We start from the raw sequence: 56,332 nt of genomic DNA on the forward strand, positions 1-56,332 counted from the left end.
CGCTCCTGGCGAGCTACCCGACCGCGGCGTGGGCCATGGGCGTCTTCGGCGGCACGCTCCTCGGCATCCCCTGGGAGCGGGCGCCGTACACGAACACGATGTTCGCCCGCCAGGACATCCTCGACGAGCTGGGCCTGGAGCAGCCGACCGACCTCGAGGAGCTCCTGGCGATCGCCGAGGAGGTGAACGACCCGTCGAAGAACCGCTGGGCGTTCGCCAGCATCGACCAGACCGTCCAGGAGGCGATGGGCGTGCCCACGCTGTGGCAGGTCGACGGCGGGAAGCTCGTCCACAAATTCGAGACCGAGGCGTTCGCCGCCGCGATCGAGTTCACCCGGCAGGTCTTCGACAAGGGCCTGGTCCACCCCGACTACGTCGCGGACCGCTTCACCAACGCCAAGGAGATCATCGGCTCCGGCCAGGCGGTGTTCTACGAGGACGGCCTGGGCGCCTGGCACGAGATGCTCGGGACCTACCGCGACGTGCCCGGCTTCGACCTCCAGGCCGTGAACCCGATGTCCCGCGAGCCCGGCGGCACGCCCACCATCTGGCGCGACGACCCGGCCGGCATGTTCACCTTCATCCGGAAGGACCTCCCCGAGGAGCGGATCAAGGAGTGCCTGCGGGTCGCCAACTGGTGCTCGGCCCCCTTCGGCACCAAGGAATGGGACCTGGTGTGGGACGGCGTCGAAGGCGTCCACTTCACCGTCGACGCCGAGGGCGTGCCCCAGCGCACCGACCTCGGCCAGGCCGAGGTCGCCAACACCTACCTGTTCCTCTCCGGCCGGCCGAACGCGAACTTCAAGTTCCAGTACCCGGGCCTGGTCGAGGCCCAGCACGCCTGGGAGACGAACGCCGCGCCGTTCCTCGACGACCACCCGTTCCAGGGCCTGCGCGTCGAGATGCCCTCCGACCTGGCCGCCGAGAACGAGGCGATGGCCGACGCCCACCACGAGATCTACCGCGGCCAGCGCGACGTGGCGGCGTGGACCCAGCTCGTCGACGACTGGCGCGCCAAGGTCGGCGACGACGCCCGCGAGTACTACACCGGCGTCGCCGAGGACAACGACCGGCTGTGAGCACTCCGACGATGACGTCCCCGGTCGCCGAGACCGGGGGCGGTCCTGCAGCGTCCCGGAAGGCGAAGCGGAAGCCCAAGGCGCACTGGCGGGCCCGGCTGCGGCGGGACTGGCCGCTGCTGCTCATGGCCGCGCCGATGATGCTCCTGGTGTGGGGGTTCTGGTGGATCCCCTCGCTGGGCAACGTGATCGCGTTCCAGGACTACAAGCCGTACACGGGCGGGATCTTCGGTTCGCGGCTGGTCGGGTTCACGCATTTCCAGGTCCTGTTCGCGGACCCGGAGTTCATGCGGGCGCTGATCAACACGCTGTCGATCACCGCGTTCCAGCTGGTGTTCTACTTCCCGGTGCCGATCGCGCTCGCGCTGCTGCTGCATTCGCTGGCGTCGGAGCGGCTGCGGTCGATGCTCCAGAGCGTGGTGTACCTGCCGTACTTCTTCTCCTGGGTGCTCGTGATCGCGATCTTCCAGCAGATGCTCGGCGGCGCGGGGCTCCTCAGCCAGGTGTTGCGCAGCAACGGGTTCGAAGGCGTGGACTGGATGACCGATCCGGACACGTTCATCCTCCTGGTGACCTCGCAGGCGATCTGGAAGGAGGCCGGGTTCGGGGCGATCATCTTCCTCGCGGCGCTGGCCGCGATCGACCCGAACCAGTACGAGGCGGCCGCGGTGGACGGGGCCGGGCGGTGGCGGCGGCTGTGGCACATCACGCTGCCGGGGATCCGGCCGGTGATCGTGCTGCTGCTGATCCTGCGCCTGGGCGACGCGCTCAACGTCGGGTTCGAGCAGTTCTTCCTGCAGCGCAGCGCGGTCGGCTCGCAGGCGTCGGAGGTCTTCGACACGTTCGTGTACTACAGCGGCATCCGCACCGGCGACTTCGACTACGGGGCCGCGGCGGGGCTGTTCAAGGGCGTGGTCGGCCTCGTGCTCATCCTGGCCGCCAACAAGGCCGCCCACATGCTGGGCGAGCGGGGGGTGTACTCCAAGTCATGAAACCTGTGCAACGTGCCGCGTGGGAGGAAAGGCCGACGATCGCGGGGAGGGCCGCCAAGGGCGTGAGCATCGCGGTGATCGCGCTGCTGATCCTGTTCCCGCTCTATACGATCGCGTTGACGAGCCTGTCGAGCGCCGAGACGGTGAACCGCGTCGGCGGGCTCGTGGTCTGGCCGGGCGACGGGATCACGTTCGAGGCGTACGAGCAGATGTTCCGCAACAAGGTGGTGCTCAGGTCGCTGGCGGTGTCGCTGGGGATCACGGCGGTCGGGACGTTCATCAGCGTGGTCGTCTCGATCCTGGGCGCGTACTCGCTGTCGCGGCCGGGTTCGTTCGGGCACAAGACGGTGCTGTTCTCGGTGCTGCTGATGTTCGTGATCTTCCCCGGCCTGATCCCGGTGTACCTGTGGGTGAGCGCGATCGGCCTGCGGGACAACTATCTGTCGATCATCCTGCCGATGGCCGTGTCGGCGTTCAACGTGGTGGTGCTGCGGGCGTTCTTCATGAGCATCCCGCAGGAGCTGTTCGACTCGGCCCGGATCGACGGGGCCGGGGAGTTCCGGGTGCTGTGGCAGATCGTCGCGCCGCTGTCGAAGGCGGTGATCGCCGTGGTCACGCTGTTCTACGCGGTCGCGTACTGGAACAACTGGTTCAACGCGTTCCTGTACCTCGACGACACGGCGAAGTGGCCGCTGGCGCTGGTGCTGCGGACGTACGTGGTGGAGTCGGCGCCGCTGCCGCAGGCGGCGGGGCTGCACAACGCCCCGCCGACGCTGGCGGTGAAGATGGCGATCGTGATGATCGCGATCGTCCCGGCGCTCATCATCTACCCGTTCGTGCAGAAGCACTTCAAGAAGGGCGTCATCATCGGCGCGGTCAAGGGCTGAGCCGCGCCCCGGACCGCACGCCCCGCGAAGGAGCGTGCGGTCCGGCGTGTCAGGCCCGGTCGGGGAAGAGCTCGGCGATGAGGCCTTCGACGCGGGTCTTGATCTCGTCGCGGATGGGCCGGACGGCCTCGACGCCCTGCCCGGCGGGGTCGTCGAGCTTCCAGTCGAGGTAGCGCTTCCCGGGGAAGACCGGGCAGGCGTCGCCGCAGCCCATGGTGATGCACACGTCGGAGGCCTCGACGGCGTCGTAGGTGAGGATCTTCGGCTGCTGGTCGGCGATGTCGACGCCGACTTCCTTCATGGCCTCGACCGCGGCGGGGTTGACGCTCTCGGCCGGGGCCGATCCGGCGGAGCGGACCTCGACGCGGTCGCCGGCGAGGTGGGTCAGCCACCCCGCGGCCATCTGGGAGCGTCCGGCGTTGTGGACGCAGACGAAGAGGACGGACGGCTTGTCGGACATGACGGGTTCCTTTGCGTTCAGGCGGCGAGCGGGGACGGGCGGAAGAACCGGCGCGCCCAGAGGCTGACGTAGACGAGGCCGACGAGGACCGGGACCTCGATGAGCGGGCCCACCACGCCGGCGAGGGCCTGGCCGGAGGCCGCGCCGAAGGTCGCGATGGCGACGGCGATGGCGAGTTCGAAGTTGTTGCCCGCGGCGGTGAACGCGAGCGTGGTCGTGCGTTCGTAGCCCAGGCCGACGGCCTTGCCGAAGGCGAAGGACCCGGCCCACATGAGGGCGAAGTACACCAGCAGCGGGAGCGCGATGCGGACGACGTCCATGGGCCGGCCGAGGATCGCCTCGCCTTGGAGGGCGAAGAGCACCACGATCGTGAAGAGCAGGCCGTAGAGCGCGAACGGGCCGATCTTCGGCAGGAACCGCGACTCGTACCAGTCGCGGCCCTTGCGGCGCTCGCCGATGCGGCGGGTCAGATAGCCCGCGGCGAGCGGCACGCCGAGGAACACGGCGACGTTGAGGGCGATCTCCCAGCCGGAGACGTCCAGGCCCGTCGCGTCGAGTCCGAGCCAGCGCGGGAGGGCGTCGAGGTAGAGCCAGCCGAGGGCGCCGAAGGCGATGACCTGGAAGACGGAGTTCAACGCGACGAGCACGGCGGCGGCTTCGCGGTCGCCGCAGGCGAGGTCGTTCCAGATGATGACCATGGCGATGCAGCGGGCGAGGCCGACGATGATCAGGCCGGTGCGGAAGGCCGGGAGGTCGGGCAGGAAGATCCACGCGAGGGCGAACATGAGCGCGGGCCCGATGAGCCAGTTCAACACGATCGAGGAGACCAGGAGCCGCTTGTCGGCCGTCACCGAGTCGAGCTTGTCGTAGCGGACCTTCGCCAGGACCGGGTACATCATGATCAGGAGTCCGGCCGCGATGGGCAGCGAGACGCCGCCGATCTGGATCGCGTTGAGCGCCTCGCCGACACTGGGGATCCACCGGCCGAGGGCGATCCCGGCGAGCATGGCGGCGCCGATCCACACCGGCAGGTACTTGTCGAGGGTGGAGAGGCGCCCGCCCGCGGCGGTCGCTTCGGCGGTGGCGCTCACGCGGGGGCCTCCTGCGGGACGGCGAGCACGGTGGAGAGCAGCGCGAGCGCTTCGGGGCGGATCCGGTAGTAGACCCAGGTGCCGCGGCGCTCGGCGGTGACGAGGCCGGTCTCCTTGAGGACCTTGAGGTGGTGGGAGATGGTCGGGGCGGTGAGGTCGAACGCGTCGGTCAGGTCGCAGACGCAGACCTCGCCGCCCGCGTGGGAGGCGATGAGCGAGAGCAGCCGCAGCCGCACGGGGTCGCCGAGGGCTTTGAACGAGGGGGCGAGCCGGTCGGCCTGGGAGGCGCTGAGCGGCTCGGTCACGAGCGGGACGCGGCAGTCGTCCAAGTCGCCGAGGCTCGCGATGCGAACGGGTTGCTTCGACATGCGTCTAGTTTGACTGATGTCTATTCAGTGGGCAAGGCGGGCCCCTGTCGCGAGGGACACAGGCCGCTGCGGGCCCGCATCGGCGCGGGGGAGGGCTCGTGGCCCTCCCCCGCGGCCATGGGAGGTCAGCCGCAGCAGCCGGACTGCACCTGGGGCGGCTCGACGCGTTCGCCCGCGCGGCCGTGGAGGACGCCGGTCGCCAGGCCGCGGGCCGGGGCTTCGACGGCCGCCGACGAGCCGCAGCAGTCGGCGGCCTCCTCGGCGTCGGCGATCGAGGTGGCGTCGAGGGCCGGGCTCGAGGAGCAGACGCCGGTCTCGGGCAGTGCCAGTCGGACCTGGTCGGCGGCCTCGCGGTCCCCTGCCAGCGCGGCGGCGATCGAGCGGACCTGCTCGTACCCGGTGGCGAGCAGGAACGTGGGGGCGCGGCCGTAGCTCTTGACGCCGACGATGTAGAAGCCCTCGTCGGGGTGGGCGAGGTCGGCTTCCCCGTGGGGCGGGACGGTGCCGCAGGAGTGGAAGTTCGGGTCGATGAGCGGGGCGAGCCTCGCCGGCGCCTCCACGGCGGCGTCGAGGTCGAGGCGGACTTCCCGCAGGAGCTCCAGGTCGGGCCGGAACCCGGTGGCGGCGGCGACGTTGTCGACGTCGAAGCGGGCGGCCAGGGCGCCGCTCGTGCCGGCGACGGTCACCGATCCGTCGGCGGCCGTTTCGAAGGCGTGGATCGCGAAGTCGGTGACGAGTTTGATCGCCCCCGATTCCACGAGGACCCGCAGCCGGGTGCCGATCGAGCCGCGGGCCGGGAGCGCGTCGGCCGACCCGCCGCCGTAGACCTTCGCCGCCGAGCGGCCGCGGATCGCCCAGGCGACCTCGGTGCCGGGGGCGGTCTCGGCGAGTTCGGCCAGCGCGATGAGGGTGTTGGCGGCGGAGTGGCCCGCGCCGACGACGAGCGTGCGCCGCCCGGCGAAGCGGGCGCGGTCGGCGCCCAGGACGTCCGGGAGGGGGCCGACCTGCCACGGGGCGTCCGCGGTCTCCCCGGGGGCGGGCAGGCCGTGGGCCCCGAGGGGGTTGGGTCGGTCCCAGACGCCGGAGGCGTCGATCACGGCGTCGGCGACCACATCGGACGAGGTGCCGTCCGCGTTCACGGTGCGCACCAGGTAGGGGCGGCCTTCGCGGTCGATGGTGCGGGTCTTGTCCGCGTCCAGGCGGGTCACGCCGGTGACGCGGGCGCCGTAGCGGATATGCGGAGCGAGGGCCGCGGCCAGGGGTTCGAGGTAGTGGGCGAGGAGTTCGCCGCCCGTGGGCAGGTCGTCGGGGTCGGGTTCGCTCCAGCCGGCGCCCTCGAGGAGGCGGCGGGCGGCGGGGTCGATGTCGAACCGCCACGGGGAGAACAGGCGGACGTGCCCCCACCGGCCGATCGCGGCCCCGGCCGCGGGTCCGGCTTCGAGGACGACCGGAGTGATGCCGCGTTCGAGCAGGTGCGCGGCGGCGGCCAGGCCGACCGGCCCGGCGCCGATGACGGCGCAGGTCTGGACGAGGCGGGTGGGATTGGACATGGTGACCTCCTTGCGGGGATCGCGCGGCTCGCGATCACAACAGTTGCGAATATTGATACCAGCGAACACTGATGATAGCAAGGCCCGTGGTTTACTTGTTCCATGAGCCGCTTGATCGAGATCGAACTGACGGACGTCTCCGCGGAGCCGGACGAGCACCTCGTCCAACGCGCCCGCGACCTGGCGCCCCAGTTCAAGGCCCTCGCCGACGAGAACCGCTTGGCCATCGTCATGCTGCTGTCCGAGCGCGCCCGCACCGTGCGCGAACTCACCGAGGCCACCGGCCTCGCCCAGACGCTCGTCTCCCACCACCTCGCGCCCTTGCGCGAACTCGGCCTGGTGACCGTGACACCGAAGGGCCGCAGCAACGTCTACGCCCTGTGCTGCGACGCGTTCAGTGCCCCCATGCGCGCGCTCGCAGGACTGTCGACGCCGCCTTCGTCCGAGCGCGACCGCTGAAGCGCGCATGACGGGGCCCCCGCGTCACGATGACGCGGGGGCCGGTTTCGCGGTCGTCAGGCGGCCAGTTCGGGGAGGGCGATGGTGTGCCCGGTGCGGCGGACCTTCGCGCTGAGGTAGCGGGCGTTGTCGTCGGTGGCGAACACGCCGGTGGGGACGGTGCCCGCCACGTCAGCGCCGAGAGCGCGCAGCTGCGCGGCCTTGTCGGGGTTGTTCGTCAGCAGCTCGAAGGGGCCGACGCCGAGTGCTTGGAGCATCTGGGCGGCGGCGGTGTAGTCGCGGCCGTCCTCGGGCAGGCCGAGGGCGGCGTTGGCCTCGTAGGTGTCGAGGCCGTCGTCTTGGAGGGCGTAGGCGTCGAGCTTGTTGTACAGGCCGATGCCGCGGCCTTCCTGCCGGAGGTAGAGGAGGACGCCGCCGCGCTCGCCGATGCGTTCGACGGCCTCGCGCAGCTGGGGACCGCAGTCGCAGCGGGCCGATCCGAAGACGTCGCCGGTGAGGCATTCGGAGTGCAGCCGCACCAGCGGCATCGCGCCCGGGGCGGGCTCGCCCAGCACGAGCGCGAGGTGCTCGGCGCCGTCGGCGAGGCCCTTGAAGGTCACCGCTTCCGCGGCGGTCTCGCGGCCGTGCTCGCCGGGGAAGCGCAGGGGGATGGTGACGCGGGTCCGGATCGCGGCGGTCGCTGGAGCGGTGTCCATGTCGTCTCCGATGCTCTGATGCACACACCACGGTTCAAATTTGAACCGCTGTGATCAAGGTACAGTTGAGTTCAAATTTGAACAAGGGAGTACGCTGGAGGCATGGGTCACACACGGTGGTTGAGCGAGGACGAGATGCGGGCGTGGCTGGCGTTCATGCCGGCGGCGACGCTGGTGGGGCGCGAACTCGACCGGCAGCTCAAGGAGGACACGGGCCTCTCCCACCTGCAGTACGAGATCCTCATCCACCTCGACGAGGCCCGGCAGGGCGCGATGCGGATGACCGAGCTGGCCGAGCGGCTCGTCAACTCCAAGAGCGGCCTGACCTACCAGATCGGGCAGATGGAGAAGGCCGGGCTCGTCACGCGCCGCCAGTGCGAGTGGAGCAAGAGCGGCGTCCTCGCCGAGATCACCCCCGAGGGTCGCGCCATGCTCGAACGGGCCGCGCCCGGACACGTCGACAAGGTCCGCGAGATCCTCATCGACGTGCTCACCCCCGAGGAGCGCCGCGCGATCGCCGAAGGCCTCGGCCGGGTCCGCGACCGCATCATCGAGCGCAACGACGGCGAGGCCTGCTGGTAGCGGAAGTCCCCACTGAGGCGACCGCGCCCCAAGGGACGCAACGGGACGAAATCCACGAACTTCGGGACCCCTAGGGAACCAATACTTTTCGTACAATCTCAGGTGGAAGCGAACATCCGGACCGCGTATCGACGGTCCGGTCCCCGTCGACTGGAAGGAACTCCAGTTTGCAGACCTCCACCCGCCGTCTCGCCGCCGTCGCCGCGGCGCTCCTCGCCACCACCCTCCTCGCCGCGACCCCCGCGGCCGCCGCCGGCCCGCCCCACCGGGGCATCGACTGGCAGCCCTGTCCCGACGCCGAAGCGGGCGATCCGGTCGAGTGCGCCACCATCACCGTTCCGCTCGACTACGACCGTCCGCGGGGCGAGAAGATCGAGATCGGCCTCGCCCGCAGGCAGGCCGCGAACCCCCACGAGAAGATCGGCACGATCCTCATGGACCCCGGCGGCCCCGGCGGCTCCGGGGTCGCGAGCATCGTCTTCGGCGGCAACCCGCTGAGCGGCGAGGCCGCCGAACGGTTCGACATCGTCGGCTTCGACCCGCGCGGCGTCAACACCAGCACGCAGGTCCTCTGCAGCGAGGACGCGCTCGTGCCGGTCGCGCTCGCGGGCATCCCCCACGACGAGGCGTCCTTCGAGGCCCTCGAAGCCGCCAACGCCGGCCTCACCGAGGACTGCCGCGAGCGCACCGGGAAGCTGTTCGACCACGTCAGCAACCTGGAGACCGTCGAGGACATGGAGCGCATCCGGCGCGCCCTCGGCGAGGGGAGGCTCAACTTCCTGGGCTACTCCTACGGCACCCTCATGGGCCAGCAGTACGCCGAGCAGTACCCGCGGAAGATCCGCACCATGGTGCTGGACGGCAACATGGACCACAGCCTGGAGTCCACATGGGACTTCATGAGCTCGGAGACGGCGCCCGTGGAGGAGAACTTCCTCGCGTTCGCCGACTGGTGCGCGTCCGCATCCGAGTGCGCGCTCCACGGCGAAGACGTCGCGACCGTCCACGCCGAGCTCAAGGCCATGGCCCGGTCCGGCGGCCTGATCGACCCGTACAGCGGCGACCCGCTGGACTTCTACGGCCTGACCGAGGGCTACACCTTCGGCGCGAACTACCCGCAGTACTGGCCGACCCTCGCCGAGGAATACGCCGCCATGCTCGCGGGCGAGACGCTCCCGGGCGTGTCCGCGCTCCAGGAGGCCGCGCTCTTGGAGTACCTGTACTACCCGGCCTGGTGCCAGGACTGGGGCTGGGAGATCGAGGACTACGACGAGTTCGCCGCGCTCACCGGCAAACTCGCCGAGGAGTACCCGAACGTGGAGTGGACGCCGTACAACACGCACGCGCTCGCCTGCGTCGGCTCCGGGATCGAGCACACCAACGGGCGCGAGGAACTGGACATCGACCACGCGCCGCCGATCGTCTTCATCGGCAACGAGCACGACCCGGCCACGGTCTACGAGTGGACCCTGACCGCCGCCGAGCAGGCCGATGGCCACCTCATCACGTACGAGGGCTACAGCCACACCGTCTACGGCGGCTGGTCGGCGTGCGTCGACGACGCGGTGAACGCCTACTTCGTCGACCGCACCGTGCCGGAGGAGGGCCTGCGATGCCCGAACCTGGACTTCCCGGGAGGGTTCGGCGCGCTCGGCGACCAGCGGGCGCCGGGAACGGTCGGTCCTTACTAGACGCCTGCAGCGATGTGGCGGCCGGGCGCGAGCCCGGCCGCCTCCGCGTCCACAGCGGACATCCTAGCAGTCACGCGTCCTGGAGGTCGATGACGACCTTGACGTCGCCCCGCTGCCCCTGGAAGGCCTCCTTGAAGCGGCGCAACGGCACACGCCGGGTGATGATGCGCCGCAGCCAGTCGCGGTCGGCCGCCGCGAGGTACCGCGCCGCCTGCGCGTAGTGGTCCAGGTTGGCGTTGACCGTCCCGAAGACCACGTCGTTCTCCAGCACGAGGTCCCGGTTCACCTCCCCGGCGTCGACGCCCACCTTCCTGCCGGAGGAGGACACCCCGGTCAGGCACGTGATCCCGAACGACGAGGTCGCCCCGATCGCGTCGAACACGAGCGAAGGAGCGCCCGTGGCCTCGATGACGATGTCCGGCTCGGCCTTCGCGACCGCGGCCTCCATGCTCTCGTGGTGGTAGGCCACGCCGAGGTCGGCCGCGAGCTTCGGCTTCGGCCCGTCCTCGTTGTGGTCGTAGACGTGGACGTCGAGGCCGCGCTGCGCCCCGACGAGGGCCGCGAGCAGGCCGATCGGGCCCGCACCGGTGACCAGGACCGACCGCGGCTCGAACCAGGCGCGCCCGCCGATCCGGTCGATCTGCTCCCAGGCCTTGGCGAGGACGCTCATCGGCTCCAGGAGCACGCCCACTTCGGACAGCGCGGGGTCGATCTTGACGGCGTACCCGGCCTCCACGGTCCACACCTCGCTGCCGTAGCCGTCGAGCTGCTTGATGCCGCGCTCGACGTAACCGCCGTTGCGGCACGAGTCGAACTCGCCGTGCGCGCACGCGCCGCACGGCACCGGATCGGGGCGGCGCACCACGCCGACCACGAGGTCGCCGGGCGCGAAGCCGCTGCCCTCGGGCGCGGTCCGCACGCGGCCGAGCGACTCGTGGCCGAGCACCAGCCGGTCGGAACCGGGCGGCGCCCACCCGTACTCCCCCGCGATCAGGTCCTTGTCGGTGCCGCACACGCCGAGCGCGAGCCCGTCGACGAGCAGCTCGCCCGCTGCCGGCGTCGGCTCCTCGGTCTCGACGAGTTCCAGGGACCGCTTCCGGCCCGGTGCGATGGTCAACGCGCGCATGGCTGCTCATTCCTCCTCTTGGGACGGTTCTTCCGGTTCGACGGCGTGCGGCTCCGCGGCCCGGTGCGCGCCGCTGAGATGCCGCGCGGCGTTCACCAGACCCACATGGCTGTACGCCTGCGGGGTGTTGCCCAGATGGCGGCCCGTGGCCATGTCCAGCTCCTCGCTGAGCAGGCCGAGGTCGTTGCGCACCCCCAGCAGCCGCTCGAACAGCTCCCGGGCCTCGCGCTCGCGCCCGATCCCGTGCAGGGCCTCCACCAGCCAGAACGTGCAGGCGAGGAAGACGCCCTCCTCACCGGGGAGTCCGTCGACGCCGCCGTCGGACTCCATGTCGTACCGCAAGAGGAACCCGTCGCGGGACAGCTCGCGCTGCACCGCCTCGACGGTGCCGACCACCCGCTGGTCGCCCCACGGCAGGAAGCCGACCTGAGGGATCAGCAGCAGCGCGGCGTCCAGGCCCTTGGAGCCGTAGAACTGGGTGAAGGTGCCGCGGTCGGGGTCGAAGCCGCGCTCGCACACCTGCGCGTGGATCCGGTCGCGCAGCTCGCGCCACCGCGCCACGGGCCCGTCGAGCCCGTAGCGCTCGACGGCCTGGACGGCCCGGTCGAACCCGGCCCAGGCCATGACCTTCGAGTGCACGAAGTGGCGGCGCTCGCCCCGGACCTCCCAGAGGCTGTCGTCGGGCTCGTTCCAATGCTCTTCGAGGAAGCGCAGCAGGGCCTTCTGCAGCTCCCAGGCGTTCTGGTTCGCCTCCAGGTCGGCGTCGCGGGCGAGATGCAGCGCGTCGAGGGTCTCGCCCCACACGTCGAGCTGGAACTGCCCGGTCGCGGCGTTGCCGATGCGCACCGGGGTCGAGCCCTCGTATCCGGGGAGCCAGTCGAGTTCGAGCTCGGGAAGCCAGTGGCGGCCGTCGAGGCCGTACATGATCTGGAGCTCCGCCGGGTCGCCCGCGGCGGCGCGCAGCAGCCACTGCCGCCACACGTCGGCCTCCTCGATGAAGCCGGTGCCGAGCAGCGCCTGGAGGACGAACCCGGCGTCGCGCAGCCAGCAGAACCGGTAGTCCCAGTTGCGGACCCCGCCGATGTCCTCCGGCAGCGAGGTCGTCGCGGCGGCCGCGATCCCCCCGGTCGGGTCGTACGTGAGGGCCTTCAGGGTCAGCAGGGAGCGCCGCACGGCCTCGTCCCACTCCCCTTCGTAGCGCAGGCGGCCCATCCACTCGGTCCAGAACGCCTCGGTGTGCTCGAGCGCCCACATCGGGTCGGGCGGCTCCGGACGATCCTCATGGGACAGCTGATGGATGAGCACGAACGACACCCGCTCCCCCGCGCCCACCGTGAACTCCGCGCGGGCGGTCGCGCGCTCGACCTCGAGCGGCACGTCGGCGTTGAGCCAGGCCGCGTCGGGTCCCGCGATCGCGGAGAGGTGCCCGTCGTGGCAGCGGATCCACGGCTCGACCCGGCCGTAGCCGAACCGCAGGCGCATCATCGTGCGCATCGGGACCCGTCCGCTGAGGCCCTCCACCACCCGCACCAGGTCGGCGGCCCCGTCCCGCGGCGGCATCGCGTCGGTGACCCGCACGCTGCCTTCGGGCGTGTCCCACTCGGTCTCCAGGACGAGCGTGTCGCCGCGGTAGCGGCGGCGCGTGCAGCGCCCGCCGGAGGCCGGCCCCAACTGCCAGCAGCCGTGCTCCTCGTCGCCGAGCAGGGCCGCGAAGCAGGCGGGCGAGTCGAACCGCGGCAGGCACAGCCAGTCGATCGATCCGTCCGCGCCGACCAGCGCAGCCGTGTGCAGGTCCCCGAGCAATCCGTAATCCTCGATCCGCGAGGCCACGCGCCCACCTCCCTCATGTTCCTTCTTCGGTCCCGCTCGACTACCCGACGACGCTCGGCATATGCGTGCGGCGACGGGACATCACCGATGGATCGCGCGCTCCAGGCGTACTACCATGTGGGATCCGCCGATCCAGGGAGCGCGCCATGAGTGCCGTCGAGACCCACACTGTCACCAACCAGGCGCCGCCGCTGGTGGACCGGAATCTGTACACGACGAACGCGCCGCTGCGCGAGGCCGCCGAGCGGTCGGGCGCGGGCTGGATCGCCGAGCGGGCGCGGGCCCTCGGCGGCGTCCTCGCGGGCGCGGACGCGGCGCGGTGGGCCGAGGAGGCGCACCGGAACCCGCCGGTGCTGCGCACCCACGACCGGTACGGGAACCGGATCGACGAGGTCGACTTCCACCCGTCGTGGCACCGGTTCATGGGTCTGGCCGTCGAGCACGGCGCGCACGCGATGCCGTGGGCCGAGCCGCGACCCGGCGCGCACGCCGCGCGGGCGGTGCTCGTCTCGATGCTCGCCCAGATCGAACCGGGCCACGCCTGCCCGATCTCGATGACCTACGCGGCCGTCCCGGCGCTGCGCGCGAGTCCTCGCCTGGCCGCGGTGTGGGAGCCGCGCATCGTGTCCCGGGAGTACGATCCGGGGCCGCGCCCCCTGAGCGAGAAGGCGGGCGTGCTCGTCGGGATGGCGATGACCGAGAAGCAGGGCGGCTCCGACGTCCGCGCGAACACGACCGCCGCGACGCCGCTCGGGGACGGCGCCTATGCGCTGCGCGGGCACAAGTGGTTCTGCTCGGCGCCGATGAACGACGCGTTCCTGGTGCTCGCGCAGGCGCCCGGCGGGCTGTCGTGCTTCCTCCTCCCCAGGGTCCTGCCCGACGGCAACCGGAACGCGATCCGGCTGCAGCGCTTGAAGGACAAGCTCGGGAACCGGTCGAACGCCTCGGCCGAGATCGAACTGCACGACGCCGTCGCCCACCTCGTCGGGGAGGAGGGCCGCGGCGTCGCCACCATCATCGAGATGGTCAACCACACCCGGCTCGACTGCGTCATCGCCACCGCGGCCGGGATGCGCCAGAGCACCGCCGAGGCGGCCTGGCACGCCGCGCACCGCAGCGCCTTCGGGCGGCGGCTGATCGACCAGCCGCTCATGACGCAGGTCCTCGCCGACCTGTGCGTCGAGTCCGAGGCCGCCACGGCCGCGATGATGCGTCTGGCCGCGGCCTACGACGACCCCGCCGACGCGCCGTTCCGGCGGCTGGCGACGGCCGTCGCGAAGTACTGGGTGTGCAAACGCGGCCCCGGCCACGCCGCCGAGGCCCTGGAATGCCTGGGCGGCAACGGCTACATCGAGGAGGCCCCGCTGGCGCGGCGGTACCGCGAGCAGCCGCTGATGTCCATTTGGGAAGGATCGGGGAACGTCATCTGCCTCGACGTCCTGCGGGCGCTCGCGACCGCCCCGGAGAGCGCCGAGGCCTTCTTGGCGGAGGTCGAACCGGCCGCCGCCGCGGACGCGCGGCTGCGGGAGCACGTCGACCGCGTGAAGCGGCGCCTCGGCGACGGCGTCGAGCCGGCGGGGGCGCGGCGGCTCACCGAGGACCTGGGCCTGGCGCTGCAGGCCGCACTCCTCGTCCGACACGCCACGACCGAGGTGGCCGACGCCTTCTGCGCCGCACGCCTCGGCCCCCGCCGGGGCCTGAACTACGGTGCGGTGCCGACGAAAGCGGCGGAGGCGATCGTCGCGAGGCACCTGCCCGAGGATTGAGCCGCAGGCGGCCTCGGGAGGCGCGGCCCTATCCGTGGAGGCCCTTGGCGAGGAAGTCGATCGAGGCCGCCACCTCGGGGATCTTCGGGGAGTGGTTCAGGTGGCCGTGGGTCATGCCGCGGGCCAGGTACGTCTCGACCGGGACGCCGACCTCCTGCAGTTGGCGCTCCAGCAGCTCGGAGGAGGCGCGCAGGTCGTCGTACTCGGAGATGCAGATCCTGGTGCGGGGCAGGCCGTCGAGTCTGGCCGCGCCCGGCAGGGCGTCCGGCGGCACGTCGCTGATGCGGCCCACGTAGTTGCGGACCATCTCCTCGACGCCCTGGGGCTCGAAGCGGAACGGCAGCGCCGCCATCTCGCCGCTCAACGCGGGGCTCAGGGCCGGGTTCGGGTAGTGGGCGAACGGATAGGCGAGGAGGAGCGCGTCCGGCGGCCGTGCGCCGGAGTCCCTGGCGCGCAGAGCGGCGGCGAGGACCAGCGCGGCTCCGGCGCTGGCGCCGCCCGAGGCGATCGGCGCGTCGGGGGGCAGGTCTTGTTCGATGAGCCAATACCACGATGCCGATATATCATCGATCGGCACGGGGTAGGTGAGGACGCCGTCGGCGAGGCGGTAGTCCACCGAGGCCACGAAGGCTCCGGCGCGGCGGGCCAGTTCGATGCTCACGACGTGGCCTTCGAACATGTCGAGGTCGCCGTGGCGGAAGCCGCCGCCGTGGGCCCACAGGACGGCGCCGGTGATCGGGCCGTCGGGCCGGTAGCAGCGCAACGGGATCGGGCCGTGGGGGCCGTCGATCGCGAGGTCCTCCACGGCGACGCCCGTGGTGTCCCAGGCGAGCGCGTCCCCCACGTACTCGCGCACGAACGCCTGGGTCAGCGCCTGGCGCTCCTCATCGGTCGCGCCTGCGGCGGCGGCCGTCTCCATGCCGCGGAACATCTCGGTGAAGTACTCGTCGACCGGCACGGCCGCCTCCTTCGATAGGGCAATCGCTTACACGTGCACCTGAATCATGGCGTGCGTGCCGCTGATCCGCCAGTCCGGCCGACCGGAATCGAGTTCGGCGAGGCGAGCGGGGGCGATGCCGACGGCGAGGTCGGACTTCGCGGTCCGCAGTGCGGCCACGGCGCCGGGGAAATAGTCCGCGACCTCGCCGAAGGCCGTGGCGGCGTCCCATTCGCGGTCGCCGACGAGCCTGCGGTAGTTCAAGTCGCCCTTGAGGATCACGAGTTTCGCGTCCGCGAAGTCCCGCGCCAGGTCGGGCGGGAGGTGGTGGTAGGTGGAGGGCAGGACGTAGCAGGGATGGGCGCGCAGGCGCAGGCGTCCGGTGCGGATCGCGGTTCGCAGCCGTTCGGCGAGGGCCCGGACCGCATCGTTCGGGTTCGCGCCGATCGCGTCCAGGGTCGCGAGGACGTCGTGGCCGGTGGCGTCCGAGACGAAGTACGGGTGCGGTTTGAGGTGGAGTTCCACCGCGCCGGCGCCGGTTTCGAGGAGGCTGTCGGCCAGCGCGAGGTCGGCGGTGAGCTCGCGGCCGGCGTTGTCGGCGACGAGGATCACGGGCCGGTCGACCGGGCCGTCGACGAGGTCCCAGAGGGCGGCGCTGTCGTCGACCACGACGGCGCCGCGGCCTTCGATGGCGTTGGTGGTGCGGAAACCGAGGTCGGCCTGGTTGCCCCAGAGGCTCGCGTGCAGCAGTGCCTGGCGGCGCTCATAGGGGTCGCGTTCGGTGAGCGCGGCGTAGGCGTCGAGGTCGGCGAGGATCTCGGGGCCGTCGAGCTGCGCGTGCTTCTGGGGCGCGAAGAGGTCGACGCCGTGCCAGGCGCTGTCAGGCTCGAAGTACTCGACGGCCTCGAGCAGGCGGCGGTAGAAGTACGACTCGGCCCAGATGAACGGCAGGGCGCGCCAAGGCCTGCCGGCGCGCTCGGCGATCTGGGACTCCCAGAACGGCGCGTTCGGGCCCGGCGGGACCTCCGGCGGCACGGTCCCGTCGAGGCTCTCGGCGAGGAGGGCTTCGAGGCGGTCCCGAAGGCGCGGCGGGTACGGGAAGTCGCGGATCAGGTTCGCGATCAGGGCCGGGTGGCGCTCGTGGAAGACCGAGTAGCTGAAGGATTCGGGCCGGTCGATGCCGATCCGCGGGGGCGGTCCGTCCGGGCGTTGATCATCCACAGTTGCCACTCCGTTCACTCGCGGTACGAGAGCATGATCCCATCACGGCCGGGCACGTGCTCGGCGCGGCCGGTCAGGTCCGGTCTTAGCGGTCGGCCGGTGCCGCGCAGCCGTTGCTCCAGTCGTCGTCCGCGGGGATGCCGCTCATGTACAGCGGCCCCCCGAAGGCCCAGTCGCCGTCGTCGAATTCGGGGAAGTCGCCGAACACGCCGAATCGCCGGTAGTGGTCGTCGACGACCTCGCAGAGGACCAGGGCGACCTCGTACTCCGGTCCTTCGCAGCCGCCGTCGACGCAGAACATCCCGTGGAGGTTCCCGGTAGCGACGGCCGAGTCCCCTCCCCACGCCTCCCACTCCAGGTTCTCGGCATGGGAGAACTCGCTGAGGATCATGGACTCGGGCCGCTGAAGGCTGAGCTCCTCGCCATCGTCGCCCTCGTGAGTGTCGAGTTGGAGGACGTAGACCTCGCCGGCCGGTTCCGCGGCGGTGCTCGGGGCCGGTGTCGGGTCCTCCGGTTCGGTGGGGCCGGTGCAGGCGCCGAGCATCGTCATCCCGAGCACGAGGGGCAGCAGCAGGGCAGGGGCGGTGCGCATGGGGACCGAGCATAGCGCGACCGTGCCGGACGGCGCGGAGTCGGCATTCCCATGTCGGTTCGGCATGAACCCCAGGGGCGTTCGAGGACCAGAGCCGACCGGCCCCGAGGCCCTCCGCGAGACGAGGAGGGGGACGCCGCTACCGGGCCTCCTCTACGGCGTCGGCGAAGACGATCCGGCGGTCGGGCTCGTCGGGCAGGATGAACTCGAGCAGGCGCGATCCCGCCTCATGCACGGCGGCGGCGTCGGCCTCCCGCAGCGGTCGCGTCGGCGTCACGGTGACGGTCCCGCCTTGCACCGACCAGGTGCCCGCGGCGAACCCGTCGACCAGGAACATCGGGACGCCCCCGGAGGCGCCGGCCGCGTACCGCTTCCGGTCGGCCTCGCTGATGATCCGGGTGCGGTCCCGGTGGCCGAGCAGCGCGTTGTCGAAGGCCGGGAGGAACCGCACGGGCACGGGGCGGTCGGGATCGCCCAGTGGCGCGTCCGGCAGGTCGAACAGCTCCTTGCCGTCCTCGCCCCTGGACACCCGCAGGGCGGGCCGCATCGCCTCGATCGGTTCGCGCAGCCGCGTCAGGCCCGACCACGCCTGCACGTCCATGACGCTCGCCGGGCCGAACGCCGCGAGGTAGCGGCGGACCAGCGTCTCCAGGCGTCGTTCCTCGCTCATCGGCAGGCCGGTCTGCTCCTCGGCCAAGGCGACGGCGACGTTGCTCGGGTGCCGCCAGCCGCCCCAGGCCCCGTTCCGCGGGGCGTGGACCAGGGCCTCCAGGACCTCCACCGTGTCGACGAGCCTGCCGCCGTGCCGTCCCGGGAAGCGCTCGGCGAGGAGGCTCCCGAACGCCTTGCGGGTCAGCGGCTTTCCGGTGAGCAGCTCGCGGCCGGCGCGGCGCAGCTCGTCGAGGTCGAGCCCTTCGATCGCCTCGGCGTAGAAGGCCGATTGCAGCGCGTTGCGCACGACTGGCTGGGCCACCGGCCGGAGCCACGCGAAGTCCTCGGACGAGGAGAGGTGGACGGTGCGCCGCAGCGTGATCGAGCGCACGACCTTCCGGTCCTCCAGCAGCGCGGCGAGATCGTCGCGCCGGAACGACGTCACGCGCGCCCACAGTCCTATGTAGGGGCTGTTGGGGAACTGCCCCTGCACGGCCACGAGGTGCTCGACGGCCTCCAGGGCGGTGAGCGGCACGCGGTCGTCCAGGAACTGGCGGGCGAGCAGGGTTCGGTTCAGAGCGCGGACGCCGAAGGTTGCCACGCAGGCCATTAAACCGCACGCGCACCAGCGGCGTCCGGCCTCATGGCCGCCGCCGAGCGGCGCGCGGCCCGAACCGGCGGGGCCGCATGGCGCCCTCGCGGTTCAACCGGCCTTCACCGTGAGGCTCAGCGCGAAACGGCCGGCGGCGTCGGTCCACCAGCGGCGGGGCCGCAGGCCGGCCGCCGCGAGTTCGGGTTCGAGGGATTCGCGGCGGAATTTGGCCGAGGTCTCGGTCAGGAGGTCCTCGCCTTCGTCGAAGTGGATCGCCAGGCCGAGCGCCGGGAGCTTCACGGTGAGCGCCCGGTGGGCGCGCAGGCGCATCTCGATGCGCTCGCGGCCGGGGTCCCAGACCGCCGTGTGCGCGAAGTCCCTCGGGTCGAAATCGGCTCCCAGGCGGCGGTTGAGGACGGCGAGGAGGTTGCGGTTGAAGGCGGCGGTCACGCCCTCGGCGTCGTCGTAGGCGGCGATCAACGTCGCCGGGTCCTTGACGAGGTCGACCCCGAGGAGCAGCGCGTCGCCCGGTTCGAATGCGTCGCCGATGCGGTTCAGGAAGCGGACGCGCTCGTCCGGGAGGAGGTTCCCGACGGTGCTGCCGAGGAAGGCGACCAGGCGCGGCCGGGCGAAGCGGTCCAGCCGCAGGCGGTCCTGGAAGTCGCCGACCACGGGCTGGACGGTCAGCCCCGGGCGGTCGCGTCGCAGTGCCGCGGCGGCGGCTCGCAGCACCGCGGGGTCGACGTCCACCGGCACGTACGCGTCCAGTGCGGTCATCGCGTCGATGAGGAGGCGGCTCTTGGCGGACGAGCCCGAGCCGAGTTCGATCAGGCTGCGGGCCGCGGTGTCGGCGGCGATCCGCGGGGCGCGGGCGGCGAGGATCTCGGTCTCGGCCCGGGTGAGGTAGTACTCCGGGAGCCGGGTGATCCGTTCGAACAGGCGGCTGCCGTGCTCGTCGTAGCACCATTTGGGCGGCATGGTCTTCGGCCGGGCGGTCAGTCCGGCGAGGGCGTCGGCGCGCAGGGCCTCGTCCGAGCCGCCGGGCGCCTCAGTCGTCATCGGCGGTGCGGGCGGTGCGGAATCCGGCGAAGATCTGCCGCCGCATGGGCAGGTCCCAGTTGCGGAACGTGGCCCGGCAGGCCATCGGGTCGGTGGCGAACGAACCGCCGCGCAGGACCTTGTAGTCCGAGCCGAAGAAGACCTCCGAGTAGGTCTTGTCGGGCAGGGCGCGGAAACCCGGGTAGCCGGTGAAGTCGCTCGCGGTCCACTCCCAGACGTCGCCGAGCATCTGATGCGCGCCGCACGGCGCGACCCCCGCGGGGTGCGAGCCGACCGGTGAGGGCTGGAGGTGCCGCTGCCCGATGTTGGCGCGGTCGCCGTGGGCGTCCGCCGCGCCCCATGGGTTGCGCAGGGTCCTCCCGGTCGCGGGGTCGTGGCGGGCGGCCTTCTCCCATTCGGCTTCGGTGGGCAGGCGCCGACCGGCCCAGCGGGCGTAGGCGTCGGCCTCGTACCAGCTGACGTGGACGACCGGTTGACCGCCGTGGACGGGCTCGAACCCGCCGAACCGGCGCTGCCACCAGTGGCCCTGGTCGCGGTACCAGGACAGCGGCGCCTGCCAGCCTTCGCGCTGCCGGTGCACCCAGCCTTCGGGGGCCCACCAGCGCGGGTCGTCGTAGCCGCCGTCGTCGATGAACGCCTGGTACGCGGCGTTGGTGACCGGTGCGGCGTCGAGCCGGAAGGCCGGGACGTCGACGGGGTGGGCGGGGCGCTCGTTGTCGAGCGCCCACGGGTCGGTCGAGGTCCCCATGGTGAACGGGCCGCCGGGCACGAGCACTTCGGCGGGCGGGTCGGCGGCCTCGCCGCGCGGCGGCGCGGTGGCCGTGAGCACCGGGAGCCCTTGGCGGAGCTGGTGGGTGGCGAGCATCGTCTCGGCGTGCTGCGCTTCGTGCTGTGCGACGAAGGCGAAGACGGAGCCGTCCCTGGGCAGGGGGTCGTCGACGGCGGCCGTGTCCGCGAGCACCGCCATGGACCGGGCGCGGACTTCGGCGATGTATTCGCGGGCCTCGGCCGGGCGCAGCAGGGGCAGTTCGACGCGCACGGCCCGCGGATGCTCGAAGGCGTCGTAGAGGCCGTCGAGGTCGGGGCGGACCCCCGGGAGGCCCCCGACGCCGCGGACCAGGTAGATCTCTTCGAGGTTGCCGACGTGCGCGAGGTCCCACACCAGCGGGGACATCAGCCGGGAGTGCTGGGCGCACAGCTCGGCGTCGTCGAGGCAGTCGGTCAGCGCGAGGGTGCGCCTGCGGGCGGCGTCGAAGGCGTCCCGCAGGCGTGCCTCGCCGTGCGGCTCGGGACCGGCGCCGGCGGTACGCGTGCGGTTCGCGCTCATGACGGCGCCTCCATGGCGAGCGGGATCGGACGGTCGAGGCTGAGGCGGTCGAGCCGGTCGTCGGCCGGGCAGCGGCCGCGGTCCACGTAGCGCTGCCGGAACATGGCCAGCGCGCCTCGCAGGTGGGCTGGTGTGCCGTTGCGGCGCAACGCGTCGGCGACGGCGGCGAAGCAGTCCTGGGCGGCCGTGCGCAGGACCGGGTCGGTCAGGCCGAAGCGTCCGGCGTCGAGCCAGACCTGCCAGGGCGGTTGGGCGCCGCCGCGGCAGAGCGGTTCGGTGGCCTCGTAGGCGGCCGCGGCGGTGGCCGGGTCGTCCATGAGCGTCGCGGCGACCAGGGCGGGGATGATCCAGCCGTCGCCGTCCTGCTGGTCGATCATGCGCAGTTCGAACCAGCCGCGCGGGCGCACGGGCGGGAAGAGGGTGGTCAGGTGGTACTTGATGTCGTCCTCGGTGGGTCGCCGGCCGTCGAGGCCGTCCCGGATCCAGGAGCGCAGGGTCACGTCCGAGGGGACGGTCCACGGCTCGGGCGGGTCGCAGCGCCGGCACAGGACCGGGGCGTCGAGGGCGTATCGGGCGAAGTCGCGCCGCACGTCGTCGGTGTCGGGCATCGGGAGGGTCCGCCCGGGGTCGAGCCGGGCCAGGACGGCGTGGCGGGTGGACTTCCAGCCGCTGGGGCGTCCGTCCCGCAGCGGCGAGTTCGCGAACGCCGCCGTGAGGACCGGGCCGATGCGGTGGGCCAGGTTCCATCGCCGGAGGAGCCCTCCGGGGCCGTCGCCCTCGTCGCCGGCGTCGACGTTGACCTGGAGGGACGCGGTGCAGCACATCATCGTGATGCCCCAGGGGCCTTGGCGGCCGAAGTAGTCCTCCATCGCCCGGTACCGCGGGTCGGCGAGCACCCGCTTCGCCTGGTGATAGGGGTGGAAGCCGCCGCCGCGGATGGTCTGGCCGCGGACCGCGAGGGCGGCTTCGAGCGCGGCCTGGTCCGCTTCGACGGCGGCGATGCACGCGACCACGTCGTCCGCCGGGGCGGAGGACAGTTCGACCTGGCCGCCCGGTTCGCGGGTGACCGCGCCGCCGTGGGGCAGCCGCTCGGTGACCCACTGGTCGCCCACGGGGTCGACCAGCCACTCCAGTTCGATGCCGATCCGCCGTGACGGGCCGGTGGTGAAGCAGGTCCGCCCGATGAACGCCGCCGCTTCCTCTTCCGTCAAAGCCGTGTTCATTGCCATCTCACGCTCCACTTCCTGCTCGGCCTCTCTTCAGAGTGAGTACCCAGCAAGGGCTTGTCAATCAAAACGCTTATGAGCAGGGGAAACATTTCGCGTGAGCACGGTAACCGGAGTCGGCGTTCACGGTGAGCGACGTAGTCTGCCGACCAAACGCGACAATAGGCGCACGGTGGCAGGGAGCCGTCCGGGACCGTTCAGAGGGTGCGCAGGAGTTCGCGGAGGGCGGCGTCGAACTGGTCGGGGCGCTCCATGTTGGGGTAGTGGGCGGTGCCGCCGACGGTGACCACCCGGCCGGTGCCGACGGTGTCGACGAGCCGTTCGGCCATGCCGAGGTGATCGGGCGAGTCGAGGGCGCCGTTGATCGCGTGCACGGGGACTCGGATCCCGGCGGCGCGGGCCCAGGTGTCGGTCGAGGGGAGCATCCAGCGCGGTTCGTCGGCGGTGTGCTTGGCGAAGGAGCCTCTGACCATCTCGTACAGTCGGCGCACCACCTCGTGGTCGACGTCGCCCAGGGTCCGGGCGGGCCCGGCGGCGAAGGCCATGAACGCTTCGATCGCGGCGTCGGCGTCGCCGGCGCCGATCGCGGTGCCGATCGCCTCGACCGTGGCGGCGGTCCACGGGTCGGTGAAAGAGGACTCGATGGTGCCGGCGCCGCTGACGATCACGGCCGCCACCAGCTCCGGGTGGTCCAGGGCGACGTCGACGGCGACACCGCCGCCCATGGACAGTCCGACGAGGATCGCCGGTCCGGCGTCCAAACGGCGCAAGAGGTCCGCGACGTCGTCGCCGTGGCGGAAGGGGCCCGAGGCGTTGGCCGAGCGGCCGTGGCCGCGGGCGTCGGGCGCGATGACGCGGTGGTCCGCGGCGAAGACGGGGATCTGGTCGTCCCACATCCGGTGGTCGAGGAAGCCGCCGTGCAGGAAGACGAGGGGGCGGCCGGAGCCGGTGTCCCGCCAGAACAAGTCCTTCATGGCCACCAGCGTGCCATGGCCGCCTCGGGAACGGGGTCCTCGGAGCCGTTCGCAAAGGTACGAGGACGGGACCGCCGGGGAGCGTTCGGTCCCGTCCTCGATCAGTGGAGTCCTAGGGCTACTCCCCCCAGTTCGCCGCGGTGCGGCGGCGGCGCAGCAGGATCAAGGTCGCCAACCCCGCGACGGCCAGGGCCGCGGCCCCCGCGATCGCGACGGTCAGGCCGACGCCGGTGGTCGGCAGCTTCCCGCCGCCGCCGTTGCCGTCCTCGACGTCTTCGACCAGTTCCGCGATGCCCCAGTTCGCGTTGGTGTTCCAGGAGAGGCCGGTCGGGTCGTACCAGGTGTGCACCGCGGTGCGGACGCCGTCGGTGCCGTCGTTGACCTGCAGTTCCAGGCCGTGCTCGGCGCCGATCTCGGTGTGCTCGTCGGCCAGCGCGATCGCCATCTCGACCCGGTAGCCGGTCTCGGTCACGGCGGCGGCGCTGGTGATCTCGCCCGCTTCGGGGCCGTTGCCGCCCACGGAGACCGCGTTGGTGAAGCTGACGCGGTACTGGCCGTCGGCCTCGCCGTAGCCGCCTTCCCTGGTGTTGCCGGGGTTGAGGAACAGTTCGACCGAGTCCTGCTCCCACGGGTTCGGGCTGCTCTCGTCGAGCTGCGGGTCGGTCACCTCGAACAGGGCGTAGAGCGCCGTGTCGTCCCACATGAGCGAGACGTCGGCCTTGGCGCCCTCGGCGCTGCCCTCCACGGTCACGTCGGTGGCCACGGTGGCGGCCTCGTCCCAGGCGGCGTCCTTCTCGCCGTCGATGCCGGGGGCGGTCTCGGCGAGCGGGACCTGCACTCGGGCGTAGTCGGGTTCCTCGTTGTCGGGGAGGTCGGGGAGGCGGTCGGGGTCGACGATGCCCCAATAGGCCCATTTCGCCTGGAGCGTGTCGCTGAAGGGCAGCGGGCTCTCCAGCGGGCGCGGGGTGGACATGCTGCGGAGCCAGGAGCGGCCGTCGTGGAGGCCCCAGACGGTCACGGATTCGAGCTGGTCGCCGTGCTCGCGGTACATCGCGAACAGGTCCCGGTAGTAGTGGCCCTGCTCGATGAGGCGGTCCTCGTACTCGGGGAAGTCCTCGCCCTCGGCGGGCGCGCCGATGGCGACGTCGAGTTCGGTCACGGCCTGCAGGACGCCGAGCTCGGCGAACTTGTCGATGCTCTGCTCGACCTGGTCGATGGAGGTGTTCAGGTTGATGTGCGTCTGGTGGCCGACGCCGTCGACGGGCACGCCGTCCGCGAGCATCTGGGCGACCAGGTCGTACAGGTTGTCGCGCTTGCCGGGGTTCTCGGTGCCGTAGTCGTTGATGAACAGCTTGACGTCGGTGGCGCCCACGGCGTCGAACTGCTCGCGGGCGATGCGGAAGGCGTGCGAGACGTATTCGGGGCCTTCGAAGATCTCGAACCAGCGGCTCTGGCGGTGGACCTGGGCGTTGTTGTCGCTGATGACCTCGTTGACCACGTCCCACGCCCAGATGCGGTCGCCGTAGTGCTCGGCGAGCGCGCCGATGTGCGCCTCGAGGCGGTCGAGCATGATCTGGCGGTCCTCGTCGGAGCTGCCGAGCGGCTCGCCGGCGCGGGCGTGGCCCTCGGGGTACTGGAACCACCATTCGGGGACCTGGCCGGTGTGCCACAGGAAGGTGTGGCCGTAGACCTCCATGCCGTTGGCCTCGGCGTAGTCGACGAGTTCGTCGGCCGCGTCGAAGGTGAACTCGCCTTCGGTCGGCTGGATCGCGTCGGGCTTCATGTGGTTCTCGGCGGTGATCTGGTTGAAGTGCTTGCTCAGCAGCTGCGCGGAGGGGTCGGCGAGGTCGCGGGGGTCGACGGCGGCGCCGATGCGGAAGTCGTCGGCGAGGACGTCCTTGAGCGAGGGGATGTCGGGGTCGACGCCGGGCGGGGCGAGTTCGACGATCTGGAAGTCGTCGATCCAGTAGGAGGCCTCGGGGGTCGGGGACTCGACGTAGAACGTGAGGGCGTCGGCGGCCGAGGTGATGCTGTACTCGCCGCTGAGGCGGGTCCAGTCGGCGCCCGCGGCGGCCTGGTAGACGACGCTGTCGTAGGAGGTCTCCCCGTCGGCTTCGCGCTGCACGGTGGTGCTGATCGCCTCGCCGTCGCCGTCGGCGTCGAAGCGGACGTCCACCGCGATCTCGTAGCGGGCGCCGGGGGCGATGAGGCCGGTCAGGTCGATGCTGGGGCCGTGCCAGTCGGCCGAGCGGCCGGTCGTGAGCAGGCTGCCGTCCTCGACGGCGAGGGTGACCGGCCCGCGGGGGACCCAGTCGCCGACGGTGCCGTCCTCGAAGTCGGCGGCGTAGACGACGGTGCCGTCGTCTTGGGCCGAGGCGGGCTGGGCGAAGGCGAGCGCTGCGGGAATGATGAGCGCTCCGGTGCCGGCGGCGAGGGCGCGCAGGCGCCGACGCCGTTCTCGGACTTGACGTTCCATGGCTGTGTTGCTCCATCGCGGAGGAGGGATGCGGGCTTCCGGAAGTTTCGGGGATTTCGTGAAACTTCCAGGTGAGGGTGGTGCCATGGTATGGGTGTTGTCGACGTCTGTCAATGTCCGGGTGCGCGGCGGCGGCGCGGAGGGGTCAGCCGGTGACGACGGGGCGGACCGAGCCGCGCAGGACGAGGTGGGTGCCGAGGACGGTGTGGGGCGGGGGGCCGCCCTGGCGGGCGTGCTCCAGCGCGAGCCGCACGGCGGTGCGCCCGAGTTCCTCGTGCGGCTGGTAGACCGTGGTGAGGTCGATGTCCGCGGCGGGCGGCAGGTCGTCGAAGCCGACCATGGAGACGTCCTCGGGCACGCGGAGGCCGTGCTCGATCAGGGCCTGCCGCGCGCCGGCGGCGATCTGGTCGTTGCCGGCGAACACGGCGGTGAAGTCCGGCGCGCCGGCGGCCAGCCGCGCCTTCATCATCCGGTAGCCCTCGAACCGCTCGAAGGTGCCGTCGACCTCCAGGTCGGGGTCGTGGGGCACGCGGTGCGCGGCCAGGGCGTCGCGGTAGCCCTCGATCCTGGCGTCGGCGGTGGTGTAGCCGGGGCGACGACCGAGGTACAGGATCCGCTTGTGGCCGTTGGAGAGCAGGTGGCTCGTGGCCGCGAACGCCCCGCCGGTGTTGTCGTACTCGACGACCACCGCGGGCACGTCGGGGCCGAGCGGCGGCCTGCCGCACAGCACGAGCCGGGAGCCGATGGCCGCGAGCGCGTGGGCGTACCGGCTCATGCGGGCGCGGTACTCGTCGTCGGCGGCCACGTTGCCGACGAGGATGACCGCTTCGGGGTGCTGCTCGCGCATGAACTGGACCATGGCGAGTTCGCGTTCGGCGTCGCCGCCGGTGGTGCCGATCTGGCAGAGCCGGCTGTCCTCGGCCGCCTGGGTCTGGACCCCTTGGGCGACATGGGCGTAGTGCGGGGAGATCACCGAGTTGACGATGATGGCGATGCTCTTGCGGGTGGTGCCGCTGAGGGCGCGGGCGTGGTGGTTGGCGACGTAGTCGAGCTCTTCGACGGCGCGCATGACCTTGCTGCGGGTGGCGGGGGCGGCGGGGTAGCTGCCGGAGAGGATGCGGGAGACCGTGGCGACGGAGACGCCGGCGCGTTCGGCCACCTCGCGGATGGTGGTGTGGCGCGTCCCGTCAGCTGAACCGTTCGCCTTGCGCGCCACTGCACCCGCCCTTGTTAAACTCGCTCGATAACGTTTACGGAAACAATGATTCCCGTTCCGGGGCGGCGTGTCAAGGTCGGGCGGGGCGACGGAAAGCGGCCCGGGGTCGATGCCGTTCCCCCGGGCCGCTCCCCGCGGCGGTCACTGCTCGGAGGCGAAGAGGGTCTCGGCCTCGGTGAAGAACAGCGACGCGGCCTCGTCCGGGGTCATCTGGCCGTACTGGACCTGCTCGTAGATCTCGGTGTACTTGGCCTCGATCGCGCCCGCGGCCGCGGGCGGCATCACCGGCGCGTCGGCGAGGTGCTGATCGACGGTGGCCTCGTAGTCGATGACGGCCTGCGAGGCCTCGTCGAGTTCGACGCTCTCCAGACCGGTGTTGGTGGAGGGAATGCCGCGGTTGGTGCCCATGACCGCGATGGCCTCGGGGTCGTGGAGGAGGAAGTCGATGAGCTTGGCGCTGGCCTCGGCCTGCTCGGTGTTGGCGCCGATGACGTACTGCACCGACGGGCGCAGGTGGAGGGCCAGGTTGCCGGGGTCGGCGGTGGGCGGCGGGGCGATGTCGAGCCTGCCGCCGTTGTCGGTCACGGTGGACCAGTAGCCGTTGATGGCGGTGTCCCAGCGGATCTCGGTGGCGACGAGGTCGCCGGCCATGCCGCCGCCGGTCCATTCGGCCACGGTCTCGGCGGAGGGGATCGCGCCCTGCTCGGCGAAGGGCACGCTGGTCCCCCACCACTCGACGAGCTGCTCCTGGGTGAAGTTCAGGCTCGCGGCGTCGTCGCTGTAGAAGCTGCCGCCCTGCTGGCGCAGCCACAGCTCCAGGAACAGGTACGAGGAGGCCCAGTCGACGCCGCCCCAGCGGCCCTCGCCGAGGGCGGTGGTCAGCTCGGCGACGAGGTTGCCGTAGTCCTCCCAGGTGTAGCCGGCCTCGGGCGGGGCGATGCCGTGCTCCTCGAACCAGTCGGCGCGGTAGATGAGACCGAAGACGTTGCTGCCCACGGGGACGGCGATGAGCTGGCCGTCGAGCGTGGCGGTGTCGAGCATGCCCTCGCGGAAGTCGTCGGTCTTGACGAGGCCGTCGAGGGGCAGCAGCATGCCGCTGGAGCCGAACTGGCGCAGGCGCGGGTAGTCCATCTGGAACACGTCGGGCAGGTCGCGCGAGGCCATGCGGCCGGTCAGGCCCTCCCAGTAGACGGGGTAGTCCGCGAAGTTCGTGCGGACCTCGATGCCCTCGTTCTTGGCCGTGAACAGGTCGACGGCCTGCTTGGTGACCTCGGCGCGGGCGTCGTCGCCCCACCACTCGAAGCTGATGGTGACGGGGTCGTCGGCCGTGCCGGCGGGGCCGTCGTCGCCGCATGCGGCGGCCGCGCCGAGCGCTGCGGTGGCCGCGGCGCCGGTGAGCAGGGTCCGGCGGCGGATCGGGTTGCGGACGGGGTGGTGGATCATCGTTGACGCACTCCTATGGGGTGAGGGGTCCCGCCGCGGCGGGGCTTGCGGATCGGATCGGTCGGCCTCGGGGGCCGAGGCGAGTGGTTCACGGACGGGCAGAGACTTAAATCGTTTTAACTTTTCGCTCGCGCCACCATAGAACGCGTTTTCCAGCACTGTCAAGGGCCGTGGGCGACGTTTCGGCGTCGGCTACGCCTCACCCGCGAAGAACCGCGCGCGGTACACGTGCCGACCGGGTTCGAGGACGCCCCGGAGCACGGGGAGGACGGTGCTCGGCCAGTACAGGTGCGTGCCGGGCATCGGCGCGAGCAGCTCGGGCCGCCGCAGCCCGTCGTCGTCGACGATCTCGCTGCGGACGCCCTGGGAGGTCACCACGATCCGGTCGTTGGCGACCGCGGCGTCGCAGCCCTCCCGCGGCACGCACCACCCGCCCTCCCCGGTGTGGAGGGTCCGGCCGGTCGCGATCTCGTGGACGCGGGTGTGCCAGCCGTCGACGCCGGCCTCCATCGAGGTGGTGACGGTGACGTCCTCCCAAGGCCGCCACACGACCATGAGCGTGCGGCCGTCGAGGCGGCCGCCCTCGGAGTCCTCGCGGCCCCTCCAGCGGACGCCGTCCTCGGAGAGCACGAGCGCACCGTCCGGCACGGCCGCCTCGAGGCCGGGCCCGTTCGCCGCGTGCGAGAACCCGGCGAGGCTCGAGTAGGCGAACTTCCCGTAGGTGTCCCTGCCGCCGCGCATCTTCGCGCGCCACGACTGGGCGTTGAGCCGGGTCACGTGCCCGGCCTCGTCGCGGACGTGGACGGCGCGCACCGCCAGGTTCGGCTCGACCACCGGACCGGGGACCGCTGGAGCGGACGTCCAGAACGGATGGTCGGCTCCGGCGAGCAGCCCGGCGAAGGCCTTCGTGGCCCACCACGGGGAGCCGGCGGTGAGGTACTGCTCCACCACGGCGTCGTTCGGGTAGCCGTAGCCCACGCTCAGGCGCCCGTCGGGCTCCAGGATCGGCTTGTCCCACCACCACTGGAGGTGGCGGCGGCTGAACCCGGCGGCCTCGGCCCACGGCACGGCCTCGACGTCCGCGGCGGCCAGCGCACCCCACAGCGACCCCTGTGCGAAGCGGTAGCCGAGGCTGCGCCCGTAGGGGACGGCCGCGCCGTCGGCCGCGAACCAGGACCGGAACGTGCGGGCGAACGCGGCGGCGGGCTCGACGAACCGGTCGTCGCCGCTGAGGCGGTAGTGGAGCAGCCCGTACGTGTGGAACGCGAACGGGTTGTAGTAGTCGACCCGGCCGCCGGGGCCGTCCTCGAAGACGCCGTCGCGCAGCAGGAACTCGCCGATGCGGTCGAGATGGGCGGCGGCGACGGCGGGGTCGCGGTCGGCGCCGATCCGGTCGAGGCCGTGGCCGACGAGGACCGGGAACCAGTGCCAATTGCTGTCGACCACGCCGGTGGCGTAGGCCTTGCCGAGCCAGTCCGCGACGTGGTCTTTGTCCTTGGGTCCGAGCGGGTCCCAGAGGTGCTCGGGGGCGGCGGCGAGGGCCCAGCCGACGGCGGCGGCCTCGACGCAGCGCTGGTCGGCGTCGTTCAGGTCGCCGACGTACCAGGCGTCGCCGGGGTCGAGGGCGCGCGCGAGCGTGGCGCTGAGGAGCGCCCACAGGTCCGGGGCGACCGCGGTCTTCGCGGCGGTCAGGCCCCAGAGCGGGCGGGTGAGCAGTTCGAACCAGTTCTCCAGGTGGGAGTGGTTCGACATGGTCACCGGCATGGCGTCGGGGCCTTGGGCGGCCAATTCGACGGCGGGTCGGCCGATCGCGACCGCGGCGGCCTGCCAGCCGGCGCGGGTCGGTTCGAGCGGGCCGAACGCCCGCAGAGGTGAGGTCACAGTGGTGCTGGCTTTCAGGTCGGGGCGGGGCCGACGCCCGCTCGTGGCGGACGGCGGCCCCGCGGTGTCCGGTGGACGGTTCAGTAGGTGATGTCGGGCCTGGGCGGCGCGCTCATGCCCGCGCCCAGGAAGTAGTCGACGTGGTGGGACTGCATGTAGCCCTTGACGGTCATGTCGTTCCGGTAGGCCGGGTTGTGCGCCAGGGTGTACAGCCGGATGTCGCTCGGCCGATCGGTGGTGAAGATGATCAGCTCGTTGTACGAGCTGTTGGGAAGGACGACCTCCTCGCGCCAGTCGCCGAGGATGTCGGCGAGCAGGGTGGGTTGGCTGCGCGGCCCGAGGACACCGCCGTAGCTCCAGGTCTGCTCCAGCCGCGGCAGGCTGTTGGTCGTGGTGGGGTTGTTCGGGTCCCACTTCTCGATCTTGCCGCTGTTGAACAGCTCCATCGTGACGTCGCCGTCCCACCACAGGCCCATCTGCGGGTAGGGCCGCAGGTTGGTGTCGGGCTCGGTCAGCCGGTTGCTCGGGGCGTTGTAGAGGCCGTCGAACGACCAGACCTCCATGCCCGGGTGCCGCGGGTCGACGTCGCCGGCCATGCCGCGTCCGACGTCGGCGGTACCGCTCAGCACGTGCTTCCAGATGATCCGACCGGTGGCGGCATCGTAGTAGTACTCGCGCAGCCCGCTCGGGTTGTCCTGCTGCACGGCGTAGCCTTCCAGGCCCGGTCGGCTCGGGTCCATGTCGGCGATGTGGAAGCGGTCGCCGTGCACGACGCCCTGGCTGCCCATCGAATAGCGCAGGCTGCCGTCGCCGTTGAGGACGAATCCGATCTCGACGAACTCGTCGGTGCCGTTCCCGTCGACGTCGAGGCAGCGGCTGTTGTGCCCGTCCGGGTGGTTCCCGTTGCCGCGCAGCCACTTCCACTGCAGGTTGACGCTGCTGCCGTTGAAGTTCCAGGCGCTCACCATGAGGTTGAACCCGCCGTTGCCGATGCGGTTCTTCATGAAGGCGACCAGGCTCGGCGTTTCGCCGTCGAGGTGGCAGGCGGCGAACCGGGCGTACATCGGGCCGTCCGAGAGGTAGTCGGTGGGCACCTTCGCCGAGGAGCGGAGCGCGCCGGTCCGCCCGTCGAGGATGGCGATGAACTGCTCGGTGTCATTGGAGTGGTTGAATCTGGCGCCGTTGCCGAAGGTCACGCCGTTGGCGATCCTGACCGCGACTTCGGCCCGGCCGTCGCTGTCGAAGTCGTAGACGGTGACGCCGTCGTTGTGACCGACGTTGATGGTGGCCGAGCCGCCTTCGATGTTGTTCTGGTCGGTGCTGTTGGGCCCCATGTCGACTTCCCAGAGGAAGGCGCCCTTGCCGGAGTAGGCCTCGATCTTCTGCGGGGAGGTCTGGCGGTCGACCACGTAGTCGTAGGCGCCGTCGCCGTCGAGGTCGCCGACCCAGGTGAAGTTGATCGGGCCGCCGTTGCGCAGCGGAATGCGGACGGCCGGTTCGTCGGCGTGGTCGGCCGTCAACGTGAATCCGGGGCTCCGCTCCTGCTCGACGCCGCCGACGACCGGGGCGACCCGGTACGTGTTCGACTGGGACAGGTTCGCGGTGCGGTCGAGGTAGTTGGTGCCGCCCGTCAGCGGGCTCGAGTTGAGCTTCACCTCGTTGCCGCCGCCGGCCGACCGGTAGACGTTGAAGCCGATGCCCGTGGGGTCGAGCCCGAGCAGGCGCCAGCTGACCAGGACGTCGCCGCCGTTCCGTACGGCCACGACGCCTCGGTCGAGATCCTCCATCGGACGGGTCCCCTGCGCCGGGCTCCCGCCCGTGGCGACGTCGAGGTAGTCGATGTTGGCGAGGCCCGACGCGGTGGTGGCGACGAGGCGGACCGTGTTGGAGCCCGCCTTCACCGGCACGGTGACCGAGTTGGTGGACCAGGCGTTCCACGCGCCGGTGCTCGCGAACCCGACCGCGGACCGCGCCGTCGAGCCGTTGACCTGGACGTCGGCCGGGCGGGTGTCGCTCCCGCCGCTGGCGTAGCGGATCCCGAGGGTCGCGGTGCCCGCCTGGGAGGCGTTGAACGTGAACGCCACGGCGGCGCCGACGGCGTTGGGGGTGTTGCAGAATCCGCTGCCGGAGTAGCCGGAGTGGTTCGCGTCGACCGTGCCGTCGCAGACGGCCGGCGACCGCTCGGCCTCGTACCTGCCGTCCTGGGCGTGCGAGGTCGCGGTGCTCGCGGCGAAGCCTCCCGCGAGCGCCAGCAGGGCGACCGCGGCCCCGGCGACCCAGCGCCGCAATGGCGCTCTTCGCGTAAACGTTTCCATGATTGCTCCCATCATGCCGGGCGAACGGAGCGTCGATGTGACCGGGGACGGCCGTAGTCGTGATCGTCTCGGTGTCGGTTAGCTGATCTCAGCCGGTTGACTGGGCATCGACGTTTGGCTATATTGAGCCACTCAGATGTTAAAACGCTTTAAGCAGCGATGTCAATCGTCCCCTTGGAGGCACCATGACCGGGCCCGCAGCGACATCTGCGACCCTTCCCCCCGCCGAGGACCGGCCCGGAGGCGTGAGCCGCCGCGGCATCCTCGCCACCACCGCCGGAGTGGCCGCCGCGGCGGCCTTCCTCGACTCCTCCCCCGCTCACGCCCAGAGCGACACGACCGACGACGCCGGGCCCGACTCAGTCGACCTCGCCTGGCTCGAGGGCCGGCCCGCCGAATCGCCCGGATCGACCTGGGGCGTCCCCTGGGGGCCGGGCCGGTTCCCCGAGGACCAGCAGTTCCAGCTCGTCGCCGACGACGGCGCGACGGTGCCGGTGCAGACCTGGCCCCTTGCGTTCTGGCCGGACGGGTCCCTCAAGTGGACCGGCCACGCCATCGGCCCGGCGGCCACGCAGGAGTCCTTCACGCTCAGCGCCGGCGCGCCCGCCGCCCCGGCGTTCCCGGTCACCGTCTCGGACGCGAAGAACCACATCGACGTCAAGACCGGCGTCATCACCGCGCGGATCAACAAGCGCGGCACCGACCTCATCAAGCACGTCAAACGCGGCGACCGCACGATCGTCAAAGGCGGGCACCTGGTCAACATCACCCAGGCCGAGGCCCCCGACCCCGAGACCGGATCGGTCACCCGCGACCGGTTCACCAGCGACATCGAGGAGGTCACGGTCGAGCAGGACGGCCCGGTGCGGGCGGTCGTCAAGGTCCAGGGCCACCACCGCAAGACCGGCGGCCGCGGCAAGTCCTGGCTGCCGTTCACCGTCCGGTTGTACTTCTACGCGGGCGGCGAGTCCTTCCGCATGGTCCACAACTTCGTCTACGACTCCGACGGCGACGACGCCTTCATCGCCGGGCTCGGCGTGCGCTTCAAGGTGGCGCTCACCGACAAGATGTACGACCGGCACATCAGGTTCGTCGGCGAAGGCCACGGCCAGCTCACGGAAGCGGTCAAGGGCATCACGGGCCTGCGCCGCGACCCGGGCAAGGCGGTGCGCGACGCCCAGATCGCCGGGAAGGCCCTGCCCGATCCCTCCACCTGGGACCAGCGTGTCACCTCGCGCCTGCACTGGATTCCCGACTGGGGCGACTACTCCCTCACGCAGCTCACCAGCGAGGGCTTCGCGATCAAGAAGCGCACCAAGGGCGGCCACGCCTGGGTGCCGGTCGACCAGGGCCGCCGCGCCTCCGGGTTCGCCTACCTCGGCGGACCCTCCGGCGGGTTCGGCTTCGGCATGAAGGACTTCTGGCAGCGCCACCCCACCGGGCTCGACATCCGCAACGCCCACACCGACGAGGCCACGGTGACCGTGTGGATGTGGTCCCCCGAGGCGCAGCCGATGGACAACCGGTTCTACCACGACGGTCTCGGCCAGGACACCTACGCGAAGCAGCTCGACGCCCTCGAGGTGACCTACGAGGACTACGAACCCGGGTTCGGCACCCCCTACGGCGCGGCCCGCACCACCGAGCTCCAGTTCTGGGTCACCGAAGCCACGCCCGACCGCGACCGCCTGGGGCACATGGCCGACGCCGTCCGCGCCCAGCCACAGGTGATCGCCCCCAGCGAGCACATGGCCGCGGCCAAGGCCTTCGGCGGGCTGTTCGGGCCCGTCGACCGGTCCCACCCGTTCAAGGAGTACGTGGAGGACGTCCTCGACGGCAACTTCGCCTACTACAAGACCGCGCAGGACCAGCGGCACTGGTACGGCTTCTGGGACTACGGCGACGTCATGCACTCCCAGGACGAGGACCGGAAGGCCTGGCGCTACGACGTGGGCGGCTACGCCTGGGACAACTCCGAGCTCTCGCCGGACATATGGCTGTGGCTGTACTACCTCCACACCAACGGCGCCGACGCCTTCCGCTTCGCCGAGGCCATGACCCGCAAGACCAGCGAGGTCAACACCTACCACCTCGGCGAGTGGGCCGGCCTGGGCACCAGGCACGGCGTGCAGCACTGGGGCGACTCCTCCAAGCAGGTCCGCGTCTCCAACGCGAACTACCTGCGGTACTTCTACTACCTCACCGCCGACGAACGCACCGGCGACCAGCTGCGCGCGCTGTCGGACTCCGAGAAGACCGCCCTGGTCCTCGACACCGGCCGCAAGATCCGCCAGGACGAGTACGTGCCCGACCCGACCGCGCTCGAGATCGGATTCGGCACGAGCTGGGCGCCCCTGGCCGCGGCGTGGCTGACCGAATGGGAGCGCCGCGGCCCGGACTGGGAGGCGTGCAAGGACAAGATCCTCGGCACCATGGAGACCATCGCCGCGCAGCCCAACGGCATCGCGCAGGGCTCCGCGCTGTACAACATGGAGACCCGCCGGTACGCCATCGCCGAGAACCCGGTCACGGAGCGCAGCAACCTCTCCAACGGCTTCGGCCGCCTGGAGATCATCCCCGAGCTCCTCGTGAACGTGGACATGCCCGCGTTCGAGGCGGACTGGCTCAAGTACGGGCGCTTCTACATCGCCACCCGCGCCGAGCAGGAGGCCGAGTACGGCGGCCGTTTCGGCGACCTGTTCCTGTGGGCGTACTCGCGGGCGGCCGCGTACGCGGCCGTCAAGACCGGCGACGACGCCCTCGCCGCGAAGGCGTGGCAGGTGTTCCAGACCCAGTACCCGTGGTGGGAGGGCAACCAGGGATGGCCGCACGAGACCCAGAAGGTCGCGGACACGCTCAACCCGACCGACTGGTGGCCGCGCATGTCCACCAATGACGCCGCGCAGTGGGGCGCGGCCGCGATCCAGAACCTCGCGCTGATCGGGGACCACGTCCCCGACGAGTAGCGGAGGAGGCGAGCGGGGCGGGCTTCGGCCCGCCCCGCTCAGCGCGTCATCGCCTCGACCAGGGTGTCCTGCAGGCCCGTGAGCCAGTCGTAGACCATCGCCAGGGGCTTGCGCACGTCGGCGTCCGGCAGCTCGCGCAGCTCCTCGTACACCTCGTCGTCGGTGATCTCCAGCCGCGTGGCGATGGCCAGCCGCAGGTCGTTCAAGGTGCCGAGCCAATGCCGGCACTCGTCGGGCTTCAGGTGGAGCATCACGCGGCGGTCCCCCACCGGGTCGAGCGCGTCCAGCGAGCGGATCACCGCCAGCGCGTCCTCGCGTTTGCGGGCGCGCAGGTCGTTCTCGGTGAAGCGGCGGAACTCGGCGGAGGCGGCGCGGGCGTCGATCTCGTCCGCGGGGCCGTCGGGATCGGTGTAGGCGTCGGGGAAGAGGCGGGCCAGGACGGGGTCGGCGGGCGGCTCGCTCGGTCCGGCGTCGAACGCGGATTCGATGAGCTCCTCGGCGTCGCCGCCGAGGGCGCCGCAGGGGCCGATCAGCTCCACGAGCTGCTCGGCGTAGTCGCGCAGGACCGCGATCTCGACGTCGTCGAAGTCCACGGCCGCGCCGCCGCCGCGCAGCGGCTTGAAGTAGCCCGCCATCAACGGTCCTGCCGGAGGGTCGCCCAGAGGCCGTAGCCGTGCATGGCCTGCACGTCGCGCTCCATCTCCTCGCGGCTGCCGCTGGAGACCACCGCGCGGCCCTTGTTGTGGACGTCGAGCATCAGCTGGTTCGCCTTCGCTTCGGAGTAGCCGAAGTACGTCTGGAAGACGTACGCCACGTAGCTCATGAGATTGACGGGGTCGTTGTGGACGATCGTGATCCACGGCGGGTCGGGTTCGGCGACCTCGGCGGGCGTCGCGGACGGGGCCGAGCGCTCGGTCTCGGCCGGGGCGCCGAATGCGCTCCGGTACGGCGGGACGGCGGTCGCGGATGGCGGATGGGCGCTCACACACCAATGCTGCCATCAGGAGCGGATCCGGTGGGCCGCGGTGGCGACGGGTATCGGATTGATCTCCGAACCGCTCGACGGCTTCGGGGATGCGGCGGGCGTCCCCGGCGCCGAGACGCCCGCGACCGAGGCCGCGACGCGGCGCTGCGAGCACGAGGGCGGCACCGGGAGGGAACCGGTCTCCCGCTTCGGCTCGCGCGAGCGGATGCGGCAGCTCGACGAAAGGCGCGCGGCCGCGGGCCTTCGGCCTGCCTGATGGCCGGCCGGGAAACCGCCGCCGCCGACCGCGAGTCGGCGGCGGTAGCCTGTACCCCGACAGCCTCCCCGGTCGGGCGGCACGCCGCCGCCGACGGAGACCACGATCGACCAGGAAGACGGAGCCGCATGCCCGCGCAGCCCGACATCGATGTGCTCGTGTTCGACCTCCTCGGCACCCTCGTCGACGAACCCGGCGGCATCAAGGCCGCCATCGCCGAGGCGGCCCCGGACGCCGACGTCGACGACATGGCCGAGGCGTGGGCGGGCCACGTGGCCCGACTGCAGCGGCAGATCGTCGACGGCGAGCGGCCCTACGCCAGTAGCGAGGCGATCGACCGCGAGGCCGCCGGGCTGGTGGCCGCGGAGTGCGGCGTCACCGACGCCGCGGCGATCGACCGGCTCGCGACCGCCGGGCGTCGGCTCGACCCCTGGCCCGACACCGTCGCGTCCCTCGACCGCCTCGCGGCGCGCTTCCCGATCGTGGGCCTGTCCAACGCGAGCCGGGCGACCCTCCCGCGGCTGAGCGCCCACGCCGGGCTGCGCTGGCACTTCCTGCTCTCGGCGGAGGACGTGCAGACCTACAAGCCCGCACCCGACGTGTACCGGCTCGCGCTCCTCCTCGCCGGGACGGCGGCCTCCCGCGTCCTCATGGTCGCCGCCCACGCCTGGGACCTCCGCGGCGCGCAGGCGATGGGCCTGAGCACCGCCTATGTGCGGCGTCCGATCGGCGACGCGCCCCTCGCCGGCGACGCGTTCGACTTCGAGGCCGAGAGCCTGGCCGGCCTCGCGGACGTCCTGCTCGACCGCTGAGAGCGCCCACTTGCCGGAGGTATGGCCTAAATCGGGGGCGGCCACTTTTGCCGACTGTCAGTAGTGGAGTCGATCCGCTTCAATTGCGTCGTACCTGAGCAACCCTCGATGACAGGAAGAACACTGTGCGACGCATGATCGTTTCGCTGGCCCTCTCCCTCACCGCGCTCCTCGTGTTCGGCCTGGCCGCCACCGGGACCGGCCATGCCGACGAGGCCGACCTCGCCGGCAACGGCTGGGGCAACGGCGGCCCGGCGGTCGGAGGGTAACCGAATCCGGCACCACCCCGGCTCCGAACACGGCATCGCGCCTTCACGGCGCGGTGCCGTCGTCGTTCGGGTCAGATCAGGTCGGCCTCGCAGATGAGACCGCGGGCCGAGGCCAGCGCGCCGAGTTGGAAGCGGCTGCGCGCCCCGAGGCGCTTGGTGAGGTCCTCGGAGAGGCGCCGGATCGTGCGGTGGGAGACCTTCATCTGGCGGGCCGCCGAGGCGTCGGTGTGGCCCTGGGCCCAGAGTTTGAGCACGTGCTGCTCCTGGGCGGTGAGCGGCTCGGCGCGGCCGGGGCGGCGGCGGGTCAAGGGCTGGGCGTCGGCCCAGATGTTGATGAACAGGGCGACCATCGCCTGGATGATGACGCGGTTGCCGAGGACGAGCGCCCCGATCTCGCAGTCCAGGTCGTCGATGGGGATGATGGCGCGCTCGCGGTCGAAGACGATCATCCGCAGCGGCAGGGACGGCGCGGTGCGGACCTCGCCGCCCGACTCGATCTCCCAGTTCAGGGCTTCCATGGTGTAGGGGTCGTTGCGGACGGCGTCGAGGTAGACCGACTTCATCCGCACCCCGCGCTTGAGGACGTCCTCGTCGACCGCCTGCGCCTCTTCGAAGGTCTCGGGGGTGAGCTTGCCGACGGGGACGAGGATGAGCTGCTCCTCGACGCATGCGGCGGCGAGCTCGGCGATGCGGGCGCGGATGGCCTTGAGCCCGATGAGCTGCTCCACGCCGCTGTCCCCGGGGGCCTTGGCCCCGTACTTGGAGAGCATGCGGGTCATGGCCATCCGGCCCTCTTCGAGCTGGTGCTGCATGTTGGCGACCGCGGCCTGCTGCCTGGCGAGGAGCGAGGCGAGACCGACCTGCGGGTCCACGAGGGAGACCCGGCCGTCCTCGTTGGTGATCAGGGCGGCGCGGCTGAGGTCGTCGATGGCGGTCTGCACCGCGTCGCGCTCGCACTGGGTCAGCTCGGCCAGCTTCGCCACCTCGAGGGTCGGATTGTCGAGCAGCGCGAGATAGACGGCTTCGGTCTCCGAGTCGAATCCGAAGGTGCTGAGCATGGGGGTCCTTCCGAGGGGGGAACCGGCCCGGGTCCCGGGCGGATTCGGCGACGGCAGGTGGTGCACCGCGAGCGGAGCGGATCGGCCCGACCGGGACACCGGCGTCGCGGTTCGGTCACCGGTCGAAATATAACACGCATATAACACGCGCGCATACGAAGTGGAAGCGCCTCGCTGCGCACGGTCACTCCGGAGGCCGGCGGCTTCGACCGTCCGAAGCGAACAGGGGACGCGTCCGGAGGCGGGTCCGGTTGCCTCCGTCGCCGTCTCGGTCCGTGGCAGAAATGCTCGCACTCCCGTGCGCACAAGTGACCACTGACGACTCCCGTGCGCGGCGGCCAGAGTTGGACGCGAACCCTCCCCCACCTTCAGGAAGGAACCGGTGGCCGCCACATGAGCACTCAGACCGCCTCCGCCGACTGCCTCGTCTGCGACGCGCCCTTCACCATCGACGCCGATTGGGAGAAGGGCGAGATCGTCGAATGCGCCTCCTGCGGCCAAGAGCACGAGATCGCCGAGCAGACCCCCGAACGCACCCGCGTCGAACTCGCCCCCGAGGTCGAAGAGGACTGGGGCGAGTGAACGACCTGCAGGCCGACGTCCTCCTGTCGGTCACCGTGCTCCGCCCCGAGGAGAAGCTCCTCGGGGCGGCGCTCCGGGCGCGCGGCCTCGCCGTGACGACCCTCCTGCCGCCCGACCTCGGCGCGGTCGTCCGCGGCGGGTCCGCCGCCCGGCTCGGCCTGATCCGCAACGTCTCCCATCAGCAGGCCCACACCACGGCGCGGCTGCTCGAGCACTCGGGCATCGACGTCCTCAACCGCTCCTCGGCCATCGAGGCCTGCGGCGACAAGGGCATCCAGGCGCTCATGTTCTCCCGTCACGGCGTCCCCCACCCCGAATCGCACCTCGCGTTCAGCTTCGATCAGGTGCGCGAGGCCGTCGCGGCGTTCGGGTGGCCCTCGGTCGTCAAACCGGTCAGCGGCTCCTGGGGCCGGGGCGTCACCCGCATGGTCAACGTCGAGTGCGTGGACGCGTGGATCGGCGGCCGCGAGTCCGCCGACGCCGCCGGGAAGCTCTTCCCGGTCCTCGTGCAGGAGTACGTCGACAAGCCCGGCCACGACCTGCGGGTCGTCGTCGTCGGCGCCGAACCGGTGGCGGCCATCCGCCGCGTCTCCGAGCACTGGCGCACCAACACCACGCTCGGCGCCGACGTCGAGCGCCTCGAGGTCACCGACGAGATGTCCGAGCTGTGCCGCAAGGTGACCGACATCCTCGGCGAGGGCTTCTACGGCATCGACCTGGTCGAGGACCGCGCCGCCGGCGAACTCAAGGTCCTGGAGGTCAACGCCAACCCCGAGTTCGCGAAGTCCTCCATGGTGCACGGCGTCGACATCGCCGCCGCCGTGGCCGAACACGTCAGCGCGAACCTCGCCACCACCCTGCCGGCCGCCGGCTGAGAAGGAGGAGTCCGCATGGAGCCATTCGACACCGCCGTGGTGCTCACCCGGGTCATGACCTCGGGCACCGTGATGAGCATCGAGAAGGCCGACCGGGAACTGCCCGGACTGGAGCGGCTGCTGGCCAGGCAGTGCGGCCGCCCGCACGTCTCGCTCGTCAACTCCTCGACCGCCGCGGTCCACGCGGCCGTGGCCGGCCAGGGCCTCGGTCACGGCGACCGCGTCGACGCGACCGGGCTCGACGAGCCGACGGTCGCGTTCCTCGCCTGGCTCGGCATCACGGCCGGCGACGGGCCCGTGCCCTTCGACCGGGTCCGCCTCACCCCCGAGAACGCGGGCCGCCTGCGCGAGCTCGCCGCCGAGGCCACCGCGCCGGCGCTCGTGGTCGACCTGTGCGACCTGGGCTTCGGTCCCGCCGCCGCCGTGGTCACCGCCGACGAGACCGCCTGGGCGCGGGCCGAGCGGCTGAAGATCTTCGGCGCCTTCGACCTCCGGACCATGTGGACGCAGGAGGAGTCCAACCCCGGCCTCGTGCCGGGCGTCCAGTTCAACTACCGCCTCAGCCCTCTGGTGGCGGCCTGCATCAGGGTCGCCCTCAACCAGGCCCGGGCCTCCCGGGGCGGCTCGCCGCGGGCGTCCGAGGCCACGGCAGCGTCAGGAGCCGCCCGATGATCACCGACTTCCCCACGGCGCCGCTCGATCCCCCGGGGCCCGCCGACCGCGAGGCCGACCTCGCCGCCCTGGGCGGCCCGGCCATGATCGGCAGGGAGGTGCGCCGCACCCCCTTCCCGGTCATCACCAAGGAAGACGTCCTGCACATGCTGCTCTCCCTGCGGCAGGACCCCGCCAAGACCGTGGACGCCTTCGCCGAGTCCTACCGGGACTACGTCGGCGCGGCCTTCGCGCTGCCGACCGCGTCCGGCACGGCGAGCCTCCACATGGCACTCGTCGGCGCGGGCGTCGAACCCGGCGACGAGGTCGTCGTCCCCGCCTTCACCTTCATCGCCACCGCGCAGGCGGTCGTCGCCGCCCACGCGGTGCCGGTGTTCGTCGACATCGACCCCCGCACCTACTGCATGGACCCGGCCGCCGCGGCGGCGGCCGTGACCGACCGGACCAGGGCCGTCATGCCCGTCCACGTGCACGGCCTCCCCGCCGACATGCCCGCGCTGCGGCGACTGTGCGACGAACGCGGCCTGGCCCTGGTCGAGGACGCCTCCCATGCGCACTCGGCGCGGATCGGCGACCACACGGCGGGGTCCATCGGGGACACCGCCGGGCAGAGCCTCATGGCCGACAAGAACTTCCCGCTCGGCGGCGAAGGCGGCATCGCGTTCTTCGCGAGCGCCGAGGCGCACGCCCGGGCGGTCGACTACCTGGCGCGGCACGGCATCGACTACCGGATGGCGCCCATCGCGGCGGCCTTCGGCGCGAGCCAGCTGGAGCGGCTGCCCTACTACGACCGGGTCCGGGCCCGCAACGCCGCCGTCCTCGGCGACGCCCTGCGCCAGACCGGTCTGTTCGAGCCGCCCCACGTCCCCGAAGGACACGTCCACGCCTACAACATGTACCGCATCGGGCTGCGCCCCGAGCGGATCGGCCTGGACGACCTCCCCGTCCACGCCGTCAAGCAGGCGGTGCACGAACTGCTGGTCGCCGAAGGCGTCCCCGCGCGCGAATGGCAGAACACGCCGATCCCCTGCCACCTGCCGTTCCGGCACCGCGACGGGTTCGGCGGCGGGTACCCCTTCAGCCTCAACCCCGGGGCCGTCCGCGACCACCGCCCCGAGGACTTCCCGAACACGCTCGCCATGCTCGAGAGCACGCTCGTGCTGTGCCGCGAACTGCGCTCCCCTGTGGAGTACGAGCGCGTGCTCCGCTACGGCGAGGCCTTCGCGAAGGTCGCCGCCCGCCCGGACGCGATCCGGAAACTGGCCGCCGGAGGCGATTGCCCGCCGCCGCACCGAAGGGCGGCCCGCCTTGGCTGACCAGCGACGCGTCAACGCGGCCGTCATCGGGGCGAGCGGCTACACCGGCGGCGAGACCGTCCGGCTCCTGGCCGACCACCCCGAGGTGCGCCTGACGTTCCTCTCCGCCGAACGCCACGCCGGCTCCACCGTGGGCGCGGTCCACCCGTGGCTGCGCAACCATCCGACCGCCGGGAAGCTGAAGCTCGAGCCGCTGGAGGCGATGCCCGACGTGGACGTGGCCTTCGCGTGCCTGCCGACCGGCGCGCTCCCGAAGCTGCTCCCGCAGGTGGCCGCCCGCGCCGCGGTGGTCCTCAACCTGGCCGGGGACTTCCGGCTCCACGACCGGGCCGAGGCCCGCCGGCACTACCCCGACTCCGAGATCGCCGACCAGCGGTTCGCGTACTTCGTGCCGGAGCTGTCGACCGACCTGGGCGCCGAGCGGTTCGTCAACCTGCCCGGCTGCATGGCCGTCGCCTCGATCTACGCGCTGTACCCGCTGTTCTGCGACAACCTCGTCGAGCCCAGGGTCGTCGTCGACGCGAAGACCGGCTCCTCCGGCTCGGGCAAGGGCGGCGGCGAGCACCCGGCCGAACGGGCCGGGAACTTCCGCGTCCACAAGCCCCACGGCCACCGGCACGCCCCCGAGATCCGGCAGGCCCTCGCCGAGTTCACCGGCTTCGAACCCGAGCTCCAGTTCTCCTCCCACAGCCTCGACCTGCCGAGGGGGATCATGGTCAGCTGCTATTCGCAGCTTCGCGAAGGGGTCTCGGCCCTGGACGTGAAACGCGCGTACGCCTCCGCCTATGCCGGGAAGCCGTTCGTCAAGGTCCGCACGGCCCCCAGGCGCCCGCAGGACTTCCCGATGCTCAAGGCCGTGATCGGCTCGAACCTCGCCGAGGTCGCCGTCAGCGTCCAGGGCACCGAGGCGGTGAGCGTGGCCGCGCTCGACAACCTCGTCAAAGGCGCCGCCGGACAGGCCGTGCAGACGATGAACCTCATGATGGGCATCGACGAGGCGACCGGCCTGCCCACGACGGCGGTGGGCCCGTGAAGCCGCTCTACTGCGTCAAGGTCGGCAGCGCCACCATCGACCGGGCCGCGCTCGGCGAGAGCGGCGTCCACGCCGAGATCGCCCAGCTCGTGCGCCGCGGTGCACGGGTGCTCATGGTCGCGGGCGGCGCGGCCGGGATCGAACGGCACTACCGGGCGGTCGGCCGCCCGGTGCCGCGGCTGCGGCTCGCCGGCGGCGACGCGATCCGCTACTGCCCGCCCGAGGAGATGGCGCACCTCGTCGACGCCTACCGCCGGGTGACCCTGCCCGCGGTCGAGGCCGGACTGCGCGCCCACGGGATGCGCGTCCACGCCGCTCCCGCGGTGGAGCTGGTCCGCGGGCGCGCCAACCGGCCGCTGCGGGTGCAGTCCGCGAGCGGCGGCACGCGCCTGGTGCGCGACCACCGGGCGGGCCTGCCCACCGAGGTCGACACCGAGCGGCTGGAGGCGCTCCTGGAAGCGTTCGACGTCGTCTGCCTCTCGCCGCCGATCGCCGACGCCGAGGGCGGCGCGCCGCTCAACGCCGACGCCGACGTCCTGGCCGCGGTCCTCGCGAACGCCCTGCGGGCCGACCACCTCCGCCTCGTCACCGGCACCGCCGGGCTCCTGGCCGACCCGGACGACCCGGCCTCCACCGTCGCCGACCTCTACCCCGGCGAGGGCGCGGCGTACGCGGGCGGGCGCATGAAGCAGAAGGTCCGCGCCGCCGAGATCGCGCTGCAGGCCAGCGCCGACGTGGCGATCTGCGGGCCCGACACGATGAGCGACCCCGCCGGCTGGACCCGGTTCTGGCCCAGCCGCGAGCCCGCGCCCGACCTCGCGCTGCTCACCCGCGCCGCCGCCGTCCCGTCGGTCTCCGGCGACGAACGCGAACTCGCGGTCTACCTGCGGGACTGGTGCACCGCGCAGGGCATCGAGGCCGCGATCGACCCGGCGGGAAACCTCGTCGCCGTCAAAGGGAACGGGCCGCGCCGCCTGCTCATGCTCGGCCATCTCGACACCGTGCCGTTCCACTGGCCCACCGTCTGGGAGGAGGGCGGCACCCTGTTCGGGCGCGGCACCGTCGACGCCAAGGGCTGCCTGGTCAACTTCCTCGAAGTGCTCGCCGCGACCGACGTCGGCGAGGACTGCCAGGTCCGCGTGGTCGGCGCGGTCGAGGAGGAGGTCTCCTCCTCCAAGGGCGCCTTCTGGGTCCGCGACCACTATCCGGCCGACGCGGTCGTCGTCGGCGAGCCGAGCGGCTCGGGGACGCTGACGCTCGGCTACCACGGGCTGTTCAAGCTCCGGATCACCGCCGGCGTCGACAGCGGCCATTCGGCGGCGCGGGACGCGGTGTCCGCTCCGGACGCACTCATCGCCGCGCTCGCGGCGTTCCGCGAGGCCGTGCTCGCCGAGGCGCCCGAATCGCTCAGCGCCGTCATCGACATGCGGACCGAGCGTCGGCCCGGCCGCGACGAGGCCACGGCCGTCCTCAACTTCCGCATTCCCCCAGGGGCCGAACCGGACGCGCTCATCAAGGCGCTCCCCGAGATCCCGGGGGTGGACGCGGCGATCCTGCGGGCCACCCCCGGGCACCGGGGCCCGCGCACCTCGCCGCTGGCGCGGTCCTTCTCGAAGGCCTTCGCCGCCAACGGGATCCGGCCCCGACACGTGGTCAAGAAAGGCACCTCCGACATGAACACGCTCGCCACGACCTGGGAGGGCGTGCCGATGGTCGCCTACGGCCCCGGCGACTCGGCGCTCGACCACACCGACGCCGAGCGCATCGGCGCCGACGAGGTGCGCCTCGCCCGCGCGGTGCTCGCCGACGCCGTCGCCCACTGGCTCGGGACGGAGGCGCGGCGATGAGCGCCCTGGCCTTCACCGAAGACCTGCAGGGGAAGCGCGACGCCGCCGAGCGGGCGAAGGCCGCGCGCCGCCTCATCGTCGACATGGCCGCCAGCGAGCGCGGCTGCCACCTCGGCGGGAGCCTGTCGGTCGTCGACCTGCTCCTGGCGGCCCTCGACCGGGCCGAAGGCGACGACGGGACGCGCGTCGTGCTCAGCAAGGGCCACGCCGCGGCCGGGCTCTACGCCGCCCTCCACGTCACCGGCCGCCTGGCGGAGAACCCCGCCCCGCACTACGGGCAGGCCGGGCACCCGTACACCGGGCATCCCGGCCCGAAGGTCCCCGGCGTGGCCTTCCCTACGGGGAGCCTCGGCCACGGCGTGCCGTACGCGGCCGGATGGGCCTGGTCGCAGCGCCTCAAGGGCGGCGGCGGGCTCGGCATCGCCGTCAGCGGCGACGGCGAGCTCCAAGAGGGACTGGTGTGGGAGACCCTGCAGGTCGCCGCCGCGCGCCGCCTGGGCAACTTCGTGCTCCTCGTCGACCGCAACGGCGGGCAGAACGACGGCTACGTCGAGGACATCTCGCCGCTGCCGGACCTCGCCGACCGGTTCCGCGCCTTCGGATGCGACACCGCCGAGGTCGACGGCCACGACCACGCCGCATTGAGCGCCGTCCTCGCCGGCGAGCGCCGCGGGGACCGACCCCTCGCGGTCGTCGCGGCCACCGTCAAGGGCAAGGGCGTGCGCGCCGTCGAGGGCAAGGCCGCCGCCCACTACGTCACCATCGACGCCGCGCGCGCCGAGCAATGGAAGCGGGGCATCCGATGACGCTCTCCGGACGCGACGCCTACCGCGCCGCCCTCACCGAGCTCGCCGCGGGCGACCCGGCCGTGGTGTGCATCGAGGCCGACCTCGGCGGGAAGCGGCACCCGTTCGCCGAGGCCCACCCCGACCGGTTCTTCAACGTCGGGATCGCCGAGGCCGCCATGATCGACATGGCCGCCGGGCTCGCCGCGGGCGGCTGGAAGCCGTTCGTGAGCACCTTCGCGCCGTTCGCGACGCTGCGCGCCGCCGAGAGCTTCAAACTGGCGCTCGGCTACCTCGGGGCGCCCGTCACCGTCGTCGCCCCGTACGCGGGCGTCTCCGGGGCCTGGTTCGGCACCACGCACCACTGCCTCGAAGACCTCGCGGTCGCCCGAGCCGTCCCGGGCGTGGTGGTCGCCGCGCCCTACGGCGAGGCCGAGATGCGCGCGGTCGTCACCGCCGCGGCCGCCTCGGGGCGGCCCCACTACATCCGCACCGGCCGCAACGCCGCCTATGACAGCCTCTCCCCCGCCGGCACCGCACTGCAACTGGTCCACTGGGCCAACGAGGGAGCATCGGGTGAGCCGTGCCTGGTGTCGGTGGGGGAAGAGGCCACCCGGCTGTGCTTGGAGGCCACGGCGCACGATCCGCGCCTCGCCCACGCGCACCTGTGCTATGTGGACAACGAGCATCTGGCGGGGGCCGCGAAGGCGCTCGCCGCCCGGCACGGGCGCCTCACCGTCGTCGAGGAGCACCGACGCGCCGGCTCCGTGGCCGAGGCGCTCGCCCTGCTGCTGCCCGAATGCCGCGTCAACAGCGCCTGCGCCGACGAGCGCTGGCCCGTCGAAGGCGGCGACCACGCCCAGACCATGGCCCAGCTCGGCCTCACCGCCACCGCCGTGCTCGACGCGGCGACCCAGCACCGACACCACCAGGAGACCGCACCGTGCACATCCTCATGATCGAATGCAACCCCAACGGCATGGCGGGCATCGCCAACGCCCTCGAACTCGGCCACGACGTCACCCTGATCTCCGTCGACCCCGACTTCTACCTGGCGATCTCCCCGCTCACCGCGGACGCCTACGCGCACCCGAACTGCCGCGTGGTCAAGAGCGAGGCCGCCTTCGACATCGAGGAGCTGCTGGCGCTGGTCCGTCGGATCCACGCCGAGCACCCCGTCCACGGCGTCACCACCTACAGCGAGTACCACACCGTCCACACCGCCGCCGCCGCGAAGGAGCTCGGCCTGCCCGGCATGAGCGTCGACGGCGCCCGCAACGCCCGCCACAAGCACCGCACCCGGCTCGCCTTGGACGGCAAGGGCATCCGCCAGCCGCGGTTCCGCCACGTGGCCGACCCCGCGGACGTGGAGGCCGCCGTGCGCGCGATCGGCTTCCCGTGCGTCGCCAAGCCCTCCGACGGCACCGCCAGCCTCCACGTGCTCCACCTCAGGGACGAGGCCGACCTCGCCGACTACCTCGCCGAGCTCGCGGCGGTCGCCGACTACGGGCGCGGCGTCACCCGCATCCCCGACATCGTCATCGAGGAGTTCGTCCCCGGCGAGCTCATCTCCGTCGAGTCCTGCGTGCTCGGCCCCGGCGAGGTCGTCAACCTCGGCCTCACCGACCGGCCCCTCAGCGGCTTCCCGCACTTCATCGAGATGGGCGCGACCTACTTCTCCGGCCACCCGCTCCAGGAGGAGCTGTTCGACCTGACGACGAAGGCGCTGAACGAGCTCGGCGTCGACTTCGGGTTCATCCACACCGAGTTCCTGCTCGGCCCCGACGGGCCGGTGCTGTGCGAGGTCAACGGCCGCCTCATCGGCGGGATCGTGCCCTCCCTCATGCAGATCACCAGCGGCGTCGACGCCTACCTGGAGGTCATCCGACTGGCGCTGGGCGAGCGGCCCGAGCTGCCGTTCCCCGGGGAGACCACCGCGGGCGGGCACTGGTTCGGCGCCCCCCTGGACGGCGTCGTCGAGTCCATCGAGTTCGACCTCGACGGCCAGCCCGGGTTCCACTCCGCGCTGGCCTACAAGAAGCCCGGCACCCCCGTGTCCCGCCTGTCGAAGTCCAATTTCGACTGGATCGGCCACGTCATCTTCACCGGCGTCGACCGCACCGAGGTCAACAAGCGCTGCGAAGCGGCCCTGGACCACATCGACCTGCGCATGAGGGTGGCGGTCGCCCGATGACGCCCACTCACGTCTACAAAGGCGTCGCCGTGCCCTCGCTGGACCGCTCGGCCCTGTTCGACGTCGTCGTCGCCGACGGCGTCTTCGCCCGGATCGAGGCGACGGACCGGCCCCGCAACGGCGGCGAGACCGAGCTGTGGCCCGGCTACACCGAGGCCCACGCGCACTTCGCCCTGCCGTGCAACTGGGACGATTCGCTGGACTCCCCGCGCATCACCGCGCTCCAGTACCTCTACCACGGCGTCACCCACGTGGTCGACAAGTTCGGCTTCCCCGTCGTCGCCGCCGAATGGGAGGCCGGGAAGGCCGAGTCCCCTTGGCCTTACCCGGAAGTGGTCCACTGCGGTTACGCGGTGACCGCGACGACCGACGGGGCCGGCCGCAACGGCCACGGCGTCGAGTTCCCCGCGCCGGTCTACATGCTCGCCGTCGAATCCGACCTGGAGATCGCCCTGCACGCCAACGCCGAACGCGGCGCGACCTTCCTCAAGGCCATGTTCACCGACGGCACCGAGCAGCCGGGCAGCCCGGTGCGGTTCTCGCGGCTGTCCGAGCGCATCCTGCGCTGCTGCGCGCGCATCGCCCGGGAGCGCGGCATCCCCGCCGTCATCGACTGCAACACCTTGGAGGAGACCCGCTTCGCCTACGAGTGCGGCTTCCGGCTCTTCGCCCACTCCGTGCGCGACACCGAGCTCACCGACGCCGAGTGGAAGGAGTTCGACGAGGCCCGGTTCGTCTCCACGCTCGCCGGGCTGCGGCCGATGATCATGACCGGCGAGGAGTTCGCCGCCGAGTACGGCCGCGAGGGCTTCGCCGAGACGCAGGACCCGTACAACCGCGAATTCGTCAAGCGGATCGAGCATCCCTACGGCATCGAGTACGGCGTCCAGGAGACCCGCACCGCCGCGCTGACCGACATGCGCCGCAACGCCCTCGCGGCCCTCGACCGCGGGCGCCTGCTCATCGGCACCGACTCGGGCAACCTCGGCGCCTACCACGGCTACTCGTTCCTCAGCGAACTCGAGCTCCTGCGCGGCGAGGACCGGTCGCCGGACCTGGCGTTCCGGATCCGCGAGCAGGCCACCGTCGGCGGGCGCCGCTACTTCGACGAGCTCGCCGGTCGGCCCTCCCCCGAGCATCCGATCGGCGTCGGGCAGCCCGCCACGTTCAACCTCGTCGACCCCGCCCTCCCGCTCTCGGCCCTGCCCGAGGCCACGGTCGTCCAGGGCACGCCGATCGACCGCGAGGCCGTCGCCGCCGCGATCGCCGCGCTGCGCGCCACCGACACGAAAGGCAAGGTCCTCCTGTGACAGCCCAACGCCGACGCACCCTCATCGGGGTCAACGCCGGCATCTTCCTCGCCCACATCGGCAACTTCATCTGGTTCCCGATCCTCGTGGCCGCCCTCGGCGGCACCCACTCGGGGTTCTGGGCCGGCCTGGTCATGTGCATGACCTACGTCGGGCGCCTCCTGGCGACGTTCTCGTACGAGGGCGTCGCGGCCCGCGTCGGCATCAGGGGCGCGGTCTTCGCCGGGACGGCGCTCGAAGCGGTCGCGCTGCTGGGCATGGGCTTCGCCGACGGCGTCGCCGTCTACTGCGCGCTGGCGTTCTTCATCGGCTTCGGCTCCGGGACGGCCTTCCCCGGCCTGAAGAACGTGCTCGTCTCCTATCCCGAGGCCGAACGCGCGGGCGCGTTCTCGACCTTCCAGATGTCGGCGCAGGTCGGGCTGTTCGGCGGCGCGCTCCTGGGCGGGCTCGTCGCCGGGTTCGACCTGCGCGCGGTCTTCGCGATCGTCTTCGCGATCTTCGTGGGCTTCTGCCTGTCGGCCTCGGCGTTCATCCCGAAGCACGGGTTCGAGCCCTCGACCGGGGAGGCGGCCGAGCCGCCCGCGTCCGCGGTCCGGGCGCCGCTGTTCAGCCTCCGGGTCTTCAAGGGCGTCGAGGTGCGCGGCGCGACCGCGTACTTCCTCCTGTCGGCGGTGTTCTGGTTCCTGGAGATGTGCTTCATCGTGGGCATCCCGCTCCACATGCAGCACTTCGTGCCCGACCTGGCGCCGTCCGCGCCGTTCTGGGTCACCGGGCTCACCCTCCTGGTGCTCCAGTACCCGCTGTTCAAGCTCCTCATCAAGCACCTGCGCCCCGGCGCGGTCATGGCGGTGGGCCTGGCGGGCATGACGGCCGCGTTCCTGGCCTTCGGCGCCGGCCAGACGGCCGTGTGGGTCCTGGCGGGGTGCTTCGTGGTGGTGCTCGGCGAGATCCTCTTCGCGCCGTCGTTCGACATGTGGGTGGCGCGCAAGGTCCCCGAGGACCGGCTCGCGCGGGCCATGGGCGCCATGCACTTCTTCCGCAGCGCCGGGAACATGGCCGGAGCGCTGCTCGCGGGCCTCATGTTCGACCTGAGCGTCGCCGCCGACGCGCCCGGCGCGCAATGGTTCCTCGTCGCCGCCGTGGCCGCGGTCTGCGCGCTCGTCTGCGTCTTCAGCCGGGAGCGGCCCGTCCAGGCCGATCCGGACCACACCGAGCCCGTCGCGGCGGGCGCGAAATAGAAGGGAGCCGGCCATGGCCGACATCTGCGTCATCGGCGGCACCAGGTTCTTCGGGAAGTTCCTGGTCGACCGCCTGATCCACGACGGGCACGACGTCACGGTCCTCACCCGGGGCCGGACGCCGGACCCGTTCGGCGACGCGGTGCGGCGCATCGTGGCCGACGCGACGGACGCCGACTCGCTCGCCGCGGCGGTCGCGTCGGAGCGGTTCGACGCCGTGGTCCACCAGATGTGCTACGACCCCCGCGCCGCCGCGGCCGCTTGCGAGGCCTTCGGCGAGCGGGCAGGGAAATGGGTGCTCACCTCCAGCATGGAGGTCTACAACGCCGACACGTTCCGCTGGGAGGTCCCCGCGCCGCCCATGAGCGCCTTCGCCCGCGAGGCCGAGCTCGACCCGGCGGCCTACCGGTACGACCTCGACCTGCCCTGGGACGACCCGGAGTTCGCGGGCCCGAACTACGGGGAGGGCAAACGCCAGGCCGAGGCCGCCATGCTCGACCGCTCCGTCGTCCCGCTCGCCCTCGCCCGCATCGCGCACGTGCTCGACGCCCGCGACGACTTCACCGGCCGAGTCCGGTTCCACGTCGAGCGCATCCGCTCGGGCCTGCCGATCACCGCCCACGCCTCGCCCGGCAGGACCTCCCTGGTGCCCGCCGCGGAGGCCGCGGCGTTCCTCGCGTGGGCGGCCGTGAACGACGTCACCGGAGCGGTCAACGCCGCCGCACCGGACCCGGTGGACGTCCATGCGGTCTGCGCGGCGTTCGCGCAGGCCCTGGGACGCGAGGCGACCGTGGTCGAGCGCGCGGACCCGTCCGGCGACGAGGCGCTGTCGCCCTATTCGTGCCCGGCGGACTTCGGCATGAACGTCGAGGCCGCCGCCGCGCTCGGCTTCGCGTTCACTCCCGCCGCCTCCTGGCTGCCCGAGATGGCCCGCGCGGCCGAGAAGGCGGCCTGATGTTCGACCTCATCGTCAACGTCACCGTGCCCGAACCGGGCGACACGGCGCCCGTCGCCGAGGCCTTCGCCGCGATGCGGCCGCTGTGCCTCGCCGAGGACGGCTGCGTCCACTGGAACGCGTACCAGTCCGTCGAGGACCCCGGCCGGTTCACGCTCGTGGAGCGGTGGGCCTCGCGCGCCCACTGGGAGGCCCACGGCGAGGGCGCGGCCATCCAGGAGATCTATCTGCCCCGCGTGCTGCCGCGCGTCGAGCGGGACGTCCACCCCAGCCGAACCCTGGGCACCGCGACCGAAGGAGACCATTGAGATGAGCACGCACCGCATCGCCGTCGTCGGCGGCCGGCCCGCACCGATCCACGGCGCGAAGGAACTCGGCATCGACGTCGTCCTGGCGCACGCCGAGGGCCAGTTCGACCCCGCCGAGGCCGAGGCGCACTGCTCCCGGATCGTCGTGGGCGACATCGCCGACACCGACTCGCTGCTGCGGCTGCTCGCGCCGCTGCACGAGGAGCGGCCGTTCGATCGGATCCTGACGACCACCGAGCTGTCGGCCGTTCCCGTCGGCGAGGTCAACGCCAAGCTCGGACTTCCCGGCACGAGCGCCGAGGTCTCGCGCACCATCCAGGACAAGGCGCTGACCCGCGAGGCGCTCGACCGGCACGGGCTCAGCCCGGTGCGGCACCGGATCGTGGCCGACGCCGCCGACGCGGCGGACTTCCTCGCCTCCGTGGGCGGCCGCTGCGTCCTCAAGCCCGGCAAGGGCGCGGGCAGCCTCCACATCAACGTCGTCACCGACGCCGAGGAGGCCGCCCGCGCCTTCGCGGCGATCACCGACTTCGGCTACGGCGGGGTGCTCGCCGAGGAGTACTTGGACGGCCCGGTCGTCAGCGTCGAGGCGTTCTCGCACGGCGGCCGGCACGTCGTCCTGGGGATCTGCGAGTACCGCGTCAACGACCATTTCGTGGAGTGGGAGTGCAGCGTCCCGGCCGACGTCGCGGCGCCGCACCTGGCGGCCCTGCACCGGCTCACCGCCGACGTCCTCGACGCCGTGGGCCTCGCCGACGGCCCCTCGCACAGCGAGTTCGTGCTCACCGAGGCCGGCCCGAGGTTGCTGGAGACGCACAATCGCCTGTCGGGCAACGGGATTCCGGAACTGGTGCGCCGCGCGACCGGCTGGGACCCGGCGCGGCTGTTCATGACCGTGCCGCTGGGGATCGAGTCGCTTCCGGCCGCATCGCCGGAGCCGACGCGCGGGGCCGCGATCCGCTTCCTCGACGCCGAACCGGGGACGGTCACCGCGGTGACCGGGCTCGGCGGCCTCGGCGTGCCGGTGCGTCACCTGCCGGACGGGGCGAGGCACCCGCACACGATCCCGTTCCTCAAGGATCTGGCCGACGCGGCGGCCGCGGTGGTCGTCGGGAAGCACCCGGGAGACGTGATCGCGCCCATGCACTCGCTGCTGGCCTGCGACAACGGTTACGCGGTCGCCGAAGCGGCGACACGGGCGGAAGCCGTCGCGCGCTGCGCGGAACTGGCTTCGCGGGTCGGTTTCACGACCGTCTGAGGGCCGCCGGGGAGCTGACCCCGGACAGCATAGAAGCCGCTGTCCTTCGCGAGGAAGGGCAGCGGCTTCGTGTTCTGGAGCTTAAAGACTAGATGGTGCGCAGGTTAGCGGCCTGCGGACCCTTGTTGCCCTGCTCGATGTCGAATTCAACCCGCTGGTTCTCTTCGAGCGACTTGTAGCCGTTGCCGGCGATCGCAGAGAAGTGAACGAAGACGTCGGGGCCGTCCCCCTCCGGAGCGATGAAGCCGAAGCCCTTCTCCGAGTTGAACCACTTGACGGTGCCTTGCGCCATTAATGCATATCCTTGTGCTTGGTGCTCAGACCGGCGGTGTCGGTTCCAGGGACGAATCCCCGGTTGCAACCTGCCGCCATGCGGTCTGATATTGCCGCCATTTCTGGCGCTTCACCCCTCCGATTCATGTCGAATCGGAGTGGCCCCTGAACTGTACAGCACATTCGCCGCATTGCATCGGCCCAGCGACGAAAACCTTCTCGCCTTTCACCGTTTGCACAGGTGAGGGCCCTCAACACTATTTTTCGCTATGTCGCAGGACACTCTCGGCGGCGTCATTTTCGAGCGAATCCGCCCGCAGGTGTGCCTTCGAGGCGTCCGGGGTATCCGCCCCGGGACCGACGTTCCGTGACCGAAGGAGGACGCGATGGGCACCATCACCGAGTCAGTCGACGTTGAAGTACCGGTCTCGCAGGCCTACAACCAGTGGACCCAGTTCGAGGCCTTCCCCGAGTTCATGGAGGGCGTGGAGGAGGTCCGGCAGCTCGACGACACGCACCTGCACTGGGTGACGGAGATCGCCGGCGTCAAGCGCGAGTTCGACGCCACCATCACCGAGCAGCACCCCGACGAGCGCGTGGCGTGGAAGTCCGTCAGCGGCCCGACGCACGCGGGCGTGATCACCTTCCACCGCCTCGGCGACGCCACGACCCGCGTCACGGCGCAGATGGACCTCGATCCCGAGGGCTTCGCCGAGAAGGCCGCGGACAAGCTCGGCGTCCTCGACCGGCGCGTGAAGGGCGACATGCAGCGCTTCAAGGAGTTCATCGAGCGTCGGAGCCACGAGACCGGCGGCTGGCGGGGCGACGTGCCCCGGCCCGGCGCCGGGTAGTCCCGACGAGCCACGAGGGGCCGCGCCGGAAGGCGCGGCCCCTCGGCGTGTGTCGGTTCAGCCGACGACCGTCAGGTGCTCGAGCGCGGCGAGGTCCGGGACGTCGAGCGTCCGGGCGCGCTGCCCCGCTTCGAGGTCGATGCCGCACAGGCCCGCTACGAGGAGCCCGGCGAAGGCCCGCTCGAACTCCTCCGGGTCGCTGTAGCCGTGCCGGTCGTCGAGGTTCCAGGTGAACGTGGTCTGGCGCTCGCCGTCGGCGGAGTGGAACGAGTAGGTCGTGTGGCCGAGCCCGCCGCCGGTGTGGCCGAGGAAGACCGCGTCCGGGTCGTCGGGGCAGCCCAGGGCGAGCCCGAAGTAGCCGAGCCCGTAGCCGAAGCCCAGGCCCGTGTCCACGTAGTCGGTGGCTTCGGCGAGCTGCTCGTCCGACAGGAGCGTTCCGTCGGCGGCCGCCCGGTAGAAGTCGTTGACGTCCTCCACGGGGGCGATGACGCCGCCGGCGGCCCACAGCTGCGTGTTGGACAGGCGGGTGCTGTCGAAGTACGGGTCCTCCGGGTCGCCGGTGGTGATGTAGGGGACGAGGTGGTCGCCGCGCAGGCCGGAGCTGTTGTGGTGCGGCAGGTAGGCCTCGTCCATGTCGGCGGGTTCGAACACGCGCCGGTTCAGCTCGTGGCCGACGCTGTTGCCCGTGAGCTCCTCGATGAGGAGGCCCAGCGCCATGTAGGCGGTGTTGGAGTACGACCAGTCGGCGCCCGGCTCCCACAGCAGCGGGTCCTGCGTGCCGATCTTGACGAGTTCCTCAGGCTCGTAATGGGTCCGGTAGCCCTCCTTGAAGTCGCTCAGGTCGTTCTCCAGCAGCGACGGGTACAGGTACGGGAAGTAGTCGTGGAGCCCGCCGGTGTGCTGGAGGAGGTGCCGGATCGTCGGCTCGTCCTCATAGGGCAGGAGGCCCGGCAGGTGGTCACTGAGGGCGTCGTCGAGATCGACTGCCCCCTCCTCCTGGAGTTGGAGGAGGATCACGCTGATCATGGACTTCGTGAGGCTGGCGATGCGGACGCGGTCGTCGGGTTCGGCGGCGTTGGAGCCGTGGCGCCCGTGCGGGCCGACGACTTCGGAGTCGTGGCGCTCACGCGGGCCGACGGCCTCGGCCCACGTCTCGTCGCCGTCGCGGACTTCGGCGACCACCGAGAAGTCGCCGGCGGCGGCGAAGGCGGCGAGCTTGGCGTCCAGGAGGTCGGTGTCGAGGTCGGGCTCGCCGGCGGCCGCGACGCCGGACGTCGCGACGAGTGCCAGTGCGAGACATGCCACTACAGTGAGGTGTTTTCGCATGATTCCGAGCCTAGACGCCGGAAGCGACGGATATCACCGCAAAGAGAGGGATATTCGAATGCGCAGCAAGGAGGAGCGGGAGGCGGCCGAAGTCCTCCGATGGGAGGAGCGCCGACGGCAGTGGCGGAGGCCGAATTCGCTCGTAGGGCGATACGACCGCCCACATGGCACACCGTCATCATCGCTCAGGCTGCGGCGCAACGGGAATGCACGAGGCGGCCGTGTCGGTGCGGTTCGAGGCCGGTCGGCCCGGGCGGCCGGCGGCGGCGCGGAGCGGGCACCGTCACGGTCCGTCCGATCCATTGAGGAGGACGAGGCGGCGTTCGGCGCCGACGAGTGCGCCGTGCGCGGCCGACATCGCCTGATGGCAGGCGGGCGGGGTGTGCGCTGCACATGGTCGCCCAGGCGCCGTCCGAAGGAGGCGTTCCGCCCGGCGGGCGCGCCGATTCGTTCGGCGCGCCCGCCGGGCTCACGGTCACGGCGTGGTCTTGCGCCGCCGGGCGAGCATGGCGCCGCCCACGATCGCCGAGACGGCGGAACCGGCGAGGACGCCGGTCTTGACGAGGTCCTGCTGCGCGAGGTCGGTGAAGGCGAGTTCGGCGATGAGCAGGCTGACGGTGAACCCGCAGCCGCACAGCACGGCCACGCCCGCGATGTCGCCCCAGCGCAGGTCGGGC

At 71.8% G+C, this 56,332-nt stretch carries 52 protein-coding genes (2 of these 52 only partly in view); 26 read left to right on the forward strand and 26 right to left on the reverse strand.

Going from position 1 to position 56,332, the window contains the following annotated elements:
- The 3 genes in view from K3N28_RS10105 to K3N28_RS10115 are tightly spaced (at most 11 nt apart) and all read left to right on the forward strand, a layout consistent with a single transcriptional unit that may run on beyond the window.
- Positions 1–1,079, forward strand: partial view of an extracellular solute-binding protein gene (locus tag K3N28_RS10105; RefSeq protein WP_304608707.1) — the 3' portion only. 589 nt of this gene lie to the left of the window's left edge; only the last 1,079 of its 1,668 coding nucleotides appear in the window; its start codon lies beyond the left edge, outside the window; it ends in the stop codon at positions 1,077–1,079.
- Between the two features lie 11 nt (positions 1,080–1,090).
- Complete coding sequence (locus tag K3N28_RS10110) at positions 1,091–2,071, forward strand: ABC transporter permease (protein WP_374209739.1); 981 nt, start codon at positions 1,091–1,093, stop codon at positions 2,069–2,071.
- Positions 2,068–2,958: a carbohydrate ABC transporter permease gene (locus K3N28_RS10115; protein WP_228092377.1), complete on the forward strand. Its 891-nt coding sequence runs from the start codon at positions 2,068–2,070 to the stop codon at positions 2,956–2,958. The genes K3N28_RS10110 and K3N28_RS10115 overlap by 4 nt, the downstream gene beginning before the upstream one ends.
- Before the next feature lie 49 nt (positions 2,959–3,007).
- Here K3N28_RS10115 and K3N28_RS10120 read toward each other — a convergent pair whose 3' ends face one another.
- The 4 genes from K3N28_RS10120 to K3N28_RS10135 all read right to left on the reverse strand — a co-directional run bounded on the left by K3N28_RS10120 (position 3,008) and on the right by K3N28_RS10135 (position 6,427).
- Positions 3,008–3,418 carry an arsenate reductase ArsC gene (locus tag K3N28_RS10120; protein WP_228092378.1) on the reverse strand — a complete coding sequence of 137 codons (411 nt, stop codon included), beginning with the start codon at positions 3,416–3,418 and terminating at the stop codon, positions 3,008–3,010.
- Between the two features lie 17 nt (positions 3,419–3,435).
- Positions 3,436–4,509, reverse strand: coding sequence for an ACR3 family arsenite efflux transporter (gene arsB, locus K3N28_RS10125; protein ID WP_228092379.1), 1,074 nt, complete (start codon positions 4,507–4,509; stop codon positions 3,436–3,438).
- Positions 4,506–4,877, reverse strand: coding sequence for a helix-turn-helix transcriptional regulator (locus tag K3N28_RS10130; RefSeq protein WP_228092380.1), 372 nt, complete (start codon positions 4,875–4,877; stop codon positions 4,506–4,508). Before K3N28_RS10130 ends, arsB begins: the two co-directional genes overlap by 4 nt.
- Positions 4,878–5,002: 125 nt before the next feature.
- Positions 5,003–6,427, reverse strand: coding sequence for an NAD(P)-binding domain-containing protein (locus K3N28_RS10135; protein WP_228092381.1), 1,425 nt, complete (start codon positions 6,425–6,427; stop codon positions 5,003–5,005).
- A gap of 102 nt (positions 6,428–6,529) precedes the next feature.
- Between K3N28_RS10135 and K3N28_RS10140 the strand changes: the two genes are divergently transcribed.
- Positions 6,530–6,886 (forward strand): helix-turn-helix transcriptional regulator, encoded by a 357-nt coding sequence (locus K3N28_RS10140; RefSeq protein WP_228092382.1) that lies wholly within the window; start codon positions 6,530–6,532, stop codon positions 6,884–6,886.
- A 56-nt stretch (positions 6,887–6,942) separates the two neighbouring features.
- Here K3N28_RS10140 and ribA read toward each other — a convergent pair whose 3' ends face one another.
- Positions 6,943–7,581: a GTP cyclohydrolase II gene (ribA, locus tag K3N28_RS10145; protein ID WP_228092383.1), complete on the reverse strand. Its 639-nt coding sequence runs from the start codon at positions 7,579–7,581 to the stop codon at positions 6,943–6,945.
- Positions 7,582–7,683: 102 nt separating this feature from the next.
- On the opposite strand from ribA, the gene K3N28_RS10150 reads away from it, so the two are divergent.
- Positions 7,684–8,163, forward strand: coding sequence for a MarR family winged helix-turn-helix transcriptional regulator (locus tag K3N28_RS10150; protein ID WP_228092384.1), 480 nt, complete (start codon positions 7,684–7,686; stop codon positions 8,161–8,163).
- Positions 8,164–8,330: 167 nt separating this feature from the next.
- Complete coding sequence (locus K3N28_RS10155; protein ID WP_228092385.1) at positions 8,331–9,854, forward strand: alpha/beta hydrolase; 1,524 nt, start codon at positions 8,331–8,333, stop codon at positions 9,852–9,854.
- Positions 9,855–9,924: 70 nt separating this feature from the next.
- On the opposite strand, the gene K3N28_RS10160 is transcribed toward K3N28_RS10155, so the two are convergent.
- Both K3N28_RS10160 and K3N28_RS10165 read right to left on the reverse strand, forming a co-directional pair.
- Positions 9,925–10,980 (reverse strand): glucose 1-dehydrogenase, encoded by a 1,056-nt coding sequence (locus tag K3N28_RS10160; protein WP_228092386.1) that lies wholly within the window; start codon positions 10,978–10,980, stop codon positions 9,925–9,927.
- 6 nt (positions 10,981–10,986) lie between these two features.
- Complete coding sequence (locus K3N28_RS10165; RefSeq protein WP_228092387.1) at positions 10,987–12,810, reverse strand: glycoside hydrolase family 15 protein; 1,824 nt, start codon at positions 12,808–12,810, stop codon at positions 10,987–10,989.
- A 146-nt stretch (positions 12,811–12,956) separates the two neighbouring features.
- Between K3N28_RS10165 and K3N28_RS10170 the strand changes: the two genes are divergently transcribed.
- Entirely contained in the window at positions 12,957–14,576 is a 1,620-nt protein-coding gene (locus K3N28_RS10170; protein WP_228092388.1) for an acyl-CoA dehydrogenase family protein, read from the forward strand.
- Positions 14,577–14,604: 28 nt separating this feature from the next.
- On the opposite strand, the gene K3N28_RS10175 is transcribed toward K3N28_RS10170, so the two are convergent.
- The 13 genes from K3N28_RS10175 to K3N28_RS10235 all read right to left on the reverse strand — a co-directional run bounded on the left by K3N28_RS10175 (position 14,605) and on the right by K3N28_RS10235 (position 32,486).
- Positions 14,605–15,534 carry an alpha/beta hydrolase gene (locus tag K3N28_RS10175; RefSeq protein ID WP_228092389.1) on the reverse strand — a complete coding sequence of 310 codons (930 nt, stop codon included), beginning with the start codon at positions 15,532–15,534 and terminating at the stop codon, positions 14,605–14,607.
- Between the two features lie 27 nt (positions 15,535–15,561).
- Complete coding sequence (locus K3N28_RS10180; protein WP_228092390.1) at positions 15,562–16,734, reverse strand: damage-control phosphatase ARMT1 family protein; 1,173 nt, start codon at positions 16,732–16,734, stop codon at positions 15,562–15,564.
- 85 nt (positions 16,735–16,819) lie between these two features.
- A complete protein-coding gene (locus K3N28_RS10185; RefSeq protein WP_228092391.1) occupies positions 16,820–17,326 on the reverse strand; it encodes a hypothetical protein in 507 nt (168 codons plus the stop codon).
- A 139-nt stretch (positions 17,327–17,465) separates the two neighbouring features.
- Positions 17,466–18,578: a winged helix DNA-binding domain-containing protein gene (locus K3N28_RS10190; RefSeq protein ID WP_228092392.1), complete on the reverse strand. Its 1,113-nt coding sequence runs from the start codon at positions 18,576–18,578 to the stop codon at positions 17,466–17,468.
- 102 nt (positions 18,579–18,680) lie between these two features.
- Positions 18,681–19,628 carry an L-histidine N(alpha)-methyltransferase gene (egtD, locus tag K3N28_RS10195; protein ID WP_228092393.1) on the reverse strand — a complete coding sequence of 316 codons (948 nt, stop codon included), beginning with the start codon at positions 19,626–19,628 and terminating at the stop codon, positions 18,681–18,683.
- Positions 19,618–20,955 (reverse strand): ergothioneine biosynthesis protein EgtB, encoded by a 1,338-nt coding sequence (egtB, locus tag K3N28_RS10200; RefSeq protein ID WP_228092394.1) that lies wholly within the window; start codon positions 20,953–20,955, stop codon positions 19,618–19,620. The genes egtD and egtB overlap by 11 nt, the downstream gene beginning before the upstream one ends.
- On the reverse strand, positions 20,952–22,184 hold the full coding sequence (gene egtA / locus K3N28_RS10205) for an ergothioneine biosynthesis glutamate--cysteine ligase EgtA (protein ID WP_228092395.1): 1,233 nt from the start codon (positions 22,182–22,184) through the stop codon (positions 20,952–20,954). The genes egtB and egtA overlap by 4 nt, the downstream gene beginning before the upstream one ends.
- Positions 22,185–22,378: 194 nt before the next feature.
- Positions 22,379–23,155: an alpha/beta fold hydrolase gene (locus K3N28_RS10210; RefSeq protein WP_228092396.1), complete on the reverse strand. Its 777-nt coding sequence runs from the start codon at positions 23,153–23,155 to the stop codon at positions 22,379–22,381.
- 118 nt (positions 23,156–23,273) lie between these two features.
- Positions 23,274–25,631, reverse strand: a complete 2,358-nt coding sequence (locus K3N28_RS10215; RefSeq protein ID WP_228092397.1) for an endo-1,4-beta-xylanase — start codon at positions 25,629–25,631, stop codon at positions 23,274–23,276.
- 145 nt (positions 25,632–25,776) lie between these two features.
- Positions 25,777–26,847, reverse strand: a complete 1,071-nt coding sequence (locus K3N28_RS10220; protein WP_228092398.1) for a LacI family DNA-binding transcriptional regulator — start codon at positions 26,845–26,847, stop codon at positions 25,777–25,779.
- Between the two features lie 141 nt (positions 26,848–26,988).
- Positions 26,989–28,290, reverse strand: a complete 1,302-nt coding sequence (locus K3N28_RS10225; RefSeq protein WP_228092401.1) for an ABC transporter substrate-binding protein — start codon at positions 28,288–28,290, stop codon at positions 26,989–26,991.
- 192 nt (positions 28,291–28,482) lie between these two features.
- On the reverse strand, positions 28,483–30,171 hold the full coding sequence (locus K3N28_RS10230) for a DUF2264 domain-containing protein (RefSeq protein WP_228092403.1): 1,689 nt from the start codon (positions 30,169–30,171) through the stop codon (positions 28,483–28,485).
- A gap of 80 nt (positions 30,172–30,251) precedes the next feature.
- A complete protein-coding gene (locus K3N28_RS10235; RefSeq protein ID WP_228092404.1) occupies positions 30,252–32,486 on the reverse strand; it encodes a carbohydrate-binding protein in 2,235 nt (744 codons plus the stop codon).
- 185 nt (positions 32,487–32,671) lie between these two features.
- On the opposite strand from K3N28_RS10235, the gene K3N28_RS10240 reads away from it, so the two are divergent.
- Positions 32,672–35,452 (forward strand): hypothetical protein, encoded by a 2,781-nt coding sequence (locus K3N28_RS10240; RefSeq protein ID WP_228092406.1) that lies wholly within the window; start codon positions 32,672–32,674, stop codon positions 35,450–35,452.
- A gap of 38 nt (positions 35,453–35,490) precedes the next feature.
- Here K3N28_RS10240 and K3N28_RS10245 read toward each other — a convergent pair whose 3' ends face one another.
- Together K3N28_RS10245 and clpS are read right to left on the reverse strand one after the other, a co-directional pair.
- Positions 35,491–36,087, reverse strand: coding sequence for a DUF2017 domain-containing protein (locus K3N28_RS10245; RefSeq protein ID WP_228092407.1), 597 nt, complete (start codon positions 36,085–36,087; stop codon positions 35,491–35,493).
- Complete coding sequence (gene clpS / locus K3N28_RS10250) at positions 36,087–36,437, reverse strand: ATP-dependent Clp protease adapter ClpS (RefSeq protein WP_228092409.1); 351 nt, start codon at positions 36,435–36,437, stop codon at positions 36,087–36,089. The genes K3N28_RS10245 and clpS overlap by 1 nt, the downstream gene beginning before the upstream one ends.
- 40 nt (positions 36,438–36,477) lie before the next feature.
- Here clpS and K3N28_RS10255 point away from each other — a divergent pair, with 40 nt between their 5' ends.
- The 3 genes from K3N28_RS10255 to K3N28_RS23255 all read left to right on the forward strand — a co-directional run bounded on the left by K3N28_RS10255 (position 36,478) and on the right by K3N28_RS23255 (position 37,774).
- Complete coding sequence (locus tag K3N28_RS10255; RefSeq protein WP_228092410.1) at positions 36,478–36,693, forward strand: hypothetical protein; 216 nt, start codon at positions 36,478–36,480, stop codon at positions 36,691–36,693.
- A gap of 128 nt (positions 36,694–36,821) precedes the next feature.
- The gene (locus tag K3N28_RS10260) at positions 36,822–37,505 is read left to right on the forward strand and encodes a haloacid dehalogenase type II (protein ID WP_228092413.1); all 684 of its coding nucleotides are present in this window, start codon (positions 36,822–36,824) and stop codon (positions 37,503–37,505) included.
- Between the two features lie 134 nt (positions 37,506–37,639).
- Positions 37,640–37,774: a hypothetical protein gene (locus K3N28_RS23255; protein WP_255640267.1), complete on the forward strand. Its 135-nt coding sequence runs from the start codon at positions 37,640–37,642 to the stop codon at positions 37,772–37,774.
- Positions 37,775–37,845: 71 nt separating this feature from the next.
- Here the strand turns inward: K3N28_RS23255 and K3N28_RS10265 are convergent, their stop codons facing one another.
- The gene (locus tag K3N28_RS10265; RefSeq protein WP_228092414.1) at positions 37,846–38,832 is read right to left on the reverse strand and encodes a helix-turn-helix transcriptional regulator; all 987 of its coding nucleotides are present in this window, start codon (positions 38,830–38,832) and stop codon (positions 37,846–37,848) included.
- A gap of 393 nt (positions 38,833–39,225) precedes the next feature.
- On the opposite strand from K3N28_RS10265, the gene K3N28_RS10270 reads away from it, so the two are divergent.
- Genes K3N28_RS10270 through K3N28_RS10335 form a run of 14 tightly spaced genes read left to right on the forward strand, consistent with a single transcriptional unit; the run spans position 39,226 to position 53,205 of the window.
- Entirely contained in the window at positions 39,226–39,414 is a 189-nt protein-coding gene (locus K3N28_RS10270) for a lysine biosynthesis protein LysW (protein WP_228092416.1), read from the forward strand.
- Positions 39,411–40,289, forward strand: a complete 879-nt coding sequence (locus K3N28_RS10275; protein WP_228092417.1) for a RimK family alpha-L-glutamate ligase — start codon at positions 39,411–39,413, stop codon at positions 40,287–40,289. The genes K3N28_RS10270 and K3N28_RS10275 overlap by 4 nt, the downstream gene beginning before the upstream one ends.
- A 15-nt stretch (positions 40,290–40,304) precedes the next feature.
- Complete coding sequence (locus tag K3N28_RS10280) at positions 40,305–40,961, forward strand: hypothetical protein (protein WP_228092418.1); 657 nt, start codon at positions 40,305–40,307, stop codon at positions 40,959–40,961.
- The gene (locus K3N28_RS10285; protein WP_228092419.1) at positions 40,958–42,277 is read left to right on the forward strand and encodes a DegT/DnrJ/EryC1/StrS family aminotransferase; all 1,320 of its coding nucleotides are present in this window, start codon (positions 40,958–40,960) and stop codon (positions 42,275–42,277) included. Before K3N28_RS10280 ends, K3N28_RS10285 begins: the two co-directional genes overlap by 4 nt.
- Positions 42,270–43,310 (forward strand): N-acetyl-gamma-glutamyl-phosphate reductase, encoded by a 1,041-nt coding sequence (argC, locus tag K3N28_RS10290; protein WP_228092420.1) that lies wholly within the window; start codon positions 42,270–42,272, stop codon positions 43,308–43,310. The genes K3N28_RS10285 and argC overlap by 8 nt, the downstream gene beginning before the upstream one ends.
- A complete protein-coding gene (locus K3N28_RS10295) occupies positions 43,307–45,157 on the forward strand; it encodes a M20/M25/M40 family metallo-hydrolase (protein WP_228092421.1) in 1,851 nt (616 codons plus the stop codon). The genes argC and K3N28_RS10295 overlap by 4 nt, the downstream gene beginning before the upstream one ends.
- Complete coding sequence (locus K3N28_RS10300) at positions 45,154–45,963, forward strand: 1-deoxy-D-xylulose-5-phosphate synthase N-terminal domain-containing protein (protein ID WP_228092423.1); 810 nt, start codon at positions 45,154–45,156, stop codon at positions 45,961–45,963. The genes K3N28_RS10295 and K3N28_RS10300 overlap by 4 nt, the downstream gene beginning before the upstream one ends.
- Positions 45,960–46,901: a transketolase family protein gene (locus K3N28_RS10305; RefSeq protein ID WP_228092425.1), complete on the forward strand. Its 942-nt coding sequence runs from the start codon at positions 45,960–45,962 to the stop codon at positions 46,899–46,901. The genes K3N28_RS10300 and K3N28_RS10305 overlap by 4 nt, the downstream gene beginning before the upstream one ends.
- Positions 46,886–48,136 carry an ATP-grasp domain-containing protein gene (locus tag K3N28_RS10310; protein ID WP_228092427.1) on the forward strand — a complete coding sequence of 417 codons (1,251 nt, stop codon included), beginning with the start codon at positions 46,886–46,888 and terminating at the stop codon, positions 48,134–48,136. Before K3N28_RS10305 ends, K3N28_RS10310 begins: the two co-directional genes overlap by 16 nt.
- Entirely contained in the window at positions 48,133–49,446 is a 1,314-nt protein-coding gene (locus K3N28_RS10315) for a hypothetical protein (protein WP_228092428.1), read from the forward strand. The genes K3N28_RS10310 and K3N28_RS10315 overlap by 4 nt, the downstream gene beginning before the upstream one ends.
- Entirely contained in the window at positions 49,443–50,684 is a 1,242-nt protein-coding gene (locus tag K3N28_RS10320; RefSeq protein WP_228092430.1) for an MFS transporter, read from the forward strand. The genes K3N28_RS10315 and K3N28_RS10320 overlap by 4 nt, the downstream gene beginning before the upstream one ends.
- A 13-nt stretch (positions 50,685–50,697) precedes the next feature.
- Complete coding sequence (locus K3N28_RS10325; protein ID WP_228092431.1) at positions 50,698–51,639, forward strand: NAD-dependent epimerase/dehydratase family protein; 942 nt, start codon at positions 50,698–50,700, stop codon at positions 51,637–51,639.
- Entirely contained in the window at positions 51,639–51,947 is a 309-nt protein-coding gene (locus K3N28_RS10330; protein ID WP_228092432.1) for a putative quinol monooxygenase, read from the forward strand. The genes K3N28_RS10325 and K3N28_RS10330 overlap by 1 nt, the downstream gene beginning before the upstream one ends.
- A 1-nt stretch (position 51,948) precedes the next feature.
- The gene (locus K3N28_RS10335) at positions 51,949–53,205 is read left to right on the forward strand and encodes an ATP-grasp domain-containing protein (protein WP_228092434.1); all 1,257 of its coding nucleotides are present in this window, start codon (positions 51,949–51,951) and stop codon (positions 53,203–53,205) included.
- Between the two features lie 88 nt (positions 53,206–53,293).
- Here the strand turns inward: K3N28_RS10335 and K3N28_RS10340 are convergent, their stop codons facing one another.
- Positions 53,294–53,497, reverse strand: coding sequence for a cold-shock protein (locus K3N28_RS10340; protein WP_228092435.1), 204 nt, complete (start codon positions 53,495–53,497; stop codon positions 53,294–53,296).
- A 367-nt stretch (positions 53,498–53,864) separates the two neighbouring features.
- Here K3N28_RS10340 and K3N28_RS10345 point away from each other — a divergent pair, with 367 nt between their 5' ends.
- On the forward strand, positions 53,865–54,329 hold the full coding sequence (locus tag K3N28_RS10345; protein ID WP_228092436.1) for an SRPBCC family protein: 465 nt from the start codon (positions 53,865–53,867) through the stop codon (positions 54,327–54,329).
- 57 nt (positions 54,330–54,386) lie between these two features.
- On the opposite strand, the gene K3N28_RS10350 is transcribed toward K3N28_RS10345, so the two are convergent.
- Positions 54,387–55,655, reverse strand: a complete 1,269-nt coding sequence (locus K3N28_RS10350) for a serine hydrolase (RefSeq protein ID WP_228092437.1) — start codon at positions 55,653–55,655, stop codon at positions 54,387–54,389.
- Positions 55,656–56,130: 475 nt separating this feature from the next.
- Positions 56,131–56,332, reverse strand: partial view of a Na+/H+ antiporter NhaA gene (gene nhaA, locus K3N28_RS10355; RefSeq protein WP_228092440.1) — the 3' end only. It continues 1,055 nt past the right edge of the window; 202 of the gene's 1,257 nt are visible here — the last part of the coding sequence; its start codon lies off the right edge, out of view; its stop codon occupies positions 56,131–56,133.

The sequence above is a fragment of the Glycomyces sp. TRM65418 genome (assembly GCF_019710475.1).
GTDB lineage: Bacteria > Actinomycetota > Actinomycetes > Mycobacteriales > Micromonosporaceae > Glycomyces.

Excerpts from the sequence above, each read along its gene's own strand:
- egtD (WP_228092393.1), bottom strand. The coding sequence starts at position 19,628 with ATGACGACTGAGGCGCCCGGCGGCTCGGACGAGGCCCTGCGCGCCGAC.
- K3N28_RS10235 (WP_228092404.1), bottom strand. The coding sequence starts at position 32,486 with ATGGAAACGTTTACGCGAAGAGCGCCATTGCGGCGCTGGGTCGCCGGG.
- K3N28_RS10280 (WP_228092418.1), top strand. The coding sequence starts at position 40,305 with ATGGAGCCATTCGACACCGCCGTGGTGCTCACCCGGGTCATGACCTCG.
- K3N28_RS10150 (WP_228092384.1), top strand. The coding sequence starts at position 7,684 with ATGGGTCACACACGGTGGTTGAGCGAGGACGAGATGCGGGCGTGGCTG.
- K3N28_RS10225 (WP_228092401.1), bottom strand. The coding sequence starts at position 28,290 with ATGATCCACCACCCCGTCCGCAACCCGATCCGCCGCCGGACCCTGCTC.
- K3N28_RS10245 (WP_228092407.1), bottom strand. The coding sequence starts at position 36,087 with ATGGCGGGCTACTTCAAGCCGCTGCGCGGCGGCGGCGCGGCCGTGGAC.
- K3N28_RS10265 (WP_228092414.1), bottom strand. The coding sequence starts at position 38,832 with ATGCTCAGCACCTTCGGATTCGACTCGGAGACCGAAGCCGTCTATCTC.
- K3N28_RS10350 (WP_228092437.1), bottom strand. The coding sequence starts at position 55,655 with ATGCGAAAACACCTCACTGTAGTGGCATGTCTCGCACTGGCACTCGTC.
- K3N28_RS10130 (WP_228092380.1), bottom strand. The coding sequence starts at position 4,877 with ATGTCGAAGCAACCCGTTCGCATCGCGAGCCTCGGCGACTTGGACGAC.
- K3N28_RS10120 (WP_228092378.1), bottom strand. The coding sequence starts at position 3,418 with ATGTCCGACAAGCCGTCCGTCCTCTTCGTCTGCGTCCACAACGCCGGA.
- K3N28_RS10325 (WP_228092431.1), top strand. The coding sequence starts at position 50,698 with ATGGCCGACATCTGCGTCATCGGCGGCACCAGGTTCTTCGGGAAGTTC.
- K3N28_RS10300 (WP_228092423.1), top strand. The coding sequence starts at position 45,154 with ATGAGCGCCCTGGCCTTCACCGAAGACCTGCAGGGGAAGCGCGACGCC.
- ribA (WP_228092383.1), bottom strand. The coding sequence starts at position 7,581 with ATGGACACCGCTCCAGCGACCGCCGCGATCCGGACCCGCGTCACCATC.
- K3N28_RS10340 (WP_228092435.1), bottom strand. The coding sequence starts at position 53,497 with ATGGCGCAAGGCACCGTCAAGTGGTTCAACTCGGAGAAGGGCTTCGGC.
- K3N28_RS10335 (WP_228092434.1), top strand. The coding sequence starts at position 51,949 with ATGAGCACGCACCGCATCGCCGTCGTCGGCGGCCGGCCCGCACCGATC.
- K3N28_RS10170 (WP_228092388.1), top strand. The coding sequence starts at position 12,957 with ATGAGTGCCGTCGAGACCCACACTGTCACCAACCAGGCGCCGCCGCTG.
- K3N28_RS10270 (WP_228092416.1), top strand. The coding sequence starts at position 39,226 with ATGAGCACTCAGACCGCCTCCGCCGACTGCCTCGTCTGCGACGCGCCC.
- K3N28_RS10285 (WP_228092419.1), top strand. The coding sequence starts at position 40,958 with ATGATCACCGACTTCCCCACGGCGCCGCTCGATCCCCCGGGGCCCGCC.
- K3N28_RS10330 (WP_228092432.1), top strand. The coding sequence starts at position 51,639 with ATGTTCGACCTCATCGTCAACGTCACCGTGCCCGAACCGGGCGACACG.
- K3N28_RS10210 (WP_228092396.1), bottom strand. The coding sequence starts at position 23,155 with ATGAAGGACTTGTTCTGGCGGGACACCGGCTCCGGCCGCCCCCTCGTC.
- K3N28_RS23255 (WP_255640267.1), top strand. The coding sequence starts at position 37,640 with ATGATCGTTTCGCTGGCCCTCTCCCTCACCGCGCTCCTCGTGTTCGGC.
- K3N28_RS10215 (WP_228092397.1), bottom strand. The coding sequence starts at position 25,631 with ATGGAACGTCAAGTCCGAGAACGGCGTCGGCGCCTGCGCGCCCTCGCC.
- K3N28_RS10110 (WP_374209739.1), top strand. The coding sequence starts at position 1,091 with ATGACGTCCCCGGTCGCCGAGACCGGGGGCGGTCCTGCAGCGTCCCGG.
- K3N28_RS10160 (WP_228092386.1), bottom strand. The coding sequence starts at position 10,980 with ATGCGCGCGTTGACCATCGCACCGGGCCGGAAGCGGTCCCTGGAACTC.
- K3N28_RS10305 (WP_228092425.1), top strand. The coding sequence starts at position 45,960 with ATGACGCTCTCCGGACGCGACGCCTACCGCGCCGCCCTCACCGAGCTC.
- K3N28_RS10260 (WP_228092413.1), top strand. The coding sequence starts at position 36,822 with ATGCCCGCGCAGCCCGACATCGATGTGCTCGTGTTCGACCTCCTCGGC.
- K3N28_RS10185 (WP_228092391.1), bottom strand. The coding sequence starts at position 17,326 with ATGCGCACCGCCCCTGCCCTGCTGCTGCCCCTCGTGCTCGGGATGACG.
- K3N28_RS10135 (WP_228092381.1), bottom strand. The coding sequence starts at position 6,427 with ATGTCCAATCCCACCCGCCTCGTCCAGACCTGCGCCGTCATCGGCGCC.
- K3N28_RS10140 (WP_228092382.1), top strand. The coding sequence starts at position 6,530 with ATGAGCCGCTTGATCGAGATCGAACTGACGGACGTCTCCGCGGAGCCG.
- K3N28_RS10315 (WP_228092428.1), top strand. The coding sequence starts at position 48,133 with ATGACGCCCACTCACGTCTACAAAGGCGTCGCCGTGCCCTCGCTGGAC.
- K3N28_RS10115 (WP_228092377.1), top strand. The coding sequence starts at position 2,068 with ATGAAACCTGTGCAACGTGCCGCGTGGGAGGAAAGGCCGACGATCGCG.
- egtB (WP_228092394.1), bottom strand. The coding sequence starts at position 20,955 with ATGAGCGCGAACCGCACGCGTACCGCCGGCGCCGGTCCCGAGCCGCAC.
- egtA (WP_228092395.1), bottom strand. The coding sequence starts at position 22,184 with ATGGCAATGAACACGGCTTTGACGGAAGAGGAAGCGGCGGCGTTCATC.
- K3N28_RS10240 (WP_228092406.1), top strand. The coding sequence starts at position 32,672 with ATGACCGGGCCCGCAGCGACATCTGCGACCCTTCCCCCCGCCGAGGAC.
- K3N28_RS10345 (WP_228092436.1), top strand. The coding sequence starts at position 53,865 with ATGGGCACCATCACCGAGTCAGTCGACGTTGAAGTACCGGTCTCGCAG.